We start from the raw sequence: 57,671 nt of genomic DNA, 5'->3' as shown, positions 1-57,671 counted from the left end.
GATGCTCGCGCGGAACTGGTCGCCGGAGATCAGGTCGGCCAGCGCCTCGTCCTCGGCGGCGAAGCCCTCCTCTCGAGTGGTGTTCTTCGCCGCTTTCAGCAGGTCGAGGGCACGGTAGGGGGACGCGGCCACCGAGCCGATGCGCGACTTCAGCTGCTTGCGGGCGACCGAGATCGCAACGTCCCACGTGACCAGCCGCTCGAGCATGCCGGGCGCGTTCGGTCGCTCGACCTTCACCGTGCCGCCGAGCACTCCGTCGGCCCACCGGAGCGAGTCCTCGAGGAAGTTCGCCGGAGCGAACAGCGCATCGGCGATCCCGAGGTCGAACACCTCCTGTCCCTTGAGGGTGCGGTTGTTCTTCAACGGGTTCTCGACGACGACCTTGAGCGCGTTCTCGATGCCGATGAGGTTGGGCAGCAGCCAGGCACCGCCCCACCCGGGGATGATGCCGAGGAACACCTCAGGGAGCCCGAGCGCCGGGATCGACGAGTCGACCGTGCGGTAGTCGGCGTTGAGGCCGATCTCGGTCCCACCGCCCAGAGCCAGGCCGTTGATGAAGGCGAAGGACGGGACGCCCAGCTCCGCGAGCATCCCCAGCGTGCGGTGCCCCAGCCGGGCCAGCTGCCGGCCGAGCTCTCGGCTCGGGATCTGACCGACCTTGCTGAGATCGGCACCGGCGGCGAGGATGAAAGGCTTGCCGGTGATACCCACCGCCTGGATCTCACCCCGGGAGGCGCGCTCCTTCTGCCCGATCAGCACGTCGGCCAGCTCGAAGAGCGACGCGGGCCCGAAGGTGTTGGGGCGGGTGTGGTCGCGGTCGTTGTCGAGGGTGATCAGGGCGAGCGTGCGTCCGCTGGGCAGCGGCACGTCGCGGACGTAGGAGTGGGTGACCACCTCGCCCTCGGCGAGGTCTGCCAGGTTCTCGAATCCGTCGAGCATGGGTCAGCGTCCCTTCCGTCGTGAGCGCTTGCCGTCGAAGTGCGGGTTCTCCCAGATGACGGTTCCACCCTGGCCGAGGCCGACGCAGAGGGCGGTCAGACCGTACTGGACCTCAGGATGGGCCTCGAACTGCCGGGCCAGCTGGATCATCAGCCGCACGCCTGAGGAAGCGAGCGGATGGCCGACGGCGATCGCTCCGCCGTACTCGTTGACGCGCAGATCGTCGTCGTCGAGGCCGAAGTGGTCGAGGAACGACAGCACCTGAACGGCGAACGCCTCGTTGAGCTCGAAGAGCCCGATGTCCTCGATGCCCAGGCCTGCCTTGCGCAGCGCCTTCTCAGTCGACGGAACCGGGCCCAGGCCCATGATCTCGGGCTCGACACCGGCGTAGGCGAAGCTCACCATCCTCATCTTCGTCGTGAGGCCCAGCTCCTTCGCCGCCTCGGCGCTGGCCAGGAGCGACACGGTCGCTCCGTCGTTCAGCCCGGACGAGTTGCCCGCGGTCACCCGGCCGTGCGGGCGGAACGGGGTGCGGAGGCCCGCGAGACCCTCGAGGGTCGTCTCGGGTCGCGGCGCCTCGTCAGCGGTCGCGAGGCCCCAGCCGGAGGCGCTACGGGTGGCGACCGGCACGAGGTCCGGCTGGATGCTCCCCGCTGCGTACGCGGCGGCGAGCTTCTGCTGACTGCGCAGGGCGTAGTGGTCGGCACGCTCCTTGGTCAGGTGCGGGAACCGGTCGTGGATCCGCTCGGCGGTCCGTCCCATATTCAGGGCATCCTCGCCGACGAGCCGCTCCGACAGGAAGCGCGGATTGGGGTCGGCACCGAAGCCCATCGGGTGCCGGCCCATGTGCTCGACACCGCCCGCGAGGACCACATCGTAGGCGCCGAAGGCGATGCCGCCCGCGGTCGTGGTCACGGACGTCATCGCTCCGGCGCACATGCGGTCGATGGCGAAGCCCGGCACCGATTTCGGCAGGCCGGCGAGCAGTGCCGTGGTGCGGCCCAGGGTCAGGCCCTGGTCGCCCTGCTGGGTGGTGGCGGCGATGGCCACCTCGTCCACCCGCTCCTTCGGCAGCGCCCCGTTGCGCTCGAGCAGACCGATCATCGCTTTGACGACGAGGTCGTCCGCTCGGGTCTGCCAGTACATGCCCTTCTCGCCGGCACGCCCGAACGGAGTACGGACTCCGTCGACGAACACGACTTCGGATCTCTCGGCCACAATGCCTCCCAGGAACTCACGGTCGCCGTCGATCGTAGGAACCGCTACCGCCCGGCCGGAATCCTTTGCCGCTTCCTACGAAGGGGTTTCCGCGCGGTCGGCCGGCGCTTGGGCCGCTTCGACAAACGCGGTCGCGAGAGAGCCCGCGGTCGCCTCGACCTGCCAGGGCCGCGCGCCGGCCCTGGAGAGCTCCTCCGCGACCGAAGCGGCGTCCAGGGGCTCGGGCGGGTTCCACGCCAGTCGGCGGAGCAGCTCGGGCGTGAGCAGGTTCTCGACCGGCAGCGACAGCAGCTCGGCGATCTCGGTGACGACGGCGCGTCCGGCCTTGAGCCGCGCGTCGGCCGCCGGGTTACGGTCTCCCCATGCGCGTGGGGGCGGAAGTGTGTCCGCGGCCGGCCGCGTCGGGCTCGGCAGATCCTCCGTCGTCATCCCTCGCTCGATCGCGGCCCACCAGCGATCGACCTCGCCCCGGCTGGCCCGGCCGGTGAAGTCGCGACGGCTCGCGAGCTGCCCGGCACTGGTCGGGATGTTGCGGGCGACCGCGATGATCGAGGAGTCGGGGATGAGACGACCAGGAGCGATGTCGCGCTCCCGGGCGAACGCATCGCGGGCGAGCCAGAGCTCGCGCGCCACCGCGAGGGGCCGCGGGCCGCGCAGGGAGTGCGTGCCGGACAGACGTCGCCACGGATCAGGCGGCAGGAGCTTCGGTGCGCGCGCCAGGGTGGCCTCGAACTCCTCGCGGGCGATCCGCGTCTTGCGCGCTGCGACGAGCATCTCCTCCATCCGGTCGCGCAGATCGACCAGGAGCTCGACGTCCTTCGCGGCGTAGACGAGCCAGCTCTGGGGGAGCGGACGCGTCGACCAGTCGGCCGCCGAGTGCTCCTTGGCGAGGTGGATCCCCAGCAGATCCTCGACGACGGCGCCGAGCCCCACCTTGGGCAGGCCGAGCAGGCGAGCGGCGAGCTCCGTGTCGAAGATGCGGCTCGGGTCGAGCCCGACCTCGCGCAGACAGGCGAGATCCTGGCTGGCCGCGTGCAGGACCCACTCCTCGTCGCCGATCACCGCCTGGAGGGCGTCCATCCGCCCGATCGCGGGCGGGTCGAGGAGGAAGGCGCCGGCTCCGCGGCGGTAGACCTGGATCAGATAGGCGCGCTGAGAGTAGGTGAAGCCGGAGGCGCGCTCGGCATCGACGGCGACAGGACCCTCGCCGGCAGCGAGGGCGTCGACCGCGGCGAGGAATTCGTCGGTCGTGGAGAGGACACGGTAATCAGTCACGGTTGTTCCGTCGGAAGGCGAGCGAGGTCACACCGTCGCCCGATACGGGCGGGAGACCCGCGAGCATGCACAACAGCTCCCCCCAGCCTTCCACGTGGGCGGCGAGACGCGCATCCTCGGGGCTCCAGGAGGCGCGGATCTCGATCTGCGCACCATCGCCCTGAGCGGCGAGCTCGCCGAACCCGGTGGAGAGGACCTTGGTCGCCGTGCCGGAGGCCGCGGAGTACGCCGCCCCGCGCACCTCGAGCGCGTCGATCAGCCACGACCACGCGACCTCGGCGAGGAAGGGATCTGTGCCGATCTCGACCTCGAGCGGCGCCTGAGCGAAGCAGACCACGCGATAGGGGCCACCCCACTGGTCGGGCTCCTCGGGGTCGTAGAGCAGGATGAAGCGCCCCGTGCCCAGCTCGGAGTCGCGGCCGTGGGCCCGCGGTGAGACGTCGCCGGCGAGGGCGAGGGCCCACGGCGCGAGGCCGGTGGGCGATGCGATCTCGGACACGGTGAGCTCGTCGCGCGTCGCTGCGGCGCGGATCGACTCCGTCGCGACCCGGAACTCCTCGGGGAGCTGGGACGACGCTGGGAATTCGGGCACGTCCGCAGACTAGGGTTCCGGCCCGCCCATGAGACGGAGGCACGCCGCGCAGCGGCATCAGCGGATGCGGCTCCACCGGGCGTAGGTGCTGCCGGAGTCATCGACCGCCAGGGCGGTCAGCGCGTAGGAGTCGTCCACCGGCGCCTCGTCGGCGGCGAGGGGGAGCGCGGGCAGTACCACTCGCGCAGCGGTGGTCAGGCAGATCTCGTCGACCCGGCCGGAGGCGAGGAACTGCCCCGTGAGGGACGCGCCTCCCTCGCAGACCACGCGATGCAGCCCTCGGGCCTCGAGGGCATCGAGAAGGGCGTCCACGCTGAGGCGGCCGGACTCGGACGGGATCGCCACCACCTCGAGGGGGGCGGAGCGGAGGTCGCGCCTCGCGGCTGAAAGAGCAGCAGCACCCGAGAACCCTCCTGCAGCTCGAGCCGGTGACCGGCGAGATCCCCGGAGGCCGAGACGACGGCCAGCGGAACGCGGCGGGGAACGCGGTAGCCCTCAGCGCGCACGCTCGCCGCTCCGACCAGCACGACATCGGCCTGCTCGCGGATGACGCCGAGGATCGTCCGGTCGACGCGGTTCGTCAGCGTCTCGCTCGTGCCGTCGGAGCCGATGCTGGACCCGGTCACGCTGGCGATCATGTTGATACGCACGCGCGTCGCACCGCCCGGGCGGTAGGCTCGGCGATCGCGGCCCGGGCCCCGTCCTCACCGAGCCGGATCGGGGGCCCCGGGGGGGACGAGCGGCTGGAGGATCACGCCGCCAGGTGCGCGCGGACCTGGCGCTTCGTGCGGCCGAGGAGCGCGCTCATCCCGCGCAGGCGCAACGGAGAGACCGCCTCGGCGAGGCCGATGGTCTGCGGGAAGTCGTCGGGCACCGCCAGCACCTGCTCGGGCGTGAGGCCGGCGAGACCCTGGGCCAGGATCGACGCGAAGCCGCGGGTGGTCGGGGCTTCGCGAGGAGCCGTCGCGTGCAGGTGCACGATCCCGCCCTCGACGTCGACGACGATGAAGACCGGTGCCTGGCACTCCTCGACCCGCTCGAAGAGGTCGGGGTGGTCGCGGTAGCGCTCCGGCAGCTCGGGGAGCTCGTTCGAGAACTCGAGGAGGAGCTGCAGTCGCTCCGGCTTCTCGAGGGCGAGGAACTCGTCGCGGATCTCACGGAGTGCATCGGGAAGGCTGTCGTCGGTCATCGGGATCCATTCTTCCATCCGCAGATCACCTCCCGGCGCGGGGCCGTTCGGTCGGCGCTGTCGAGGAGGGCCCGGTCGAACCGGGCCGCGGAGGGGGCGGAACCACCGGAAGGCTCCGGGGCATCGCTCGGGCTCACGCATGGAGCCCGGCGCCGGAGTCGCTCGTCCACGACTCCGGCGATCGGCTCTGGCGCGGGCGGGCCCGCTCCCACGAGCCTCAGCGAGCGAGAGGGGCCTCGCCGGGCTCGGAGCCCTGCACGATCGGGACCCGCACCGCGCTGCCCCACTCCGTCCAGGAGCCGTCGTAGTTGCGGACGCCCTGGAACCCGAGGAGATGGGTCAGCACGAACCAGGTGTGAGCCGAGCGCTCGCCGATGCGGCAGTAGGCGATCACCGAGTCGCCGTCCTTCAGGCCCGCGCCCTCGCGGTAGATGCCGTCGAGCTCCTCGAGGGGGCGGAAGGTGCCGTCCTCCGCTGCGGCCCGGCCCCACGGCACGTTGTGCGCGCTGGGGATGTGGCCGGCGCGCAGAGCGCCCTCCTCCGGATAGGCTGGCGCGGAGGTGCGCTGGCCCGAGAACTCCTCGGGGGAGCGCACGTCGATCAGCGGGCTACCGAAGTGCGCGAGAACGTCCTCCTTGAACGCACGGATCTCGGAATCGCTGCGCTCGACGACCGGGTACTCGACCGTCTCGGGAGAGGAGGCGTCGGTCGTGACCGGGCGGCCCTTCGCGATCCATTTGTCGCGGCCACCGTCGAGCAGGCGCACGTCCTCGTGGCCGAAGAGGGTGAAGACCCAGAGTGCGTAGGCGGCCCACCAGTTGTTCTTGTCGCCGTAGATCACGACAGTGGTGTCGCGGGCGATGCCCTTGCCGCCGACCAGTGCGGCGAATGCGGGTCCGTCGATGTAGTCGCGCTGAACCGGGTCGTTGAGGTCGGTGTGCCAGTCGATCTTGACGGAGCCGGGGATGTGGCCGGTCTCGTAGAGCAGGACGTCCTCGTCGGACTCGACGACGACCAGGCCGGGCGTGCCCAGACGTTCCTCGAGCCAGTCCGCGCTCACTAGCCGCTCGGGGTGCGCGTAGGAGGCGAACTTCGGCGACGGATCGGTTTCGACGGACAAGGAGGACCTCCAGGATCGTGCGCTGAGCGCGGGCGTGATTCCACGAGCGGGCTACGCTGGAGCCCGCCCTTCAGCGACAGTACGCGTCCGCGGACTCTGCCGCACGGAGAGCGGCGTAAGAGTTCGACACAGAACAGGTCGACACAGAACCGGTCGACACACAGAGCGGTCGGAGCCACGACCGTTCGGACATGGTCCTCCTGTCGGACTCACGACCACTTCGACACAGGACCAGTTCCACACAGGACCAGTTCCACACAGGACCAGTTCCACACAGGCCGGAGTCCGGCCCCGTCCATGCCCCCGAGCGGGACACGACGAGTCCGGACCCCGCCGGACGCAGGATGCGAGACGCGAGTGAGCCACGAGGACGTCCGAGCAACGAGCAGCCTGACGGCGCGCTCCCCACAGATCAGCGGCCACGAGATCGCTTCGGCGCTGGTGCCTCCGCGCCAGTTCGAGGGTGCGACCTTCGAGAGCTACCGTCCCGACCCGGAGTACCCCTCACAGGCCGAGGCCGTCGAGGCGTTGCGGGCGTTCACTGCGGGCGGCGGCTCGAAGGGCGGCGGCGGCGGCTTCCTCGGGTTCGGCCGCCGGAAAGCTCCGGAGGCGAAGCCCGGCGTCTATCTCGACGGCGGTTTCGGAGTGGGCAAGACGCACCTGCTCGCGGCGATCTGGCACGCGGTGCCGGGGCGCACCTACTTCGGCACGTTCATCGAGTACACCGCGCTCGTCGGAGCGCTCGGCTATGCAGCGACGGTCTCGCTGCTCAAGGGCTCGGCGCTGCTCTGCATCGACGAGTTCGAGCTGGACGACCCGGGCGACACGATGCTGATGACACGCCTCCTGGGCGAGCTGGTCGCCTCCGGCACCCGCATCGCGGCGACCTCGAACACGCCGCCGAACGCGCTCGGCGAAGGCCGGTTCGCCGCCGCCGACTTCCTCCGCGAGATCCAGTCGATGGCCGCGCACTTCGAGACGAGGCGGATCGACGGCACTGACTACCGGCGCCGCGACATCGAAGGGCACGCCGTCGTCCGCACCGACGACGAGATCGCCTCGATCGCCTCGGCGGCCCCCTCCGGCAGCGTCGTCACCGACGACTCGTTCGCCGACGCGATCCGGCACCTCGGGACCGTGCATCCCTCGCGATACATCAAGGTGATCGACGGAGTGGACGCGATCGTGCTCCGCGACGTCACTGCGCTCACCGACCAGACCGACGCACTGCGCCTGGTCGCCTTCATCGACCGCGTCTACGACGCGCAAATCCCGGTGCTCGCCTCCGGGACCGCACTCGACGAGGTGTTCGGCGGGGACATGCTGAGCGGCGGCTACCGCAAGAAGTACCTCCGCTCGATGTCGCGTCTGATCGCCCTGACCTCGATGACGCCCTTCGGACCGGCTCGCGCGGGGGAGTAGGCCCCGATCGGGAGGAAGCGCGATCCTCCGACACCGGCGACCGGGTCGGCACGCGAGCCGAGCGATGCGGCTCACGGCGTTCCAGCGGCATTCGTCATGCCGATCGCCAGCGCTCTGTAACGCGGTTTTTACCTGAGGGCCCCGGCCGTAACCTCCACGAAACGCGGTACCGCACGGGACGAAACGTCCCGCCGCAAGACTGTGGGCTACCCGAGGTGACCCGACACCAGCGTGTCCCGAGGACGTGCATCGACGCCGCGTTCCCGCTCCGGGTTTTTCTCTGCACACTCACGAGAGGTTCAACTATGGATCAAGGCAATACCGCGTTCCTGCTCATCGCAGCCGCGCTGGTCCTGCTCATGACCCCCGGACTCGCCTTCTTCTACGGCGGTCTGGTCCGCGCGAAGAGCGTCATCAGCATGATGATGCTCAGCTTCGGCGCCATGGGGCTCATCGGTGTCCTCTGGGTCCTCTACGGCTACGCGATCGCGTTCGGGAACGGGCCGGACGGCCCCGCCGGCGCGGACACCTTCGTCGGCATCGACGGCGTCCTCGGCATCGACACCGCCCAGATCGGGCTGCAGGGTGTCTACACGGATGCGCTCGGCGAGCAGACATCGGCCTTCCCGACCCTCGCCTTCGCCGCGTTCCAGGCGACCTTCGCGATCATCACCGTCGCGCTGATCTCGGGGGCCATCGCCGACCGGGCCAAGTTCGGCGCGTGGATGGTCTTCGCCGGTGTCTGGGCGACGGTCGTCTACTTCCCGGTCGCCTCGTGGGTCTTCAACTTCACGCTCGACCCCGACACCGGATCCGTCGTCGACGGCGGCTGGATCGCCTACGGCGTCGGCGCGATCGACTTCGCGGGCGGCACCGCGGTCCACATCAACGCCGGCGCGGCCGCCCTGGCCCTCGCCCTGGTGCTGGGCAAGCGCGTGAACTTCACCAAGGGCGCGCACCAGCCGCACAACCCGCCGTTCGTGCTGCTCGGCGCGGGTCTGCTCTGGTTCGGCTGGTTCGGCTTCAACGCCGGCTCGGAGCTGGCAGCCGATGGGATCGCTGCAGTCGCCTTCCTGAACACCATCGCCGCACCGGCCGCCGCGATCCTCGGCTGGCTCGTCGTCGAGAAGATCAAAGACGGCAAGCCGACCTCGATCGGCGCTGCCTCCGGAGCGGTTGCCGGTCTGGTCGCGATCACCCCGGCGTGTGCGAGTCTCTCGCCCTTCTGGGCCATCGTGCTCGGCGTGATCACCGGTGCCGTCTGCGCCCTGGCGATCGACCTCAAGTACCGCCTCGGCTACGACGACTCCCTCGACGTGGTGGGCGTGCACCTGGTCGGCGGCCTGATCGGCACGCTGTACATCGGCTTCTTCGGGACCGACGTCGGCCTGTTCCTCGGCGGCGGATTCGCCCAGCTCGGCGCGCAGGCGCTCGCGGCCTTCACCGTCCTGATCTACTCCTTCGTGATGACCCTGCTGATCGGCTTCGTGATCCAGAAGACGATGGGATTCCGCGTGAAGAACGAGGACGAGATCGCGGGCATCGACACCGCGATCCACGGCGAGGCGGGCTACGTCCTCGCGGACTAGACCCTCACGACACAGCACTCGGCGGGGTGCCGGCTCCTCGGGTCGGCACCCCGCCGTCGTTCGTGCGACGCCTCCGACCGGCCGCGACGCATCCGGGCTAGGGTGCCGTGGTGCCTTCCTCGCGTTCGGTCCTCTCCCTGCTCCTCCGACTCTTCGGACGGGCGAGTGCCCCTCGTGCCGATGCCGGACCACTCCCGCAACGCCCGTACCTGACGACGACCGCACCGACTCCCGGCGCCAGCGGCGTGGGGCGCACGGTCGAGGTCGACCCGTCGCGGCTGCGCGGAGTCCGACTGGACTACGCCCCCACCCCCGACGGCGATCCGGACCCCGGCGAGGTCGTCTGGACCTGGGTGCCCTACGAGGAGCACGACGGCCGCGGCAAGGACCGGCCGGTACTGGTGCTGACCGTCGAGAAGGCGGGGACCGTCCTGGCGGTGCGCCTGAGCTCAAAGGAGCATTCGGGCTACCTCGCGGTCGGGACGGGGGCCTGGGACTCGGAGGGGCGGCCGAGCTGGGTCGACCCGGAGCGCGTCTTCCGCGTGCATCCTGCGGGGATGCGGCGCGAGGGCGCTGCTCTCGGGCGCGCGCGGTACGACGCGGTCGCCCGCGTCCTCTCCGCTCGGTTCGGCTGGAGCTGATCGCAGGGGTCAGACCGGCTCGATCGGCACGAACGCCGCGTACTTCGCCGCGCGCCCGTCTCCGGAGGAGGTCCCGGTGAGCCGCCGGTGCACCCAGGGGGCGACGTGCCGGCGGTAGTAGTGAGTGGAGGCGACACGGGAGCGGGCGCCCCGCTCGGGCGCCGTCCCCTCGAGGGCCGACGGCGTCATCCCCAGCGCACGGAGCACCCTCTCCGCCACTCGGACGTGCCCGCGCGGGCCGAGGTGCAGGCGGTCCTCGGACCAGAGCGCGGGATCGGCGAAGGCCGGGTCGTGCCAGTTGTCGGCGACCACGACGTCGCTGCGATGCCCCAGCCGGCGCAGGACGGCGTCGGTGAGAGCGTCACCGCGCCGACGGACAACCGCGCCGAGAGGAAGCCGGGGTGAGGGATCCGCGCCGGCGAGGGCGATCAGTGTGACCCCCTGCTCGTCGCAGCGCTCGAGCACGCGCAGGTAGGCATCGGCGATGCGCTCGATGTCGGCGCGTGGGCGGAGCATGTCGTTGCCCCCTCCGTTGAACGACAGGTGAGTGGGGCCGAGCGCCAGGGCGGGCTCGAGCTGCTCAGCCAGGATCGGCGCGATCAGACGCCCGCGGATCGCCAGGTTGGCGTACTCGATCCGCTCGCCGCCGGCCCGCGCCCAGCCCTGCGCGACGAGGTCGGCCCAGCCCCGTGGAACGCCGTCGGGGCGCTCGTCCCCCACGCCCTCGGTGAAGGAGTCGCCGATCGCGACGTAGCGGACGGCGGTCATCGGAGGGAGCCCGGGGAGTGCATCGTCGCACTGTACCGCCCCACCGGCAGGGCTCAGCCCCGCTGCGGCAGCATGCTCACAGGCGCGAGGATCTCGATCTCGGGACGGATCGGCACGACCGGGCGCACGGCGATGTCGAGCGGGTCGCGCCGCGGCGAGACACGGAACCAGGCTGCGAGTGCCGAGCTGCGCCTGAAACGCCGGTGGTCGCGGTCGAGCTCGGCCGCACCCCGGTATCCCGCGCCCCGGGCGATCCGCTCGAGGCCGCCCAGCGCGACGGGCGTGCTGGCCATCAGCACTTCGGCGAGCTCGAGGCGGCGCAGGGCCAGGTGCTCGTCGAGCGCGAGGCCGTAGAAGCGGCGGAAGCGCATCTTGAGCAGCAACACGCTGACGCGGAGCTCGGCGGCGAGACCCGGCAGGGTGAAGCTCCGGTCGAGATATCGCTCGTTCACGAGAGCGGCCGCCGCGATGGCGAGCACGTCGAGACGGCGCCCACGGCGGCGGGGGACGGAGGAGCGGGTGGGGGAGTCGGGGGCAGCGTGCAGCAGGGGCATAGTAGGGGGACTCGCCCGACCGCTCACTATGACGCGGTGGCGCAAGATACGCGTCACGTGGCGGATTCGGCGCCGGAGCGAGACGGCATCGTGCTCGGGCGCCCCGGAGCGGGGAGGGAGTCCCTCCGCCGCCCGCGGGACGCGCCCGGGCACCGATCCCGCTGCGCACCTGCAGGGACGCTCGCTCACACCTCGGCGAGCGAGGCGGTCAACGCGTCGTCGGCGGCCTTCAGGACTCCTGCCGCGACCTGGATGCCCTCGATACGGTCGAGCTCGACATCCTCGTGCTCGATGTTGACGAGCATGTCCTCGTCGACCTCGCGGAGGGCGCCGAGGAACTCGGTCCAGTAGGCCACATCGTGCCCCTTGCCCAGAGCCACGAAGTCCCAGGACGCGGGCCGGGGCCACTCGTTGGCCCACTCGTCTCCTCCCAGGCCGGTGCGGGGCTCGTCGGGGGAGAGGCGTCGGAAGCTGTTGTCGAGCACGCCATTCAGGTCGGCCGTCGCCGGATTGATCCTGACGTCCTTGGCGGCGGCCTGAACGACCAGCTCGCCGAGGTGGCGGACGACCGCGATCGGATCCATCTGCTGCCAGAACAGGTGCGATGCATCGAGTTCGACGCCGAGGTGGGTGGCGCGGGTCAGGTCGAGGAGCTTGTGGACGTCGGCCGAGTTGAAGACCACGTTCTGCGGGTGGAGTTCCAGCGCGATCTTCACGCCGTGGTCGGCGGCCAGTCGGTCGGTCTCGCGCCAGAAGTCCGCGGCGATCTCCCACTGGTAATCGAGCACGTCGAGCGCGGCGGAGTTCCAGGCGTTGACAACCCAGTTCACCCGTGTCGACCCGGGCTCGCCTCCGGGCAGGCCCGACATCGTGACGACGCGGTCCTGGCCCAGACGCTCGGCGAGGCGGACCGACCGGCGGATGTCCTCCGCGTGCTTCTCGCCGATGGCCCGTGTGGGATGCAGAGGATTGCCGTTGCAGTTGAGGCCGGCGAGGGAGACGCCCGTGCCCTCGAAGAGACCCAGGTAGTCGTCGCGGGCGGCGTCGCTCTCGAGGATCCGGTCGAGGTCGGGGATGTGCACGGGAGGCAGGAAGCCGCCGGTGTTGAGCTCGAGGCCGGTGAGACCGGCGTCGGCGATCGCGTCGATCGCCTCGGGAAGGCTGCGGTCGTGGAGGATCGCGTTGTAGAGGCCGAGTCGCACGATCAGTCTCCGATCGTCTGGGTCGCGCCACCGGCCGCGGCGGAGCGCGTGACGGCGTCGAGGATGAGCATGTTGTGCAGGGCCTCGTCGAACCCGGCGTTCCGGGGGAGGGAGTCGGCTTCGGGCAGCCCCGCCACCTCCTCGAGGAACGCGCGGGACTGGAAGACGAAGCCCTCGTTCTGACCGAAGCCCACGCCGGAGACATCGAGGGGGAGGCCGCCGGCGATGTACGGGTGGTCGTGCCCCAGGGGAATGGTGCGGTAGCCGCGCTGCGCTGCCGGTCCCTCCGAGAGGTAGAGCTGCACCTCTGCCGGGCGCTCCTGCGTCCAGCGCACCGCGCCCCGGGACCCGAAGACCTCGAGTTGCAGGGTATTCGGATGCCCGGCCGCGACCCGGGAGACCTCGACCGCACCGGCCGCTCCGCTCTCGAACCCGAGGGAGAAGGCCGCGTAGTCGTCGTTCTCGACGGTGTCGAGCTCGTCGCTCACGGCGGTGGTTCCGTGCCCGGAGACGGCGCCGAGGGGCCGAGGGCGCTCGGGGATGACCGTGCGGAACCGTCCTCCGCTGACCTCGGAGACCGGTCCTGCCAGGAACTCGGCGAGGTAGGACACGTGGCTGCCGACGTCAGCCAGGACCCCGGATCCCTGGGGGCCCTTGAAACGCCAGCTGATGCCGACACCCGGGTCTGCGGCGTAGTCGGTCCAGTAGCGTGCGCTGAAGTGCAGGACGTCGCCGAGCACGCCCGTCCCGATGAGCTCGTGGAGGTAGGCGATCCCGGGCGCACGACGGAAGGTGAGTCCGATCCGAGCGATCCGATCTGCTCCGCGGGCGGTCTCGGCCATCGCGCGGGCGCTGGCGATCGAATCCGAGAGCGGCTTCTCGCAGAGCACGTGCTTGCCTGCGGCGAGGAGCCCGTCGACGATCTCGCGGTGGAGGTGGTTGGCGACGACGACCGACACGACGTCGATGTCCTCCGCGTCGGCGATGGCCCGCCAGGAGGTCTCGTGCCGGGAGTAGCCGAACCGCTCGGCCGCTGACCTCGCGAGGGGTTCAAAGGTGTCGGCGATCGCGACGAGGCGGATCGGAGGGAGGGTGTTGCCGTACACGGCGGGGGCGGTGCGGTACGCGGCCGCGTGCGCCTTGCCTGCCATGCCTGCGCCGATGACGGCGACACCGATGTCGGTCGTGCTCAAGGATCCTCCTGGGAGTGGTCGGCAGCCTCTCACGGCGCCGGTGCAGTGATGGGGCCTCGTCCGAGATCCTCGGGACGACTGTAGAGATGTATGTATGTCCTGTCAAACTTCCACGCCGTCGGATCCACGCCAGGTGCTCGCCGGCGCGGCGACCGCCCAGCCGAGCGAGCGATAGAGAGCGTGACCGTCCGCGCTCGCGAGGAGCAGTCCGGTCCGCGCGCCCTCGCCTCCTGCCCAGGAGGTCAGCGCACCGACCACGAGACCTCCGAGCCCGCGCCGCCGGAACTCCGCCCCGGTCTCGATCCGGTCCAGCACCGCATCGCTCCCGCTCACCCCGACCTGGCCGCGGGCGGCGAGGACACCGTCCACCTCGATCCGGGCGACGGCCCCGGCCCTCCACCTGGACACGCCGGTCCCGCGGGCCGGGTTCGAGCTCCTCCATTCGCCGAGCGTAGCCAGGAGGATCCCTCCGACCCGCCGGGAGCGGATCTGTCAACCGTCGTGCCTTGCGCGACCGGCCGCGTCTAGCGTTCGGCGCCGCGGAGGAGTTCCGCCGCTGACACGCCGACGGCAGTATCCACAAACGAGGTGAGCCGATGCCGATGGGGGAGGGCGACCTGCGCAGCACCGCTCGTGTGCTCAGCGCGCTGGCCGCCGCGTTCGACGATCCTGGAGCCGCCCATCCCGGTCTCGCGCGACGGGTGAGCGCGGACGCCCGCGGGCTGCTCCATCAGCTCGAGCACGCGCGCGAGCGGTGACCTGGCCGAGTGCCGCTGCCGACCCTGATGGTTCCGCGATCGGTGGTCGACGAGGTGCCCGATCCGCCTCCGGTGCCGCCCGCCGCACTGTGAGGCCGTCGCAGACCTACACTCGGACGATGCGACACGGCATCGTCATCCTCCCGCAGGACCCGTGGGCCGTCGCCCGCCGGAAGTGGCAGTCCGCCGAAGGGCTCGGCTTCGACCACGCGTGGACCTACGACCACCTCTCGTGGCGCTCCCTGGCCGGCGAGCCGTGGCACGCGACGGTACCGACACTCACCGCGGCGGCCCTCGTCACCGAGACGCTGCGTCTGGGCACCTTCGTCGCGTCGCCGAATTTCCGACATCCCGTCCCGTTCGCCAAGGAGATCGCGACGCTCGACGAGATGGCCGGCGCCGGATCCTCCTCGGGGTCGGCTCCGGCGGAACCGGCTTCGATGCCGGCGTCCTCGGCCAGCCGTCGTATACACCGCGGGAGCGCCACGAGCGCTTCGCCGAGTTCGTGACGGCTCTCGACGTCCTGCTCCGCTTCGAGAAGCCGGGCTCGGACGGCGTCGACATCGCAGGGGAGTGGTTCACAGCGCGCGCTGCACGCATGGTGGGGGAGCCGGCGCAAAGACCGCGTGTTCCCTTCGTGCTCGCCGCGAACGGCCCGCGCGGGCTCGCGCTGGTCGCCGAGCACGGTCGGGGCTGGGTCACCACCGGGCCCGCCGAGCGGACGGGGGAGGAGTGGTGGAGCGGCGTTGCCGACCTCGCCGGCAGACTCGACCATGCCCTCGAGACCGCGGGCAGAGACCCGAGGAGCGTCGAGCGCCACCTCTCGCTCGACTCAGGAGGCGACTACTCGCTCGAGAGCGCGTCCCGCTTCGACGACATGGTCGGCCGCGCCGGCGAGCTCGGCTTCACCGACGTCGTCTCGCACTGGCCCCGTCGGGACGGCATCTACGCCGGCGACGACGACGTGCTGTACGACGTCGCCTCCCGCTTCTGACCCATCGAGACAGGAGAGAGCGGCAACGCGAGTGTCGAACGCACGAGCTCGTCGAAGTCGCGGAGGAGACGGCCAGCCGTGGACGTAGAGCACGTCCACCCGTCACGAGGCGCGTCCTGGCCGACCAAGACGGGCCGTCGTTCCAGATCGCCGACAACGTTCTGCTCGGTCTCGCCCGCACCCGGGAACCGGGTGCGCTTGTGCACAACCACGAACACGAGGCGCAGGGCGATGAACGCGAGCACCAGTGCCGGCAGAAGCAGAAGTCGAGTGGCCGGTCCACAACCTCGCCGTCTCCCTCGAACTGACATAATGTGCATTATCGGATAAAGCGAAGCGGCCCCGGAACTCGTCAGCAGCCCGCTGTCCCTGCTCGGACGAGCGGAGCGGTCAGGCGAAGTCCGAGACGTCGCCGACGAGGCGCGTGTTGTCGGCCGGGATCGGCTCGACGGCCGCGAGGGCGACCTCGGCCGCGAACTCCTGCACGTTGTAGAGCTTGCCCGCAGATTCGCGGCGCGAGCTGATCGCGCCCGGGTTCGAGCGTTCGAGCAGCGTCGCCGTGATCGTACCCTCGATCATGTCGCCCGAGACGACGACGAACTCCACGCCGCGCTCGGCGAGCTCGCCGATCCTCGCACGCAGAGCGTCCTCGCCGGCGCGCTTCGAGAGGGCGACGGGCTCGTACTCGGGCATGGTCGGCGTGCTGCGGATGAAGTGCGCCTGGTGGCTCGTGACGAACACGACGCGGGAGCCCTCGCCGAGCAGCGGCAGCGCCGCATCGAGGGTCGCGACCTGCGAGTCGCGGTTGAGGACCATCGCGTAGTCCTCTCCCCTGTTGCTCTCCATGCCGCCCGAGGCGTTGAGCACCAGCACGTCGAGTCCGCCGTACTCTTGCTCGACCCGCGAGAACAGCGCGGCACGCGACTCGGCGTCGGTGAGATCGGCTCCGACAGCGATGGCCGTGCCGCCGGCCTCGGCGATCTGGGCGACGAGCTTGTCGGCGCGGGGGGCCTTCGAGCGGTAGTTGACGACCACGCGTGCACCCGCTTCGGCGAGGTAGCGGACCGTGTCGGCTCCGATGCCGCGGGACGATCCGGTGACGAGGGCGCGGATGCCGTCAAGGGAGCCGGGTGCGAGGGGGTTGGACACGAGGGTTTCCTCCAGGACGCCGGCGCGGGGCCGGATCGGGCACGATGACGGGCCGCAACCCGACGGATGAGCTTACCAAGCGTCCCGCACCGCCCGCTTCCCTCCCCCTCTCTCCCAGCGCTCGCCCGGGGCCTGTTGCTACCGTGGAAGTGCTCATCGAGGGGAAGGAGCAGTCAGCATGGACGCTGTCACCCAGTACGCGTGGATCCTCTGGCTCGCGCTGATCCTGATTTTCGTCATCGTCGAGATGATCACTCTCGAGTTCACCTTCCTGATGCTTGCCGTCGGCAGCGTCGGCGGTCTCGTGACGGGCCTCATCGGCGCTCCGTTCTGGATCCAGGTCCCCGTCGCCGCGATCCTCGCCGCCCTGCTGCTGTTCACGGTCCGCCCGCCGCTGCTCCGCCTTCTCAAACGCGGCGGTGATCCCACTCCGAGCGGCGCGGATGCGCTCCTCGGTCTCGCCGGCAGCGTCGTGCTCGCCGGCTCCGGTGCCGGCCAGGTGAAGCTCTCGAACGGTGAGACCTGGACGGTCCGCCTCTCTTCCCTCGTCGAGGACCGCGCACTCGGAGTCGGCGAGCGCGTCGTCGTCACCGCCATCGAGGGCGCGACCGCGGTCGTCGTCCCCGCCGAAAGGAGCACTCCGTGACCACCTCAGCACTCGTGACGCTCATCGTCGTCGCCGTCATCGTCCTGTTCGCGCTGGTCGTCCTGTTCCGGGCGGTCCGCATCATCCCGCAGGCGACAGCGGGGGTGGTCGAGCGGCTGGGCAAATACCACAAGACCCTCCTCCCCGGCCTCAATCTGGTGGTGCCCTTCGTCGACCGTGTGCGTCCACTGATCGACCTGCGCGAGCAGGTCGTCTCGTTCCCGCCACAGCCCGTCATCACCGAGGACAACCTGGTCGTCTCGATCGACACCGTTGTCTATTTCCAGGTGACGGATGCGCGTGCCGCGACGTACGAGATCGCCAACTACCTCGGTGCGGTCGAGCAGCTCACGACCACGACCCTCCGCAACGTCGTCGGCGGACTGAACCTCGAGGAGGCACTGACCTCCCGCGACAACATCAACGGTCAGCTGCGCATCGTCCTCGACGAGGCGACCGGCAAGTGGGGCATCCGCGTCGGTCGCGTCGAGCTCAAGGCGATCGACCCGCCCCTGTCCATTCAAGACTCGATGGAGAAGCAGATGCGTGCCGAGCGTGACCGCCGTGCGGTGATCCTCACCGCCGAGGGCACCAAGCAGTCGCAGATCCTCAACGCGGAAGGTCAGCGTCAGGCCGCGATCCTCGCCGCCGAGGGACAGGCGAAGGCGGCGATCCTGAGGGCTGAGGGTGAGGCGAAGGCCATCACGACCGTATTCCACGCGATCCACGAGGGCCGCCCGGACAGCGAGCTTCTCGCCTACCAGTACCTCCAAACCCTCCCGAAGATCGCCGAGGGCAGCGCCAACAAGCTCTGGGTCATCCCGAGCGAGCTGACGGAGGCCCTCAAGGGCGTCGGCGGTGCGTTCGGCCAGCGCGTGCAGGGATCGACCGAGAGCCGCACGCAGGACGTCGGCGGTGCTCCCCCGGCGCCGTCCGCCTGACCCCCGCTCGGTTCGACCCGCGATGCGCGCACCCGATCGGCCGCTGTTCCTGAGCGGCCCGACACCCAGGGTGATCGCGCACCGCGGTTTCGGTCCGGCCGTCGAGGCCAACACTCCGGCCGCCTTCGAGCGGGCCGTCGCGGCCGGCGCAGATCTGCTCGAGACCGACGTCCGCGCCTCACTCGACGGGGTCGCCGTGCTGGTGCACGACGCCGAGGTCGTCGACTCGTCGGGTCGGACGCATCGCGTGGCCGCCGAGCGCTGGGAGGAACTCGCCTCCCTCGATCTCGCGGGCGGCGCCCGGCTCGCCTCCCTCGAGCAGGTGTTGCTGCAGTTCCGGACGGCTCGTCTGAACATCGACGTCAAGTCCGCCGATGCGGTGGTGCCCGTCGCCGACGCCGTCCGGGATGTGCGCGCCCTCGGACGCGTGCTGATCACTTCTTTCTCGGAGCGCCGCCGGTCCGCGACGATCCGCCTGCTCCCCGGCGCGGCGACGTCTGCCTCCGCTGCACGATTCGCAGTCGCCCTCGTCGCGGCGCACCTCGGGATCGCCTGGCCGATCCGACTCGTTCTCGACGGGATCCACGCGCTGCAGGTCCCCGAAAGCGTGCTCGGCCTGCGCGTCACCGAGCCGCGAATCCTTCGGCGTCTGCGCGGGAGCGGATGCGAGATCCATCTCTGGACCATCGACGATCCGACTCGGATGGCGGAGCTGCTGGCACTCGGTGTCGACGGACTCGTCACCGATCGCACGGATCTCGCCCGGACCGCCGTGGACACCGTGCTGACCGACGGCCGGGCGAAGCGCCCGCAGAGGCGGAATACGCCTCCGACCTGAGGATTTTCTGGCAAAGGCAGGGACCGGAAGTCCACCTCCAGGTACGACGTTGACACTGGTGGAGCACAGCGAGAGGAGACCACACAATGGCAGATCGAAGCTTGCGAGGAATGCGGCTCGGATCCCAGAGCCTGCAGAGCGAAGAAGGCGTCGTCTTCTCCCCGCGATCGACCTACGAGTACCACTGCGCCAATTGCGGCCACGACACCGACATGGTGTTCTCGGCCGATGCCGAGGCGCCAGAGACCTGGGAGTGCCGCTCGTGCGGACACGAGGCGACTCTGATGGTGGACTCGAAGCCGGTCGTCGTGGACAAGGGCGAGCAGAAGGCTCCCCGAACCCACTGGGACATGCTGCTCGAGCGCCGCACCCGCGCCGAGCTGGAGGAACTGCTCGAGGAGCGGCTCGCCTACCTTCGTGCGCGTCGCGGCGAGCACAAAATCGGCGCTTAGCGCAGCTCAGCGGGAGCGGCGGCGCGGCACGCGAGTCCTGAGGACGAACGAGACCGTGCCGACGAGGCCGACGGCCAGGAAGTACCAGCCGAGGTCGCGAGCCCACACGAGAGCCGGGGTCGTGGTGGAGGCGAGGGGGACCTCGTCCACCATGGCACCCGGCTCGAACCATGTCAGGGAATCGATCGTCGACCCGTCGGGTGCGATGATCGCGCTGGTTCCGACGGTGGAGATGTTGACGACGCTGCGCCCGGTCTCGATGGCCCGGAGGCGCGCGATCGCGAGCTGCTGCACGCTCTCGTCCGTGCGGCCGAAATCGGCGTTGTTGGTCTGCCCGAGGATGACCTGCGCTCCCCCGTCGATCATGGCGTTGGTCAGGGCGTCGTCCGAGATGTCGAAGCAGATCGCGATGCCGGCCAGCACTCCGTTCACGTCGAACACATTCGGCCGAGTCCCGATCGAGTAGTCACGACTGACCAGATCGACGAGGTCGGGGGCGAACAAGCGCCAGAAGGCACGATCGGGCATGTACTCGGCGAAGGGAACGGGGTGCATCTTGTCGTAGACCTGGGTCGCTCCCTCCCCCGCCTTCCACAGCAGCGAGCTGTTGTAGAAGACGTCGTCGGAGGGGTTGGTGATCGTGCCGACGATGAAGGGGACGTCCATCGTGCGGCTGAGGTAGTCGAGAACCGCCGCCGACTGAGCGTTGCGCGTCGGGTCGATGTCGACACCGTTCTCGGGCCAGACGACCATGTCGACGTCCTCGTCGAGGATCGGCAGGGTCGCCGAGGTGTGATCCTCGAGGATCTGCCCCCGATAGCTCTGCGAGAACAGGCCCGCATCGGAGTCACCCTGCACCGCCGCGATCCGCGTCGTCCCCTCCGTCGGAGCCGGCCAGGCCGGGAAGACGAGCGCCACGACGGCGAAGCCACGAGCGCGGTCGAGCGCGACGAGGCCGGCACCGAGACCGTGCGAACCGCTTGGGCGAGCACAGCCGCGAGGAACGCGACGACGAAGCCGAGCCCGGCGAAGCGACCCAGGCGGCTAATCCGGCGAGCGGACTGATGGACTGGGAGAGGGCCAGCCTGCCCCAGGCGAATCCGCCGTACGGCCAGACGTTCGTGACCGTCTCACGCCCGATCCACAGGGCGGCGAGCACAGCGGGCAGGCCCACCATCCGGCCGAGCGGACCCGTCCAGACCCGGTAGCCCCGCGTCGACGCGACCGCCATCAGGCCTGCGGAGAGGGAGAAGAAGATCGCCTGGAGCACGGCCAGAGCGGCCCACGGGACCAGACCGAGGTAGAGGGTCAGCCAGGAGATGTGTACGCCCCAGAAGACGCCTCCGCCGACGAGGCCGACGAGGGCACCGCTCCAGAAGCCGCGCCCCGCGAGAGCGAAGAGGATCGCGGCCGTTCCGACGATCGCGAGCGGCCAGACATCGGAGTCGGGGAAACCGCGGTCGAGCACCGCCCCGCCGAGCGCAGAGAGGGGCACCGCGACCCACAGCGGGACTGTGCGCCCGTCCGCTGGAGGAGGAAGCGGCCTCATGCGACCGTCGAGTGGGCGACGATCCCTCGGCGCACCAGATCGAGGGCGGTCCGCGCGGCCCGCCCCACCTTGCCCTCGGCAACCACCGAGAGCTGATCGAGGAGGTCGATGGTCTGCTTAGCCCAGCGCACGAAGTCGCCGGCGGCCATGTCGGATTCACGGAGCACCGCGTCGAGCGGCATGCCCTTCGCCCACATGTTCATCGACAGGGCGAGGCTCGTCGAGAGAGGACTGCTGCCCGGGAGACGGTGATCGCGCTCGACGTCGTCGAGGCGGGCCCACAGCAGCTGCGTCCTCTCGAGCGCCTCAGGGAACGCGCCTCGGGGAAGGAACCTCTCACCGAGAGTCCCCTCCTCTCGCCGGGGCTCGAAGACGAGGCAGCACGCCATCGCGGCGAGGCCGCGGGATCGAGTTCGGTCCAGGCCTGCTTCCGCAGGCATTCGGCGACGAGGAGATCGCGTTCGCCGTAGATGCGGCGCAGCGTCCGACCATTCGGCGTGAGCGAGAGCTCCGCGAGGTCGTCGCGGCGGAAGTAGCCGAGCTCGAGCAGAACCTCGGTGATGCGGTCGAAGATGCGCGCCACAGCGCCGGTGCGCGAGCGGATCTGCCGTTCGATCTCATCGGTCTCGCGGCGCAGCTTCCACCAGCGCTCGGCCCAGCGAGCGTGCTGCTCGCGGTCGGAGCAGGCATGGCAGGGGTGAGCCTTCATCCGACGGCGAAGACTCGTCAACTGGCCCTGGCGCTTCTCCCGCTCGGCGTGCGAGGCCGATTCACCGCGCACCGCTCCCCTGCGTTCGAGATCGCCGATCTCGCGTCGGATCGCCGCGTACTGCTCGAAGTCGCCGAGATGGCACTGCATCGCCGTGACGTAACCCTCGAGCGACTCCTCTTGCTGCCGTACCCGACGCGCGAGGTCGACCACGGAACGGTCTGCCTGGAACTGCGCGAACGACGACTCGAGGATCTCGCGGGTGCGCGCTCGGCCGAACTGCTCGATGAGGTTCGCCGACATGTTGTAGCTGGGCCGGAAGCTCGAGTTGAGGGGGTACGTGCGGCGGGAGGCGAGGGAGGCGACGGCCTGCGGATCCATTCCGCCGCGCCACTGGATCACCGAGTGGCCCTCCACGTCGATCCCGCGGCGTCCGGCCCGGCCGGTGAGCTGCGTGTACTCCCCCGGTGTCACAGGGACCCGCGCTTCGCCGTTGAACTTCTCGAGCTTCTCGAGCACGACCGTCCGCGCGGGCATGTTGATCCCCAGGGCGAGTGTCTCGGTCGCGAAGACGACGCGAACCAGACGGCGTAGGAACAACTCCTCCACGACCTCCTTGAAGGCCGGTAGCATCCCGGCGTGGTGGGCGGCGACACCGCGCTGTAGCCCGTCGAGCCATTCCCAGTAGCCGAGCACGGCGAGGTCCTCGTCGCGGATGGTGCGACAGCGCTCCTCGACGATCGCGCGAATCTCGTCGCGTTCGTGCCGCTCCGTGAGCCGCACTCCCGAGCGCAGCACCTGACGCACGGCCTGATCGCATCCCGCCCGGCTGAACACGAAGAAAATGGCCGGCAGCAGGTTCTTGCCTCGGAGGATCTCGACGACGTCCGAGCGCAGCACCGCCTCCTCCCTCGGCGCGGCCTGGTACGGCCCACGCCCACCACGACCGGAACCGCGTCCGCCTCTGGCGCCGCGCTCGACCCTCGAACCGCCCTGTGCCATCCGCGCGAGCTCGGGGTTCACCCTGTTGGTCGCGGCGCGGCCGGACGAGTCGAACAGATCGACCAGCTTGCCGCCGACCAGCACGTGCTGGTCGAGCGGCACCGGACGCTCCTCCGAGACGATCACCTCCGTCTCGCCGCGGACGGTGTGGAGCCAGTCGCCGAACTCCTCGGCGTTCGACACGGTCGCGCTCAGCGAGACCAGCCGGACGCGCTGCGGGAGGTGGATGATGACCTCCTCCCACACGCGCCGCGGAACCGGTCGGCCAGATAGTGCACCTCGTCCATGACGACGTACGCCAGATCGCGGAGCAGATCGGAGTCGGCGTAGAGCATGTTGCGGAGGACCTCGGTCGTCATCACGACGATCCGAGCACGGGCATTCACATTGGAGTCGCCCGTGAGCAGGCCGACCTCGGACGCTCCATAGTCCTGGACGAACTCCTGGAACTTCTGATTGCTGAGCGCCTTCATCGGCGTCGTGTAGAAGACCTTCGCCGCCGGATCCTGCATGGCGAGGTGGATCGCGAATTCGGCGACCGCTGTCTTGCCTGCGCCCGTGGGTGCGGCGACCAGGACGCTGTGCCCGTCGTCGAGCGCGCTGCACGCCTCGTACTGGAACGGGTCGAGGTCGAATGCGAGGGTCGAGCGGAACGCCTCGACCCTCGCATGGCCCTGTCGGGTGCGGAACGCGGCGAAACGCTCTGCAGGAGACGGTTCGGTCACGCCGGCAGGTCGGAGGGACTGCCGTCGAACACGATCTGGCGCTTCGCTGCTCGTCTGTCGTGCAGGATCGCGATCCCGCAGGCCAGGAAGAACAGGAAGATGATCGGGATGGCCAAGAGGAACATTGAGATCGGGTCGGCCGCCGGCGTCGCGATCGCGGTGAACAGAACGATCGCCATGATCGCCAGTCGCCACGACTTGAGGATCAGCATCCCGGGCAGGACGCCGAGGAAGTTGAGCAGCACGAGGAACACCGGAAGCACGAAGGCGATTCCGACAACGAGGACGAGCTTGAGCACGAACTCGTAGTAGATCTTGGCGTCGAGGAAGCTCGCCGCGTCGGAGCCGGTGAAGCCGGTCAGCAACTCCACGATGTGCGGGAACACGAACCAGCCGGCCGCGCATCCTGCGAAGAACAGCGGAATGGCGGTCAGGATGAACCCGAGGCCGTACTTCATCTCTTTGCGGGTGAGCCCCGGGACGAGGAACGCCCAGACCTGGTAGAGCCAGACCGGGCTCGCCAGGACGATTCCCACCGTGATCGCGATCTGCAGCCTCAGGTCGAAGGCTCCGGCGATGGTCGGGAAGTTGAGGATCGCCTCTTTGCCCTGGCTTGCGGCAACGACGGCGATGGGAGCCTTCAGCGATTCGAAGACCCATTCCGAGGCGAACCAGCCGACGACGCAACAGATCACGATCGCGATCGCCGATTTGAAGAGCCTGTTGCGAAGCTCGATCAGGTGCGCCCCGAGCGACATGCGCCCATCGGGGTTCTTCGATCGCTTCGTCCGTGGCTTCTTCTCTGCCACGGAGGTCATTACTTGATCGGGGACTCGGGCGGCGTGGTGGTGCCGGTGGCGGTGGTCGAACCCGTGGAGCCCGCGGCGGTGCCGGTGGTCCCCTCGGCCGACTCACTGCGCTCAGTGCCGTCCTCGTCCTTCATGGTCTTGACCTCGCTCTTGAAGATACGCATCGACTGCCCGACGCTGCGGGCGAGCTGCGGGAGCTTGGGCGCACCGAAGAGCAGGAGGATCACGGCGAGGATGATCAGGAGGTGCCACCCCTGGAGGCCAGCGAACATTACAGACTCACTTCACTTGTCGGTTGCGGTGTATCAGGAGCTTACCCCGTTCGACCCGCGACGACCGAGAGTGGTCGATCCTGTCGCGCCGGGCGTCGCGCCGCGCCTCGTGCCGGCGCCGGACCGCATCCCGATCCGCGAACAGCGACGACCCCGGTCGTGGCGGTGCTGCCTCGATGGCGCCAGGGCTCACCGCCTCGAGTTTCGCGGTGACCTCTGCGAGCTGACCGAGCAGGAGCCTTCCCTTGCGCCAGTAGGAGAGTGCGAACAGGACGAGCACGGCCAAAGCGGCCAGCACGAGCACCAGCCAGATCAGGATCCACGACCACCAGGTCACGACGCCTCCTCTTCGTTCGCGGCCAGAGCGGCCGCCGCCCACTGGGCTACCGCGGAACGCGCCTCCGAGGGCGCCACCACCGTCACCAAGCCCGCGAGCGACGAAACCAGGCGGGTCAACCCCTCCAAGTGCGCTACGCGGAGCCGCACGAGGACAGCGCTGTCCTCGTCGCTCGGTGCAGGATCGGGGAACTCGGCATCCACCGCGTAGTCGCCGAGCAGGACCACAGCGCTCGGCGCGACGCGCAACTCCACGACGAGGTCCGAATCGGAGGCCTCGAACAGCCGCTCCGAGAGGGTCACCTCGTTCCGGCGGCGGACGATCGGGGTCCCCGTGTCGCGGAGCGAGCTCATCCGGTCGACCCGGAAGGTCCGCACTCCCTCCCGTAGATGGTCCCAGCCACGGAGGTACCAGTCGCGGTCGACGGACTCGAGCACGAAGGGGTCGACGAGCCGGGACTCCGTCTCGCCCCGCGCGCTGCGGTAGTCGAAGGCGACCTGGGTGGCGGAGGCCATCGCCGAGCGGAGCAGCGCTACGGTGCTGTCGGCTGTGCCGCGCGAGACGGCCACGGCGCTGGGCGCGGACGAGGCTCCTCGCGAGAGCTTGCCCATCAGGGAGGCGATCCGATCGTTGCCCTGGTTCTCGGGGAGCGCCGCGAGGTACTGCATACCGGCGATCAGAGCGGCGGCCTCACGCGCCGAGAACCGGGGCGACTCGTCTATCGCGACCTGCTGGGTCAGGACGATGTGGTCGTTCTCCTCGAAGTCGTCCCAGCTGATGTCGAACAGGTCGTTGGCCTGGTACTGCGCCGTCTCGCCGGGGATCCCGGAGACGGCGATGAGGCGCACGGCGCGGCGCACCTCCTCCTCGGGGATCTCGAAGTGCTCGGCCACCTCGTGCACCGAGACGCGCCCGCGGTCGAGCAGGTAGGGCACGAGCGAGAGCAGCACGGCGAGGCGATCGCGAGCCTGAAGCGAGCGAGCCTAGCCATGGACGCCTCCTGCGTGGTCGTCGAGGCTGCGGCGGAGGCGGTCGAGGACGCGCGTGCGCAGCTCCAGAGGCTCGAGGACGCGCACCTCGGGGCCGTAGCCGGCGAGCTCGTCCGCGAGGATGTCGGCGTCGGTGTAGTGCAGGCGCAGCGTGTCGTTCTCGTCGCCGGCCGGCTCGGCACGGCCGCGCAGACGGAGCGCGGCGTCGGAGGCGGGAGCGATCCGCACCAGCGCGCTGTTGCGCTGGAGGATCTCGTCGAGCTGGGCGAGCGCCGTCGCGGCGTGATCGCCCCCGGCCTCCGGCGCGGGACCGCCGGTCGTGACCGGTCCGACGATCCGGGAGAGCAGGAAGGTCCGCGTTCCCGCGGCGCCCTCGTCCCAGCCGTACAGGTGCCACCGGCCCTGGTGGTTGACCAGGGCGCGGGGCTGCACGGTGCGGATCCGCGGCTCCTCGCCTCCGGGCTTGAGGTAGGGGAAGCGCACGACCTGGCCGCGGTCGAGCGCGGCGGTCAGCGGCTCGAAGGAGGCCTCCCTGACCCGGATCGACGGGCTGATGCCGATGACCGGATCGACCGAGTCGACGCCGATCGAGCGCAACTTGATCAGCGCGCGCCGCGACTCGGCCGAGAGGGTGCCCTCGCGCCAGACCGCCCCCGCCAGACGCAGGAGGGCCAGCTCCTCCGGATCGAAGGTGAGATCGGCCGGGAGATCGTAGCTGTGCTTCGCGATCCGATAGCGGACCGTCTGAGTGTTCCCCGGGTCTCCCGGGGCGTCCACTGTCTCGATCGGGATGCCGAGCTCGCGCAGGTCGTCCTTGTCGCGCTCGAACTGGCGCTCGAGCGATGCCCGGTCGCCCCGATCGGACCGCTGCCGGTAGCCCTGCACCGTCGAGAGCACATCGGCCTTCGTCAGGCCGTTCTCTGCGGCGACGAGCGCCAGCACGAGATTGAAGAGACGCTCCTCGGCCGGGACGCGGCTCGAGGACGGGGCGTCGGCAGGCACGCCCTCCAGTCTAGGGCCGGGCCGGGTCAGGCCTTTCCGAGGATGTCGGCGACGAAGATCAGCGTCGCGCCGCCGGGGATCCCGCCCTGCGGCGAGCCCTGGGCTCCGTAGCCCTGGTCCGGAGGAATGACCGCGATCACCTGGGATCCGACGGGCTGGCCGACCAGCGCCTTCGCGAAGCCGGGGATGACGCCTCCCTGGGTGGTCGAGCCGTCGGCGGCGGCGAACACCGCGGGCCCGCCCTTCTCCCAGCTGGAGTCGAAGACCTTGCCGTCGCTCCACGTCCAACCCGTGTACGCGACGACCACCTGGTCGCCCTCGGCGATGACGTCGCCGTCGCCCTTCTTCAGCTGCGCTATACGCAGATCGGTCGGAGCGTCGCCGGAGGGCTTCGCGAGACCCGGGCGGCCGTCGGTGCCCAGCGTCACGTTCGGGAAGCCGTCGGGCACGGGCTGGGCCGCTCCGTCGGCGCGGGCGAGGGAGGCGCTGCGCACGTCGGCGACGAGGACGAGCGTGTCGTCGGGCGAGATGCCCAGCTGCGCGGAGGCCTGGCCGAAGCCGTCCTCCGGAGCGATGGCGATCGCCACCCGCGAGCCCACCCGGGTGCACAGCAGGCCCTCGTTGAGGCCGACCAGCCCGGCACCGCCGACGCCGAATCGCGCGCTGCTCGATCCGTCGTAGGGCGATGTCTCGAGCACGGTGCCGTCGGCTCCGTTCACCAGCGTGTAGTCGATCGTGACCAGCTGCCCCTTCTCGAGCGGGGATCCCGAGCCCTCGATCAGAGTGCTGACCTGGGTGCCGTCAGCCTTGAGCGGCGTCGGCACGGTGACCTCGGGCTTTGAGCCGAAGTCTCCCGTCGCGCTGACCGCCGACGAGGAGTTCCCGGAGGAGAAGGGTGCGTCGCAGTCCGCCTGTGAGGAGGACGCGGAGCATCCCGTGAGTGCGGCGACGATGCCGATGCCGGCGATGAGCGCGGTGGTCCTGCGCACGGGTCCTCGATTCGGGAGAAGGGGAGCGGTGACGCCCGGGGTGGTGACGGCCCGGAGGCCGGGAACAGCTTAGAGGATGCCCTCGTCGCCGCCGGCTCCGGCCGCCTCCTCGCCGAAGCCGCGCGCCCGCGAGAGCTCGGCACTGGCGGCGGACTCGCGCACGCGCTTGCGCAGGCTCTTCGGGCTGACGGCGCGTTCGCCGAGCGCGCCCGGCGTCCAGGCTTCGACGTCCTCGTCGCTGAAGTCGGTCTTCGAGGGACGGCGCTTGAGTTCGGGGAGGACGGTGTCCGGCGCGAGCCGACGAGCAGTGATCAGGAAGCCGGTGTGGCCGATCATCCTATGGTCGGGGCGGACGGCGAGTCCCTCGACGTGCCAACCGCGCACCATCGTCTCGTTCGAGGAGGGGTTCGTGAAGAGTCCGGACGACCGGATCGCCTCGGCCACCCGCGAGAGCTGCGTGACGGTGGCGACGTAACAGAGCAGCACTCCCCCGGGCGTGAGCGCCTCGGCGGCGACATCGAGGCACTCCCAGGGCGCGAGCATGTCGAGGACGACACGGTCGGCCTCACCGGAGGGAACGGTGCCGGGCAGCGCCTCCACCAGGTCTCCGACGGTGACGCTCCAGTTGTCCGGCGCGTAACCGAGGAACGTCTCGACGTTGGCGCGGGCGACCTCGGCGAACTCCTCCCTCCGCTCGAACGACGCCAGGCGACCCGCGGGGCCGACCGCGCGCAGCAGCCAGAGCGAGAGGGCCCCGGAGCCGACGCCCGCCTCGACGACGCGAGCGCCGGGGAAGACGTCGGCCAGCGCGAGGATCTGGGCGGCGTCCTTCGGGTAGACGATCGCTGCTCCGCGGGGCATCGACATGACGAAGTCGGCGAGCAGGGGACGTAGCGCCAGGTGGTCGACGCCGACGGTGTTGGTGACCACGGAGCCGTCGGGCAGGCCGATGACGGTGTCGTGCTCGATGCCTCCGCGGTGGGTGTGGAACACCTTGCCCGGAACGAGCGTGATGGTGTTCATCCGTCCCTTCGGGCCGGTGAGCTGGACGCGGTCGCCAGCACGGAAGGGGCCGGAATGCTGCAGTGCCTCACCGGTCATCGGCGGGCCTCCGTCTCGGTCGTGACCGGGCACGAGCCGCGGTGCTCGGAGGACACCGACGCGAGGTCTGCGAGGGTGCGGCCCGTGAGGGTGGGCCAGAGGGCGTAGGGGGCCGCTGTGTCGAGCTCGAGCTGGTGTGGCACTCCGATCGCGGCGGCACCCGAGGCGACCGCGGCGCCGAGACCGGCGTGGGAGTCCTCGATCGCCACGCACGCGGCGATGTCGACGCCGAGCGTGCTCGCCGCGAGGAGGTACGCCTCGGGGTCGGGCTTGCTGCGCTCGACCATGTCACCGCTCACGACGGCCGCGAAGGCGGGGAACGGGAGGCGGTCGACGACGGCGGAGGCCATCCGGCCGATCGACATGGTGACGAGCGCCTGCGGAACATTTGCCCGGCGCACGGCCTCCAGGAGCTCGAGGGCGCCGGGGCGCCACGGGATGCTGACGGCCAGCCGGGCGATCACCTCGTCCGTCATCCGATCGATGATCGCCTCGACAGACAGGTCGACGCCCTTGCCCTGCACAATCCGAGCGGACGCAGGCAGGCCGGAGCCGACCAGGCTCATCGCATCCTCGTGTGTCCAGACCCCGCCGAACGACGAGACGAGGGCGTGCTCCGAGGCCATCCAGTAGGGCTCGGTGTCGACCAGCGTGCCGTCCATGTCCCAGAGCACGGCTGCCGGGCCGCCCAGAGGGACGTGCTCGGAGGTCTGTGGGCGGGCGGAGGTCTCGGGAGTCACGAGCGACCATGGTACCGGCAGGGCGGAGGCTCCTCGGGGTCGGAAGCCGGGAGCGAACAGTGCCCCGAATCCGCGGGCCCGGGCGGACTGCGTCGGAGGCGGGTCTTATCCTGGACCGACGGGGCAGGCGCGATGTCCGCTCCCCCGACATCGAGCCGAACGCGGAGACCCTGCCTATGAACGTGATCACGGGGAACGTCCTGGTCGTGGCCTTCGAGGGCTGGAACGATGCCGGCGATGCCGCGAGCGGTGCGCTGCGCCTGGTCAAGGACGCCGGGGACTACGTGCCCCTCTTCGCGGTCGACGCCGAGCAGTACTACGACTTCCAGTACACCCGTCCGATGCTATCCATCGGCGAGGACGGGCGCCGCAGCCTCTCGTGGCCCGGCACGCAGATCTTCGGCCCGGCCGAGACCTCCGTCGACGCCGAGAGCGCCCTCTACCTCATGATCGGGACGGAGCCCTCTCGGAGCTGGAAGAGCTTCGCGGCCGAGGTCGTGGACGCCATGCTGGCGATCGACATCTCGGCGGTGGTCTTCCTCGGCGCGATGCTCGCCGACGTCCCGCACACCCGCCCGATCTCGATCTTCGCCTCCAGTGAGAACGCCGAGCTGCGCACCTCGTTCGAGCTCGAGCGCTCCAGCTACGAGGGGCCGGTCGCATCCTCAGCGTGATCGGCGAGGCCGCCCAGAAGGTGGGCATCCCGGCCGTTTCGATCTGGGCCTCCGTTCCGCACTACGTGCACAACGCGCCGTCGCCCAAGGCGATGCTGGCGCTACTCGAGAAGCTCGAGGAGATCGTCGGACTCGCGATCCCGCGCGGCGACCTCGTCGAGGAGGCCGAGGAGTGGGAGCGCGGCATCGACGCCCTGGCGGCCGAGGACGAGGAGATGGCCGCGTACATCGCGCAGCTCGAGCAGGCTCGCGACACCGTCGACTCCCCGGAGGCGAGCGGTGAGGCGATCGCGCAGGAGTTCGAGCGCTACCTCCGCCGCCGCGGCGACGGGCGCTCGGGCGAGGAGCCTTGGCGGCCGTAGCCGCAGGCGCAGACGGCCCTGCCGAGGCAGGCTCAGGCCGGGCGCACGCCGAGCAGTGCGTCGAGCGTGTCGCGGAGGAGCGCGGGGTCGTCGACCCCGTCGGTCAGGGCGGCGTCCACCACCGCAAGAGCTGCGGGAGTGTCGAGGTCGTCCGCGAGTGCCGCCCGCAGCTGCGCCAGCACCTCGAGACTCGAGCGCGGGCCGGAGGCGGTGAGCGACTCCTCCCAGCGGTTCACGCGCGCCTGAGCGGCCGGCAGATCGTCGGGCAGCCACTCCCAGTCGGAGCGGTAGTGGTGGGCGAGCAGCGCGAGGCGGACCGCCCTCGGGCCGACTCCCTCGCCCCGCAGCCGCGACACCAGCACCAGGTTGCCGAGCGACTTGCTCATCTTCTCGCCCTGGTAGGCGACCATGCCGGCGTGGGCGTAGGCACTCGCGAGCGGACGGCCCGAGAGCGACGCCGCGTGGGCAGCGCTGAACTCGTGGTGCGGGAAGGCGAGGTCGCTCCCTCCGCCCTGGAGCGTGAACTCGGGGCCGAGACGGTCGAGCGCAATCACGGAGCATTCGATGTGCCAGCCCGGACGCCCCCGGCCGACGGAAGCGTCCCACGCCGGTTCGCCCGCGCGCTCCGCCCGCCAGAGCAGCGGATCGAGCGGGTCGCGCTTGCCCGCACGCCCGGGATCTCCCCCGCGCTGCGTGAACAGCGACTCCATGGCCTCCCTGTCGAGAGCGCTCTCGCTCCCCAGGTGCCAGACGGCGCTCTCCGCGGCGGCGACGTCGTAATAGAGGTCGGCCGCGCCGGGCGCCGCTGCGTCGGAGGCGGGAACTCGGTAGGCGACGCCGTCCCGCTCCAGCCGGGCCACGGCCTCCGCGATGGGCGCGATGGTCTCGGTGACACCCACGTAGTGGGAGGGCGGCAGGATGCGCAGCGCGGCCATGTCGCCGCGGAACAGCTCGACCTGCTCCTCGGCGAGCTCTCGCCAGTCGACGCCGGTGGCCGCGGCGCGCTCGAGGAGTGGATCGTCGACATCGGTGACGTTCTGCGCGTAGTCGATCGAGTACCCGGCGTCGAGCCAGAGCCTCTGCACCGTGTCGAAGGCGAGGTAGGTCGACGCGTGGCCGAGGTGCGTCGCATCGTAGGGCGTGATGCCGCAGACGTAGAGGCGCGCGACTCCCTCGTCGGCGGCGAGATCGACGAGACCGCCGGTGGGCGTGTCGTGGATCCGGGGTACAGGCCCGCGGCCCGGCAGCGCGGGGACGACGGGGGCGTTCCAGGCGCGCATCTAGGCGGCGATGAGGCCGGTGCCGAGCGCAACCATCAGGACGACGCCGAGCACGATGCGGTAGACCACGAACGGGAGGAAGCTGCGACGCGAGATGTAGCTCATGAAGAACGCGATCACCACGAAGCCGACCACGAAGGCCACGACCGTCGCGACCAGTGTCTCGAGCCCGCCGACCTGGATCTGGTTGGGCAGCACCTCCGGGTCGCTGATGCTCTTGTACAGCTGGTACAGGCCGCTGCCGAACACGGCGGGGATGGCGAGCAGGAAGGAGTAGCGTGCCGCCGCCTTGCGCTCGTAGCCGAGGAAGAGGCCGGCGGTGATGGTGCCGCCCGACCGCGAGACGCCGGGGATCAGCGCGAGCGCCTGCGCGCCTCCGTAGACGAGGCCGTCGCGCACGCCGAGATCGCGCAGGCGGCGCTTCTTCGCGCCCACCGCGTCGGCGATGCCGAGGAGGATGCCGAAGACGATGAGCGTCGTCGCGACCACCCAGAGCGAACGGAGCGTCGTCTCGATCGCGTCCTGGAACACGAGGCCGAGGACGATGATCGGAAGGCTGCCGATGATGATCAGCCAGCCCATCCGGGCGTTCGGATCGGAGCGGGGCACGCGACCCACGAGCGAACGGCACCAGTTCGACACGATGCGCACGATGTCGCGCCAGAAGTAGATGATGACCGCGGTCTCGGTGCCCAGCTGCGTGATCGCGGTGAACGCGGCTCCGGTGTCGCGCCCGCCCAGACCGGGCAGCAGTTCGCTGACGATCCGGAGGTGGGCACTGGAGGAGATGGGGAGGAATTCGGTCAGACCCTGGACGAGTCCCAGGATCAGAGCGTCGAGCAGGCCCATGCGTCACTTTCGAGGAGGGCTGGTGCGTCGTCGGCCAGCAGGCGGTCGGTGTCGGTCGGAACTGACCTCAGGATCGCAGCAGGAGATCGGTCAGGACCTTCCTGCCAAACACTAGTGCGTCGAGTGGGACGCGCTCATCGACCCCGTGGAAGAGTGCCGGGAAGTCCAGTGACGGCGGGAGCTGGAGTGGCGCGAAACCGTATCCGGTGATGCCGAGTGTCGAGAGGGCCTTGTTGTCGGTGCCCCCCGAAAGCAGGTAGGGCAGCACCTCCGCCTCCGGATCGAACCGCCGGAGCGAGGCGGCCATGCTCTCGACGAGCGGCCCGGCGAAGGGCACCTCGAGCCCGATGTCGCGGTGCTGCACTAGTATCTCGACGTGCTCGCCGGCGAGGACCTTCAGCCGCTCGAGGACCGCGTCCTCCTCCCCCGGCAGCACACGGACGTCGATCGTCGCCTCGGCGGTGTCCGGGATGACATTGGCCTTGTAGCCGGCGGAGAGCATCGACGGGTTGGCCGTCGTGCGCAGCGTGGCCGCGATGAACCGGGAAGCGGTACCGGTGGCGAGGGCGAGCTCCTCCGGTGTGCTGCGTTGCGGGTCGTGACCGAGCAGGCGTGCCACCTCGTCGAGCAGCTCACGTGTGGTGTCGGTGAGACGAGTGGGCCACTCCTCACTGCCGATGCGCGCGATGGCCTGCGCGAGTCGCGTGACCGCGTTCTCGGTGTTGATCTGAGAGCCGTGCCCGGCGGTGCCGTGGGCACGCAGGGTCAGCCACATCAAGGCCTTCTCGCCGGTCTGCACGAGGTAGGCGCGTTTGCCCGCCAGCTCGATCGAGTAGCCGCCGACCTCGCTGATGGCCTCGGTCGCCCCGGCGAACAGCTCCGGTCGGGTGCGGACGAGGTGGGCGGACCCGCGCACTCCTCCGGCCTCCTCGTCGGCGAAGAAGGCGACGACCAGGTCACGGGACGGGCGGCGGCCCTCGCGGAGGATGTCGCCCAGTGAGGCGAGGATCATGGCGTCCATGTTCTTCATGTCGACCGCGCCCCGGCCCCAGAGCATGCCGTCCTTGATCACGCCGCCGAAGGGATCGACGCTCCAGTTGTCAGCGATGGCGGGCACCACGTCGAGGTGCCCGTGCACCACGAGCGCGCCGCGCTCGCGATCCTCACCGGCGACCCGGGCGACGACACTGGTGCGTCCCGGATCGGAGTCGATCAGCTCGGGCTCGAGGCCGAGATCGCGCAGCTTCGCGGCGACGTACTCGGCGGCCGGTCGCTCGGGTTCGGCCTTGCCGTCGCCGTAGTTGCTCGTGTCGAAGCGGATGAGGTCCCGCGCGATCAGCGCGGTCTCGTCGAGGCGTGCATCGGTCCGGTCTGCGCTGTCGGGCATGCGAGCAACGGTACCGCGCAGGCGCCGCCCGCCTCCGCACCCGCACGAGAGAGGCCGCCCGACGGCCGGGCTGCGGAGGGTGCGACCGCGTTCCCGGAGGTGGCGGAACGGCTCTCCGAACCGTGCTAATGTCTTCTTCGGCCGCGGAAACGCAGGCCGAAAACAACACCCGTCCGGGTGGCGGAAATGGCAGACGCGCTAGCTTGAGGTGCTAGTGCCCGTATAGGGCGTGGGGGTTCAAGTCCCCCCTCGGACACAGGATCTTCCCCCGCGGCTCATCGCCCGGGGGAAGTCGTGGTTAACGGGCCGAGGAACAGCCGGAAGGTCTCGTCCTCCCGGGCCATGCCCGCCTGCTGCTCATGAACGTCGGCGTCTGTCGACCTCTGCCCGGTACAGGGCCTCGTAGCGACCCGTCCGAACGAACCCGTGCAGCCACGCGATCGCCCCGTCGAGGTCGTCGAACTCGCCCGCCTCCTGCGCGCGGACGGAGGCGGTGACCACCGGCGCCATGCCGATGCCGGGCCGGACGCCGGCGTCGAGGAGGTGCCGACCGCGCAGAAGCGGTGCAGCGGCTGCTCCGCCCGGCAGGGTCGCCGCGACAGCGAGCCACAGGGGTCCGGGAGCCGGCTTCCGGCCGGCTTCACGACCGGTCAGATCGGCCTCGACCACGCGCGCCCAGGTCGCGAGCGACGGGCCCGCGCCGGAAGGCCCCGCGAGGCGATGCAGGAGGCGACGCACGGCGGGTCGAGTGGGACCGCTGAGGTGGCTCATGTGCTCCGCGATGAGGACCCCGACCTGGTCGATGAGCTCAGCGGGCGCGCCCACCCGGGACAGGAGCGCACGAGCAGGGGCGACGCCCGCGTGAGCGTGTCCGCGAGAGGTGATCCGCCCGTCGTCCTCCCGGTGGGTGTGCGTCGCCTTCCCGAGATCGTGAAGGAGGGCCGTCGTGACCAGGAGGAGGCGTTCGTCATCGTCGAGTCCGTCACGATCGGCGATCGCCACCGCCGCATCGGCCGCGAGGGCGAGGTGCCGGTGCACGTCGCCCTCCGGGTGCCAGACCGGGTCCTGCGGGACGCCGCGGGTGGCGGCGAGTTCGGGCAGGTGCCGCTCCCACCCGGTCTCCTCGAGTGCGGTCAGCGCGTGGGAGAAGGATCGGCCGCGGGTCAGGAGCTCCACCAGCTCGGCCCACACCTGCTCTCGGACGAGGGACGGGACGGCCTCGGCGGTCGACCGGGCGAGTGCGGCCGTCTCGGGGGCGATCGTGAAGCCGAGCCGGCCCGCGAGCGTCACCGCACGGAGCACCCGGAGCGGATCGGTGGCGACGTCGACGGCGATGTGTCGCAGGACACCCGCGGCGAGGTCGGCGACTCCGTGATGCGGGTCGATGAGGTGTCCCGTCGTGGGGTCCCAGCCGATGGCGTCCACCGTGACGTCCTGGTCGCCGAGCGCGTCCGCGGCGTCGAGCGCGTCCGCGGCGTCGAGGCGCTGAGACGTCGCTCGGTGTCGGTTGGAGGAAGCGCGCCGCGGCAGGCGCACCTCCACGTCCCCGCCGGGCGCGTGCACGATGACGGCACCCGAGGACTCGCCGGGTTCGTCCACTCGGCCGACGGCCTGAAGGGCGCCGACGAGCTGCCGGACGTCCAGGGGGCCGAGCGTCTGGATGGCGACGGTGCCGTCGTGATCAGCCCCCGTCAGCGCATCTCGGACGGCTCCGCCGACGATCAGGGGGTGCCCGCCCGCTCGGACGACGGCGGCGACGATCGCGCGCGCGGCCGGCGTCAGGACGACCAGGTCCGGGTGGGTCATGCCTCGACTATGCCCGCTCGCGGCGCACTCGTTTCCTGCGGGTCGCTCTGAACGGCGTTCCCGACATCGACCGACTGGCCCGGCAGCAGAACGCGGCGCGTCCGAGGAGATGCGACGTCAGCGGCGCACGACGACCGCGACGCTCGAGCGCCGATAGCATCGGCCCGTGCTGATCCTCCCGCGCCACCCGCTCGCCTCGACCGACGGCGGATCGACGGTGCTCGCGGACGAGAGGGGAACGGTCGTCGTGTTCGTGCACCCGCGCATCAGTCCGCCGGAGGGTGCGCCGGCGGGGTGGGACGAGATCCCCGGCGCGCGCGGCTGCACCGCGGAGTCGCGCTCCTTCCGCGATCTCGCCGCGGACTTCGGTGCACTGGACGTCCGCGTCATCGGCCTGTCGAGTCAGTCGCCGGAGGAGCAGCGCGAGGCGCACGCCCGTCTGCACCTGGGGTATCCGCTCGTGTCCGACGAGGAGCTGCACCTGCGGGATGTGCTCAACACGATCGAGGTCGAGGGACGCACGCTGTATCAGCGCTGCACTCTGATCCTCGACGAGGGCGTGGTCGCGCACCGCATCGACGACATCACCGATCCGGAGGCTCACCCCTCGGACGTTCTGCGCATGCTCGCGGCTCGTTCCACAGCAGCGCGACGCCCCTGAGTCAGGCCGAGCCACTGGCCGTCGCGATCGATCGCCGCGCGCCGCAGCTACGCTGCCCGAGTCACTGTCGCCGGGGCCCAGCCCAGCGCCGGCGCGATGGAGTCCGCAACGGTGCGCAGGAGCCGGGCGTGTACTCAACGCCGAGCTGGTTGGGGACGGTCAGCAGCAGGGTGTCCGCCTCCTGGACGGCGACGTCCCCCGCGAGCTCCGCGGCGAGGACATCGGGCTCGCCCGTGAAGCTGCGGCCGAAGCGTGCGCGCACGCCCTCGAGGGAGGTGATCTGGTCGCGTTCGCCGCGGCCGCCGAAGTAGAGGCGGTCGAGGTCGCTCGTGATCGGCAGGACGCTGCGCGAGACGGAGACGCGAGGAGTGCGGTCCCAGCCCGCCTCCTCCCACGCCGACCGGTACTCGCGGATCTGACGCGCCTGGAGCTCGTCGAAGGGGATGCCCTCCTCCTCGAGCAGAAGGGTGGAGGACTGGAGGTTCATGCCCTGCTCCGCCGCCCAGCGGGCGGTGGCGAAACTGCCGGCGCCCCACCAGATGCGGTTCTCGAGACCGGGCGAGCGCGGCTCGATCGAGAGCGGGACCGACTGGCCCGTCATCGCGGGGTCGGACTGAGCGACCGGTGCGCCTGCGAGCGCCTCACGGAAGAGCTGCACCTTGTGTCGGGCGAGATCGGCGTCGGTCATTCCCTCGGGAGGGACGAAGCCGAAGGCCTCCGAGCCGCGCAGCGCGGTCTCGGGCGATCCCCTGCTGACTCCGAGTTCGAGCCTGCCGCCCGAGAGCAGGTCGGTCGCGGCCGCCTCCTCCGCCATGTAGAGCGGGTTCTCGTAGCGCATGTCGATCACGCCGGTGCCGATCTCGATGCGGCGCGTGCGTGCGGCGATGGCCGCCAGCAGTGGGAACGGCGACGCCAGCTGCGGCGCGAAGTGGTGGACGCGGACGTAGGCGCCGTCGAGCCCGATCTCTTCGGCCGCCTCGGCGAGTTCGACCGTCTGGAGCAGGACGTCTCGCGCGGTGTGCGTCATCGACCCGGGCACCGACTGGTAGTGACCGAAGGAGAGGAAGCCGATGCGCGAGACCATGCTCCGTTCAGCGTCCGACCGGTCGGCGGTATTCCCCGGTCGCTCCGCAATGGTGGGGCGACCGGCGTCGACGACGGGCCTGAAGGTCAGCGGCAGAACGCGTCGAGGAGCGATCGACACTCGTGGGGATGCAGCGGTACCGCACCACCGTGGACACCGCACCGCCCTGGACACCGCACCGGACTCAGGAGGCGTCGAAGTCCACGGAGAGCGAGGCGGTGACCTCGATGTCCTCCGGCTTGAGGGCGAGCGACTCCTCCGACGAACCGAACGTCGCGGTGCGGCTCATCAGCGCCGGCCCCCCTCGATGCGCGTGTTCGGGCGCAGGCCGGGCTCGAAGAGAGCCAGCAGGCGCACGTCGGGGCGCCCGAGGGCTGCGGCGTAGGCCTCCGCTCGCTCCCGGGCATCGCGCACGGCGGCCATGCGGACATCGCGCTCGATGCTCGCTCGTCGAGCGGCCGTGACGTCCCAGTCGACTCCGGAGACCTGGACCCCCGGGACCTCCGCGATCGACCCGACCCACTGCCCGAGAGCTGCGACATCGCGGTACTTCACCCGCACTCCGGCGGCCGCGACAGGGAACAGCTGCGCGACATCGGAGTCCTTGAGGAACCGGCGGACCATCGAGACGGAGACCTGGTCGGCGGACCACCAGGTGGCGACGCCCGAGGCCCGCTCGGCCGCCGCCTCCTCGCGCATCCGCGCGTGCAGGACGCTGACCTCGGACAGCGCCTGCGGCCGCGAGCGCGATTCGCGCCGGATCTCGAGGCGGACCGTTCCGCGCTCGGCGGGATGGAAGTGCTGGGCGAGACCGGCGACGGCGATGGCGCCCATGGCCCCATCGTGCCGCGCGCACCCCTCAGCCCCGCGCGGTCATCATGCTTCGGATCCGCTCGGCCAGCGCTCGCTCGGTCGTGAGGTTGCTGAGCAGCTGCGCACGGTGGCCGCCGCAGGCGCCGGGGATCACCTGGCCGGTGCTCGGGTCGATCCGGCCGCGCAGAGCACGCTCGCCCTGGGCGATCGATTCCTCGAGAAGCGCGAGCCGACGCGCGAGGCGCTCGGACTCGAAGCTCTCGACCGAGATGTGGTACTGGGAGGTGTGGCCAGCGGTGAATGCGGGGACGCTCATCATCATCCGTTTCGTCGGGGCGCCCATCATCGGCACCTTCATCAGAGAGACGTGCGGGATCGGCGATCATGACGCGGCGGCGCGAAACGCACGATCAGGTGACACCCCCTTCCTCGATCAGGACCGGAGAACAGCGAGGTCCTCGTTCTCGACGATGGCGAGAGTGCGCACGAGACGGGTGTAGCGCTCGACCAGACTGCGTTCTTCCGAAGCCTGGCCCAGCAGAGCGGTGATGCTCTCGGCGGGGAAGAGGGAGACGATCTCCATCGCGACGGCGCGGGCGTGCTCGGAGGACAGAGCTCGGGCGTACTCGATCGCGCGGGTCAGCTGCGGGCGCTGCTCCGGATCGGCAGTGGGGTCGGCCGCCGCGGAGGCGGCATGGCCCAGGACGGCCACGAAGACCCGGGCGATCTCGTCGACCCGGAGCGCCCTGACCAGGGTCAGCAGGCGGGAGGAGACGCGCGAGACGCCGCGCGCGAGGAGTTCGCCGCCCAGCGCGCGGACCTCGATGACGTCGCCGCCGCCGAAATCGCCCGAGACGCGCTTGATGCCGGAGGCGAACAGGCTCGATCCCGCGGCGATGCTCCGCTCGGCCTCGAGATTGATCTCGACACGGCCCCGCGCGGTGGCGACCCCCGAGATCCAGCGCTGCTCGATCGGAGGATGCGCATGAACGGCGCGCACGAGCGTCCCCGGGCCGGGGCCCTCCAGAGCGCCGAGGATGACGTCGGGGGTGCGCGATCCGGCGATCCTGGTCGAGACGCCGTTGTGCGCTGCGAGCTCAGCGGCGCGCAGCTTCGAGCGGATCCCGCCACGACCGGTGCCGCCCTTCTGCACCCCGATCCGGCGCAGCTCCGCGATGCCCAGCTCATCGAGATGCACCCCCTCGGCGATGCTGCCCGCGAAAACGCCGGGCACATCGGTCAGCAGAAGGAGCAGATCTGCACCGAGGAGCATGGCCAGGCCTCCTGCGACACCGTCATTGTCCGAACCGGCGGAGTCGATGGTGTCGTTGCCGTTGACCACCGGCACGACGCCTGCGTCGAGAGCGTTGCGGATCGCTTCCGCGACGTGCGACATCTGCCCGGGTGAGGCCAGATCGGACTCGCCGATCAGGATCTGCGCGACCAGTGAGCCAGAGAGCTCGGCGACCGAGCGGTAGAACCCCATGAGCACGGTCTGACCGACGGCGGCGGCCAGACGCGGGCTGATCGGCTCGTCCTGGGAGCGAGCGAAGAGCGCCCGACCGGAGGAGACGGCGCCCGAGGAGACGAGCACGACGTCCCAGCCCAGAGTCCTGGCGGCGAAAGCGCTCTCGAGGGCGCTGGCCAGAAGCACGGGATCGGGGCCGGACTGCTTGGTGACCGAGCTGGAGCCCATCTTGACCACGAGGGTGCGTCGACGCGGTGCGGCCGGTGCGTCGGGAGCGGTGACGTCGAGGTCGGCAGGGTCGGTCAGGGCGTCGGGCATGGCTCCCATGCTAGAGGCGGCGACAGGGGCGGCTCGGCTCGGTGACGCGGCTGTCGGCGCCCGCCCTGGCCGTGTCGGAGGAGGGTGGCAGACTGCGCGGAAGCGCTTTCACCAGTGGCGCGGAGGCTCCTCCACAGGCGGCCCCTCCGAAGCGTTCTCCCCTCCCTCCGCGGGACCCTCGGCGGATGTCGGTAGCGATTGACATACTCGAACACATGTTCGAATATGGGCAGATGAGCCCCCCTTCCACCCCTGTCTCCACGGAGACGGCCGAGGTCGCAGAACCCCTCCTGCGGCAGCTCGCGTCGGTGAAGGAGCTGCAGTCACGGATCCGGGACATGCAGGTGACGAGGCTCGAGACCACGGGCCTCGCCACGCTGCCCGCTTTCTCCTCGGTGCTTCCCGGCGGTTCGCTCAAGCAGGGCGCTGCCTACTCGGTCGAGGGATCCATGAGCCTGGCGATGGGCCTGCTCGCCGGCCCCTCGTCCGAGGGCTCCTGGTGCGGAGTCGTCGGTGTGCCGGAGTTCGGTGCCGAGGCGGCAGCGGGCATGGGCATCGACCTCGAACGGCTCGTTCTCGTGCCCTCGCCCGCCGAGCACTGGCTGACCGTCACCGCCGCGCTGGTCGACGTGCTCACCGTGGTGCTCACGCGTCCGCCCGCCTCCGTCTCGTCGGCCGATGTGTCCCGGCTCGGAGCACGGCTGCGCCAACGCGGCGCGGCACTCGTGGTCCTCGGCGAGTGGCCGCAGGCCGAGGCCAGGCTGAGCATCCGCAGCAGCCGCTGGGAGGGTCTGGGCGCGGACACGGCTACCTCCGCTCGCGGGAGGCGATGGTCGATGTCGTCGGCCGTGCCGGCACACGGGTGCGCACCGTGAGGATGAGCATGCCCGGCGTCGAGCAGGTCTTCGGCACCCTGGCGAGCACGCCCGTCTGCACGAACGGGCGGTCTGAGATGACGAGCGCACCCGAGCTGCGCCGGACGATCCTCGTCTGGTGCCCGGACTGGCCCCTCCTCGCGGCGGCTGCCGAGGCGAGACTCGGCGCAGAGGAGCCGCTGGTCCTCTCCGAGAAGAGCCTCGTCTTCGCCTCCTCCCCCGCGGCCCGGGCAGAAGGAGTGCGTCGGGGGATGCGGATCCGTGAAGCGCAGTCCCGCTGCACCGGTCTGACGGTGCTGCCGTACGACCCGGTGCTCGACCACCGGGCGTTCGAACCGCTCATGCAGGCGCTCGAAGAGATCACCCCGGGGGTGCAGCTGATCCGTCCTGGTCTCTGCGCCCTCCGCGCCAGGGGTCCCCGGCGCTACTACGGCAGTGAACAGTCAGCCGCCGAGGCCATCCTGCAGAGGCTGGCAGAACGGGGCCTTCTCGACGTGCGGATCGGCATCGCCGACGGACTCTTCGCCTCCGAGCTCGCCGCCAAGCACTCCGGTCGTCCGGTGACGATCGTCCCGCAGGGAGCGGCTGCGGCGTTCCTCTCCCCTCTCCCCCTCGACGCGCTCGAAACCGAGGCCGTCGCCGCTCCGTCTCGGGTGCCGGCCCGCGGAGACGGCCTCGTGGCCCTGCTGCGCAAGCTCGGCGTGCGCACCCTGGGCGCCTTCGCGGCTCTTCCCCGGGAAGACGTCGCGGCTCGCTTCGGTCCCGACGGGGCCCGGGCCCACCAGCTCGCCGCCGGGGGTGAGACAGCGACGGTGGTGCCGAGGCTGCCACCTGAGCGGCTCGACCGCGCGATGGAGTTCGAGCCGCCCCTGGACCGCATCGATCAGGCCGCCTTCGCCTTCCGCGTCCCCGCCGAGGAGTTCGTCGCCGGGCTCACCCGGGCGCAGCTGGTCGCGACCGCGATCCGCATCGAGGTCGTCAGCGAACGCGGTGAGATCTCGTCGCGGAGCTGGCTGCACCCGCGCTGGTTCAGCCCGGGTGACGTTCTCGACCGCGTCCGCTGGCAGCTGCAGGGCAGCGGAGCGATCGACACCGGGCTCGGTGCTCCGATCGCACGGCTCTGCGTCGAACCCGAGTCCGTCGACGCGATCGGGCACCACGAGCAGGGTCTGTGGGGCACTGCTCCCGAGGAGCGCGTGCATCACGGGCTCAGCCGCGTGCAGAGCATGCTCGGGCACGAGGCCGTGATGACCGCATCGATCGGAGGAGGACGAGCGCTGCGCGATCGCCAGCACCTGATCCCCTGGGTCGACCGCGAACCCGGTGATGCGCGGCCCCTGGGCCTACCGTGGCCCGGGTCGCTGCCGCCGCCGCTACCACCGACCGTCTTCGCCGAGCCCGCTGCCGTCGTGGTGCGCGGGCCGCAGGGCGAACCCGTCTCGGTCGATGAGCGAGGCGCTCTCACTGCCGCGCTCGCCTACTTCGCTCCGGGCACCTCCCGAAGCCGTCTCGAGGCGGTGGCGGGCTGGGCAGGACCCTGGCCGATCGACGAACGGTGGTGGGATCCGCGCACCGCAGTCCGCTACGACCGCTTCCAGGTGGTCGATTCCGCGGGAGTCGCCTGGCTGCTGCTCTGCCTCGACGGGCAGTGGGCGGCCGAAGCCCGCTACGACTGAGCCCGCACCTGATATGCCCCGCACGGAACACGATCCGACATGGGGCACCATCCCTCGCGCACCCCTTGCGCACTGCACGTCCCGAGTACCGAAGGAGCCCCTATGGGCTGGAACAATCCGCCGATCCCGTGGTCGGAGTTCGAGCGACGCCTCTCCAGCGGCCGCCGCGCCGACGGCACGATCGTCCGCGGCGACGGCGGCGACAGCCCCGCATGGTCGCACAAGCGTCCCGCCTACGTCCCCGGCGACGACGTCCGGCCACCGGTGCGGAGTGTGCCCTACGCCGAGCTGCACGCCCACTCCCACTTCAGCTTCCTCGATGGTGCCAGCAGGCCCGAACATCTGGTCGAGGAGGCGGTCAGGCTCGGCATCGACACCCTCACCCTCACCGACCACGACGGGCTCTACGGCATCGTCAGGATGGCCGAGGCCGCACAGGGCCAGGGCGTGCGCACGGCCTTCGGTGCCGAGCTCTCGCTCGGACTCACAGCACCACAGAACGGCGTCGCCGATCCGGAAGGGTCGCACCTGCTGGTCCTCGCCCGTCGCGAGGCGGGCTACCACCGCCTCGCCCGCGCCATCACGGCGGCTCAGCTCGCCGGTGCCGAAAAGGGCAAGCCGAGCTACGATCTCGAGGAGCTCGGCCGAGCGGCCGAGGGGCACTGGATCGTCCTCACGGGCTGCCGGAAGGGAGCCGTCCGCCAGGCCCTCGCCGCCTCAGGCGAAGCAGCCGCGGAGCGAGAGATCCGCGAACTCGTCAGGCTCTTCGGAGCACGCAACGTCCTCGTCGAGCTCTACGACCACGGTGATCCGCTCGCCTCGCGGTACAACGACCTGCTGATGGGGATCGCCGAGCGCCTCCGGCTGCGGCCGGTGGCCACCGGGAACGTGCACTACGCCCGCCCGGAGGAGCGACCTCTGCAGACGGCGCTCACCGCGGTCCGGGCGCGACGGAGCCTCGACGAGATGGACGGCTGGCTGCCCGCGGCCGGCGGCGCGCACCTGCGCTCGGGAGCCGAGATGGCCGAGCGCTTCGCCCGCTATCCGGGCGCCGTCGAGAACACCGTCCTCGTCGCCGACGAGATCGCCTTCGAACTCGGCCGGGTGCGGCCGCGTCTACCCCGCCAGGAGGTTCCCGAGGGCCACACCTCGATGAGCTGGCTGCGCGCCCTCGTCCGGGAAGCGGTGCCCACCAAGTACTCGCGCGACGACCCCGAGGTCCTCGCCAGGCTCGACAAGGAGCTCGCGGTGATCGAGGAGAAGGACTTCCCCGGCTACTTCCTGATCGTGCACGACATCGTCCAGTACGCCAAGCGCAACGGCATCCTCTGCCAGGGCCGCGGCTCTGCAGCGAACTCGGCTGTCTGCTACGTGCTCGGGATCACCGCGGTCGACTCGATCTTCTACGACCTACCGTTCGAGCGTTTCCTCTCCAGCATCCGCGACGAGGAGCCCGACATCGACATCGACTTCGATTCCGAGCGGCGCGAGGAGGTGATCCAGTACGTCTACCGCACGTACGGACGCTTGAACGCAGCCCAGGTGGCCAACGTCATCACCTACCGCCCCAAGTTCGCCGTGCGCGACATGGCCAAGGCTCTCGGCTACAGCGCCGGGCAGCAGGACGGCTGGTCGAAGCAGGTCGAACGCTGGGGCTCGATCACCGAGAGCACCGACCACGACATGCCCGAGGACGTCGTCTCGCTGACCACCCGGGTGCTCGGGACCCCTCGACACCTGGGCATCCACTCCGGCGGGATGGTGCTCACCGAGCGCCCGGTGGGCGAGGTCTGCCCCATCGAACCCGCGCGGATGGAGAACCGGACGGTCCTCCAATGGGACAAGGACGACTGCGCCTGGATGGGCCTGGTCAAGTTCGACCTGCTCGGGCTCGGGATGCTCGCGGCGCTGCAGTACACCTTCGATCTCGTCGCCGAGCACGTCGGTGAGAAGTGGGACCTCTCGACGATCCCGAGGGAGGAGAAGGGCGTCTACGACCAACTCTGCCGCGCCGACTCCATCGGAGTGTTCCAGGTCGAGAGCCGCGCCCAGATGGGCACGCTCCCCCGTCTGCAGCCGAGGCGCTTCTACGATCTGGTGATCGAGGTCGCCCTCATCCGGCCCGGGCCGATCCAGGGCGGAGCAGTCCACCCCTACATCCGACGCAAGCTCGGCGAGGAACCGGTCACCTACCAGCACCCGCTGCTCGTCACTCCGCTCAAGCGCACCCTGGGTGTCCCGCTCTTCCAGGAGCAGCTCATGCAGGTCGCTGTGTCGGTCGGCGACTGCACGGCGGAGGACGCAGACCTGCTGCGACGCGCGATGGGCTCCAAGCGCGGGACCGAGAAGATCGAGAGCCTGCGCGAGCGGCTCTACGAGGGGATGGCGCGCAACGGAATCACGGGTGAGGTCGCCGACGACATCTACCTGCGGATCCAGGCGTTCGCCAACTTCGGTTTCGCCGAGAGCCATGCGATCAGCTTCGCCCTGCTGGTCTATGCCAGCGCGTGGCTCCGTCTGCATTACCCGGCAGCCTTCACCGCAGCGCTGCTGCGGGCCCAGCCGATGGGGTTCTACGCTCCGCACACACTGGTCGCCGACGCCCGACGGCACGGGGTCGAGGTCGAGTCCCCCGACATCAACCGTTCGCTGGCCCCTCCTGGTCTCGAGGCGCGGGAGGGCGCGCCCCCGTATCAGGGAGGTGCGGCCTCCGGAAGGGACGAGTGCCTCTGCGCCGATCAGCCTCCCACCGGGCTCTTCGACCGCTCCGAGCACTTCGACACGGACGACCACCGCCGAGACAGCGGCTTCGTGATACGACTCGGGCTCGCGGGGGTGAAGGGCATCGGCACCGAGCTGGCCGACCGTATCGTCTCAGAACGGGAGCGCGGTGGACCCTACTCGAGCATGGCCGACCTCTCGCGGCGGGTGGGCACCAGCGCCGCCCAGCTCGAGGCGCTCGGTGCTTCAGGAGCCTTCGACTCGCTCGGGCTCGAGCGCAGGCAGGCGCTCTGGGAATCGGGGACGGCTGCAGGCGATCGCGAGGAGTTCCTCGCCGGCTCGACGGTCGTCGTCCAACCGCCCTTGCTGCCCATGCTCTCGCCTCAGGAACGGGTCGTCTTCGATTTCTGGGCCACCGGGATCTCGCCGGACGACCATCCACTGCGGCATCTGCGCGAGGCCCTCGCACGCCGCGGAGCGCGGTCGACCGCCGACCTCCGCGGAACCCCCTCCGGGACCCGGATCGAGGTCGGCGGGGTCGTGATCCACCGTCAACGTCCCTCCACAGCCGGCGGAGTGACCTTTCTTAACCTCGAGGACGAGCACGGGATCCTCAACGTGATCTGCTCCGTCGGAGTATGGAACCGTCACCGCCGCGTTGCACGCGAGGCACCCGCCCTGCTCGTCAGAGGGATCCTCGAGCGCTCCGACGAGGGGGTGACCAATCTGCTCGCCGATCGGTTCGAGACCCTCACGGTCGGCGCGCATACCACGTCCCGCAATTTCCGATGACCCACCAGAAGCGACTACTCGCACCACGAGAAAGCGACACCATGACGACCCTCGACCGCGCCGATCCGCCCCCGCACCTCGATGCGCCGCTCCTTAACGATCGCGAGCTGCGCGAGCGCGTCTCGTCGCTGATCGGACCGGCCTATCGCCGCGCGCTCTGGCCGATCTTCCTCGACCGCACGGGTGTGCAGCTGCCGATCCTCTACCCGATCGAGGGGCTGCCCGTGCATCCCGACGAGGAGAAGACCGAGCGGATCGTCGCCACGCTGGCGAAGGCCGTCGCGCACCAGGACGTCGGCTCACTGGCCTTCGCCCTCGAACGACCGGGTCGGGCGTTCCTGGGTGAGGCCGATCGCGTGCTCGCGCGTGACCTCGCCGCGGCCTGCCACCGCCGGGCCATCCCACTGAGGGCCCTCCTGCTCGTCCACGACGATGGAGTACGGGTCTGACCGCGACGGAGTACTCCGCGGTCAGACGTGAGACCTCAGGCGGGGGCGCCCAGAATCACCAGCAGCGAGGAGGCGCCGAGGTCGACCTCGGTGTCACCCGGCTGCACGGCGCACTCACCGACGCCCAGGAGCGACTCCGTCACCTCGGGCAGCGGCACCCGCGCCGCCGCCTCGCCCACGTTGATCGCGAGAGTGACGCGACCTCGTCCGAGCGTCAACCAGCGATCCTGCTCGTCGAGATCCACCCGCACCGAGCCGAAGCGAGGATCCGTGAGCTCCGGGAAGCGGCGGCGGATCGCCGCCAGCTCGCGGTACACGGCCAGGACGCGGGCGTGGCGTCCCTCCCCGACCTCGGACCAGTCGAGCCGAGAGTGGAGGAAGGTCTCGGGGTCCTGGGGGTCGGGCACGACCTCCGGGTCCCAACCCATCCTGGCGAACTCGGCGATACGGCCCTTCGCTGTCGCCTCCCCGAGTTCCTTCTCGGGGTGCGAGGTGAAGAACTGCCACGGGGTCGATGCCGCCCACTCCTCCCCCATGAAGAGCATCGGAGTGAACGGTCCGAGCAGGGTCAGCGCGGCGGCGATCGCCAGACGGCCCTCGTCGAGCGTCGCCGTCAACCGGTCCCCGATCGCCCGGTTGCCGATCTGGTCGTGGTTCTGGCTGCAGACGACGAGCCGCCAGGTGGGCATGAGCTCGGTGTCGACAGGGCGGCCGTGGTGACGGCCGCGGAACGTCGACAGGGTGCCGTCGTGGAAGAAGCCCTTCGTCAGGACCTTGCCGAGGGCGCCCAGTGGGGCGAAGTCCTGGTAGTACCCGGTGGTCTCTCCCGTCACCGCGACGTGCACAGCGTGGTGGAAGTCGTCGCTCCACTGCGCATCCAGACCGTAGCCGCCGGCCTCGCGCGGGGTGATGAGCCGTGGGTCGTTGAGATCCGACTCGGCGATCAGGGTGAGGGGCCGCCCCACGCGCGCCGAGAGCACGGAGACCTCGGAGGCCATCTCCTCGAGCACGTGCACCGCTCGCTCGTCCGACAGGGCGTGCACCGCATCCAGCCGCAGGGCGTCCACATGGTAATCGCGCAGCCACATCAGGGCGTTGTCGATGATGTAGCCGCGAACGGCATCCGACCCGTCGCCGTCCAGATTGATCGAGCTGCCCCAGGTGTTGGCCTTCTCGCTCTTCAGGTACGGACCGAACTCCGGGAGGTAGTTCCCGCTGGGTCCGAGGTGGTTGTACACGACGTCCTGCACGACCCCGAGGCCCACGCGGTGCGCGGCGTCGACGAAGCGCTGGTAGGCCTCCGGTCCGCCGTACGGCTCGTGGACGGCGTACCAGAGCACTCCGTCGTAACCCCAGTTGTGGGTCCCGTTCACCGCGTTCACCGGAAGCATCTCGACGAAGTCGACCCCGATCGAGCGCAGGTGCTCCAGCTTGCCCGCAGCAGCGTCCAATGTGCCTTCCGGCGTGAAGGTCCCGATGTGCAGCTCATAGATCACGGCGCCGGCGAGTTCACGGCCGGTCCACGGCCCATCCGTCCACTCGTGCGACGAGGGATCGTACGTCCGCGAGAGCTCGTGCACGCCCTCCGGCTGGCGGCGCGAGCGCGGATCGGGGAACGGGCCGCTGCCGTCGATCCGGTACCCGTAGTCGACGTCGCCCGAGACCGGAGCCGATGCGGGGGCACGCCACCAGCCCTCCTCACCGAGCCGGGTCATGGGCAGGGGCGAGTCGGCACCCAGGACGAGCTCGACGGCGGACGCCGCGGGAGCCCAGACGTCGAAACGCTCAGGTCCGGTCGCCGGACGTGCATAGCGGTAGGGAGTCGTGCGGGTCACGGCGGTCTCCAGGAGGTGTCGAAGGGGTCGGGGAGAGGGCTGCTCGGCCGATCAGGAGACCGGGGCGAGCAGGGCGACGGGGTAGTCGACGAGAAGCTCGGCTACAGGAGTCGCTCCGCCCGCGAAGGTGCGACCGGTGAGGACGTCCTCGACAGGGTGCCCGGGGAGGACGATCACGGTGTCGCGCCATCCGCCCGCGACGGCGAGCCCCTCGGGCAGACGCGTGGCGAGCGTCAGAGCGCCGCCGCGGTCGAAGGCGATGGCGTGCTCAGAGGCCGGACCGATCGCCGGAACGGCGGCATAGCGGGTGAACAGCTCTGGGCGATCGCGGCGGAGGCGGAGGGCGCGCGAGGTGACGAGCAGCTTCGCGGCCCCTTCTGCGTCGATCTCGGGCTTCCAGCCGCCGTCGATCCGCTCGAGCAGAGCGCGACGACGGTCGAAATCGACCTCGCGGCGGTTGTCCGGATCGACCAGCGACGTCTCCCAGAGCTCGCTGCCCTGATAGACGTCGGGGATGCCGGGAGCGGTGATCTGCACGAGCTTGGCCGAGAGACCGTTCGACCAGCCCGCGGCCGAGACGCGCTCGACGGTCTCCTCGATCAGACGGCGTACCTCCGGTTCGTCGAACGCGGCATCGACGGCGGCGTGCATCCGCTTCTCAAACGCCTCATCGGGGGCGGTCCAGCGCGTCGAGCTGCCCGCCTCGCGCGAGGCCTTCTCTGCGTACGCGTGCAAGCGGTCGCGCGCGGCCGGCCACGCGCCCACGATCGCCTCCCAGAGCAGGTGCTCGACCGGGCCGTCACCGAAGCCAGCCCGGACATGCAGGTCGCGCAGTGTCGACGCCCACGCCTCCGGGTCCTCGGCCAACGCCGTGATCCTGGCCCGCGTGTCCTCGCCGCGCTTGGTGTCGTGCGTCGAGAGGGTCGTGAGCGACGCGGGGAACGCTGCCTGGCGCACGCCCTGACGACGATGGAACTCGACGAGGTCGATCGCGAACTCATCGGGATCCGCTCCGACCTCGTTGAGGGACGTGAGGCGGCTGAAGCGGTAGAACGCGGTGTCCTCGACACCCTTGGCCATGACCATGCCGGACGTCTGCTGGAATCGGACGGACACGGGAGAGCCCGTCTCGGCGAGCGCCGCGGCGACGTCGTCGACGGTGGCAGCGATCTCGGGACGGCGACGGACCGCCTCGACCCGCGCATGCTCGAGGTGCTCCGCGCCGTAGGGCAGGTAGCTGCGATACACGGGATACGTCGCGAGGAGCTCCGCCAGGGCGTCGTCGGCCCCCTCGATCCCGGGCAGCAGCCGCGCCAGGCGCAGCACCTCCGAGCGGAGGATGCCGTCCGCGATTCCGCGCTTGGTGTCGTGGATCAGGTCGGCCCAGACCACCGGTGGTCCTCCCCCGCCCAACTCGGCGTCGAGGCCCTCGAGCACAGGGCGGGCATAGGGATCGACGAGGATCCGGTCGATGTCGGCAAGAGCGTCGTACCCCGTCGTGCCCACGGTGGCCCAGTGAGGAGGAAGCTCCTCGTCTCCCTCAAGGATCTTCTCGACCCACACCGGCGCACCGCCGATGGCGCGCGACAGGTCGTCGAGGTATCTCCCGGGATCCGCCAGACCGTCCGGGTGGTCCACTCGGAGGCCGTCGGCGAGTCCCTCCGTGAACCAGCGGACGATCTCGCGGTGCGAGGCGTCGAACACCTCCGGCCGTTCGACAGCGATGGCGGCGAGGGTGTTGACAGCGAAGAAGCGACGGTAGTTCAGTTCGGCGTCGGCGCGGCGCCAGTTCACCAGCTCGTAGTTCTGCCGCTCGTGCACCGTCCGACCGGAGTCGCCCGGCCGAGCGGTTCCCGGCGCGAGGGGCAGGCGGTTCTCGTAGTAGTGGAGCTCGTCTCCCACGACCTCGAGCGCGTCGAGCTCGCTCTCGCTGTCCCCCTCTGCCGCACCGTCGCCCAGGAGCGGGATGCGCAGCCTGCCGCCGCCCGCCTCCCAGTCGACGTCGAACGCCGTGGCGTAGCGAGAGGACCGGCCGTTCTTCAGCAGGTCCCACCACCACGAGTTCTCGCTCGGAGTCGCGACGCCCATGTGGTTCGGCACGATGTCGATCAGGACGCCGAGTCCCTCGGTCCTCGCCGCCCGTGCTGCGGTCGCCAGACCCGCCGCACCACCGCGCTCCGGATCGACCTCGCTGTGATCGACGACGTCGTAGCCGTGGTCCGAGCCGGGCTCGGCCCGCAGCAGCGGAGAGAAGTACAGCCAGTCGGCTCCGAGGGTGCGCACGTAGTCGGCGACGCGCGCCGCCTCGTCGAGGCCGAACGCGGAGCGGATCTGGAGGCGGTAGGTGGAAGCGGGCAGACGCACGTCAGGCTCCTGTCGAGGGGGCGGTCGCGGAATCGGTCGACTCGGCGGAGGGACTGGTCCGCCCCGTCGAGGTCACGATCGGGATCGCCGATGTCGCGGCGAGCGAGGCGAGGGAGGCGGCGACCGAATGGTCGACCTCGGGTTCGGGGGCGCTGTGCTCCTGCAAGATGACGAGCGACTTCGCCTGGACGGTCAGGGTCGCGCCGGCGGGGCGCGGGATCGAGTCCGCCTCGGCGCCGGCGGTGTCGACCAGGACGCTCCAGGCCAGCGCGTACTCGTCGCTCGGGATGGAGAACTCGACGTCGACGTCGTCGGCGTTGAAATACAGCAGGAAGCTGTCATCCGTGACGGGCCGGCCGCGCTGATCGCGCTCGCGGATCCCGTTGCCGTTGAGGTAGATGCCGACCGACCGGCCCAGCCCCGAGTCCCAGTCCGAGGGCGCCATCTCGGTACCCGCTGCTGTGAACCAGACGATGTCCGGCAGCGGCTCGCCGGTCCCGCGCAGCACGGGTCGCCCATCGAAGAAGCGCATCCGCCGGAAGGTCGGGTGCTCGGCACGCAGGCGGATCAGTGCTGCCGTGAACTCCAGCAGCGGCCGGTCGGCGTGCGCCCAGTCGACCCAGGTCAGCTCGCTGTCCTGGGCATAGGTGTTGTTGTTGCCGTTCTGAGTGCGGCCGAGCTCGTCGCCGTGCAGGATCATCGGCACGCCCTGCGAGATGAGCATGGTCGCCAAGAAGTTGCGCTGCTGCCGAGCCCGGAGAGCGAGCACCCTCGGATCGTCCGTCGGCCCCTCGACGCCGTGGTTCCAGGAGCGGTTGTGCGACTCGCCGTCGTTCCCGTCCTCGCCGTTCGCATCGTTGTGCTTCTCGTTGTACGAGACGAGGTCGCGCAGCGTGAATCCGTCGTGAGCCGTGACGAAGTTGATCGAGGCGACAGGGTAGCGGCCCGAGTGCGCATACAGATCGGCCGAGCCGGTCAGCCGGGAGGCGAACTCCCCCAGCGTCGAGGGCTCGCCCCGCCAGAAGTCGCGCACGGTGTCGCGGTACTTCCCGTTCCACTCCGTCCACTGCGGTGGGAAGTTGCCGACCTGGTAGCCGCCGGGTCCCACATCCCACGGCTCGGCGATCAGCTTCACCTGCGACACCACCGGATCCTGCTGGACCAGCTCGAAGAAGGTCGAGAGCCGGTCGACGTCGTAGAACTCCCGCGCCAGAGCCGAGGCGAGGTCGAAGCGGAAGCCGTCGACCCGCATCTCGGTCACCCAGTAGCGCAACGAGTCCATGATCAGTTGCAGCGAGTGCGGGTGGCGCACGTTCAGGGTGTTACCGGTGCCGGTGTAGTCCATGTAATAGCGCTTGTCGTCGTCGACGAGCCGATAGTAGGCCTCATTGTCGATGCCGCGGAAGGACAGCGTGGGGCCGAGATGGTTGCCCTCGGCCGTGTGGTTGTAGACCACATCGAGGATGACCTCGATCCCGGCCGCGTGCAGGGCCTTCACCATGCTCTTGAACTCCTGGACCTGATGGCCCTGATCGGCCATGGAGGCGTAGGTGTTCTGTGGCGCGAAGAAGCCGATGGTGTTGTATCCCCAGTAGTTCGAGAGGCCCTTCTCGATCAGCGTCGAGTCGTTGACGAACTGGTGCACCGGCATGAGCTCGATCGCCGTGATGCCGAGGTGCTTCAGGTGGTCGATGACCGCCGGATGAGCGACGCCCGCGTAGGTGCCGCGCAGCTCCTCCGGAACCTCGGGGTGGCTCTTGGTGAGGCCCTTCACGTGGGCCTCGTAGATCACAGTGCTGTCGTAGGAGGTGCGCGGACGCCGGTCACCCGCCCAGTCGAAGAACGGGTTGATGACGACGCCGAGCATCATGTGCGGCGCCGAGTCCTCGTCGTTCGTCGAGTCCGGGTCGCCGAAGGTGTACGAGAAGAGCGATTGGTCCCAGTCGATCTCGCCGGAGACGGCCTTGGCGTAGGGGTCGAGCAGAAGCTTGTTCGGGTTGCAGCGGTGACCGGTCGCAGGATCGTACGGGCCGTGGATCCGATAGCCGTAGCGCTGACCCGGCTGCACCTGCGGCAGGTAGCAGTGCCACACGTAGGCATCGGACTCGAGGATCTCGACGCGGGTCTCGGTGCCGTCCTCGTCGAACAGGCACAGCTCGACGCGCTCGGCGATCTCGCTGAACAGGGCGAAGTTCGTGCCGCTTCCATCGAAGGTCGCGCCCAGCGGGTAGGCGGTTCCGGGCCAGGTCTCCACGAGACTCCTCAGGGGATCATTCTCGGGCGATCCGGGAGAGGCCGATGTGCGGTCTGCGGATGCCCGACGTCGGGGGTGAGGGTCCGGCGTCTCCACGACGGACCGACTGCCCACCTTAGCGAGCGTCTCTCGAGCATTCCCCTGACGGTCAGCGCTCATCGAGCCTCCCTCCTCCGGCGGTCTCGACCCGCGGCCGGAACCGCCGCTCGCATCGTGCCACGGCCCGGGCGGCGGGCAGGACGATCCGGTGGGTCACGCTCGAACAGTACGGTCGAGCCGTGGGCTGCGGCGAGGGCTGGCGCCGGGGCGGCTCGATCGGCTAGCGGTCAGCCTGAGCAGGCCGCCGCGGGTTCAGTGCGAGCCGAGCCTGCGCCGGAGCAGATCGATCCGCGCCTGCAGCTGGGTCACACTGGCCTGTGCCACAGCCGGCCCCCCGCAGAGCCGGCGCAGCTCGGTGTGCACCTGCCCGTGGCTCTCGCCGGTCCCCCGTGCCCAGAGCCCGACCAGCGAGTTCAGAAGACTCCGCTGCTCCTTGAGCGTGCGGTACAGCGGCGCGGGGATCTCGCTCTCCTTCGCCTCGGGGGCTGCCGCAGCTCCGGGACGCGAGCCTGCCCGCTTCGCCTGGCGCTGCTGACGGTGCTGCAGCAGCTCACGCACCTGGTCGGGCTCCAGCAGCCCGGGAAGCCCGATGAAGTCGAGCTCCTCCTCGCTCTCGACCTCGACCTCCATGCCGAACTCGGCGCCCTCGTAGACCACGCGGTCGAAGGTCGCCGCCGAGCCGAGCGACTCGAAGCGCCCCTCCTCGAGGAGCTCCGACGAGGCCTTCTCGGAGCGCTCGGCGTCGCCCATCAGGTCGGCCTCGGGGTACTCCTCGTCGTCCGACGTCCTGCGGTCGAGAGCATGGTCGCGCTGCTGCTCCATGGAGCTCGCGAGCGCGAGCAGCCCCGGCACGTTCGGGAGGAAGATCGAGGCGGTCTCGCCGCGGCGCCGGGCCCGCACGAAGCGGCCGACGGCCTGGGCGAAGAACAGCGGAGTCGATGCCGATGTCGCGTAGACGCCCACGGCCAGACGCGGAACGTCCACCCCCTCCGACACCATGCGCACCGCGACCATCCACCGGCCGGTGTCCTTCGAGAACTCCTCGATCCGGTCGCTCGCCTCTTTCTCGTCCGAGAGCACGACGGTGACGGGCTCTCCGCTGATCTCGCGGAGCATGGCGGCGTAGGCCCGGGCGGAGTAGTGGTCGGTGGCGATGACGAGCCCGCCCGCGTCCGGGACGGAACGACGCACCTCGCTCAAACGTGTGTTCGCCGCGCGCAGCACCGAGGGGATCCAGTCTCCTCGGGGGTCGAGCGCCGTGCGCCAAGCCTGCGCCGTGACGTCCTTGGTGTTGCCCTCGCCGAGCCGCGCCTCCATCTCGTCGCCGGCCTTCGACTTCCAGCGCATCTGGCCGGCGTACACCATGAAGAGGACGGGCCGGACGACGCCGTCGGCGAGCGCGCGGCCGTACCCGTAGGAGTAGTCGGTGAGCGAGGTGCGGATGCCCTCCTCGTCGGGCAGATAGTTGACGAACGGGATGGGGGCGGTGTCCGAGCGAAAGGGCGTCCCGGTGAGCGAGAGGCGCCGCACCGCGGGCTCGAAGGCCTCGCGGATCGCGTCCCCCCAGCTCAACGCGTCACCGCCGTGGTGCACCTCGTCGAGGATCACGAGCGAACGCCCAGAGAGCGTGAGCTCACGGTGGAGCTCCGGCCGCACCGCTACCTGCGCGTAGGTGACGGCCACGCCGTGGAAGTGCCGCGCGTGCCTGCCCATCCGGTTGGTGAAGGTGGGGTCGAGGCGGATTCCGACGCGGTGCGCCGCCTCCGCCCACTGGCGCTTGAGGTGCTCGGTGGGCGCGACCACGGTGATGCGCTCGACCGTGCGGTTGTGCAGCAGCTCGGCGGCCAGGCGCAACGCGAAGGTCGTCTTGCCCGCACCCGGGGTGGCGGCGGCGAGGAAGTCCCGCGGCTCGTGCTGGAAGTACGCCTCGAGAGCCTCCGCCTGCCAGGCCCGCAGCTTGTTCGCCGTGCCCCACGGGGCCCGCCCAGGGAACGACGGGGACAGGTGCTCGGCGGCGGAGGTGCCGACCTGATGACCGAAGCTCGAGGGACTGTTCACGTGGACCGAATCTAGCCGACGCCTCCGACAGCGCACGGTCCACCGCGACCCTGCGCGGGACGTGCGGCGTGTCGCCCGGTGACACCCGTGCCCGGGCTCGGAGCACAATGGAGGGATGGTCGAACAGCGTCATCCGTGGTCCCGCTATGTCGCCCTCGGCGACTCCTTCACCGAGGGCATCGGCGATCCCGAGCCCGCGAGCCCGGGCGGTCACCGCGGTTGGGCCGATCGCGTCGCGGAGGTGCTGGGACGTCAGAACGACGACTTCGCCTACGCGAACCTGGCCGTGCGCGGCCGCCTCCTGCAGCAGATCGTCGACGAGCAGGTCGAGCCCGCGCTCGAGCTGCGACCCGATCTGATCACCATCTCGGCGGGCGGCAACGACGTCATCCGCCCCGGGACCGATCCCGACGACATCGCCGCGCGCTTCGAGTCCGGCCTGGCGCGCCTGCGCTCCAACGGTGCCACCGTCGTGCTCTTCACCGGAGTCGACGTGGCTTCTCGCCCGTCTTCGGGCGCATCCGCGGCAAGGTCGCCATCTACAACGAGAACCTCCGCGCCCTGGCCAAGCAGTACGACTGCATCGTCGCCGACCAGTGGTCGCTGCAGGAGATCCAGGACGTGCGGATGTGGGCCCCCGACCGCCTGCACCTCAATCCGCACGGGCACCACGAGGTCGCGCGCATGGTGCTGGAGGCGCTCGCCGTCGAGAACGACCTGCGTCCTCTCGCTCCGGAGCCGCTGCCCGCCCGCACCTGGCGCGCCGCTCGCACGGAGGACATCCAGTGGGCCAGGGAGTACCTCGTCCCGTGGGTCCTGCGCCGCGTCCGCCACCAGTCCTCCGGCGACTTCATCACCGCCAAGCGGCCGTCGGCTCAGCTCTGGCGCACCGACCCGTCCGCGATCCCTCCGGTGGTCCCCGGCAACGCGACGCCGGAGCAGGTCGCCGAGGACATCGCGACCGCCGGCGTGCGGATCGTGATCGACGGCGACTAGCCGAAGAGCTCACCGGGGTGCACGAGGCGCCAGCCGAAGCCCGGATCCTCGATCACGCCGTCGGCGACGAGCGGAAGCTCGTAGGGCGTCCCATTGACCTGGACGGTCGCCGTCCCGACCCGCTGGCCGTCGGCGACGACCTCGAGCGGGTCGAGCGCGACGGAGGCGGTCGTCGAGACCGCTCCCCAGACGAGCACCGAGCGAGCCTCGGCCGTCTCCGCCGTCGCGGTCTCGCCCCACGCGCTCGTGAGGCTGCCGTAGTCCTGGCCCGCTGTCGTCAGCGGAACGGAGCGGAATCCTGCCTCGACCGTCGGGATCAGCGTGAGCACGTCGGCGGCGAGCTGCGGATGCGTGCCCGCCCCCACCACCACGCCCACCAGGGTCACCGGCTGCCCGTCCACCGTCGCGTCCACTGAGAAGAGGAGGCAGGCCCCCGCCTCGTCCGTCGTCCCCGTCTTGATGCCGTCGACGCCCGACCGTCCGAGAAGCGAGTTCGTGTTCTCGATCGTCCCGACGCCGGGGACGACCGCGCTCGGCAGCGCGACGATCGCGGCGAGCACGGGGTCGCCGATCAGCAGCTCGCCGAGCCGCACCATCTCGGCCGTCGTGCTCACGGTCGCGGGCGAGAGTCCACTCGTGTCGGCGAGGGAGGTGCGCGACAGGCCCTGACCGTCGAGCCAGGTCCGCGAGGCGGCGAGGAACGCCTCCTCGGAGCCGTAGGCCCAGACGGCGAGCGACTTCGCGTAGTTGTTGGCGGAGGGGAGCATCATCGCCGTCAGCGCCTGCCGCTCGGTCAACTGGAGCCCCGCGGTCACCGGGGCGTTCGAGCCGTTCTCGGCGAGGGTCTCGTTGTAGTACTGCACGTCGGCAGTGGAGAAGGTGATCGTCTCGCCGTCCGTGCCGTCCGCGATCGGCTTCGCAGCCAGGATCATCAGAGCGGTGACGACCTTCGCGATGCTCCCGGTCGGGAGAGTGTCGTCGGAGCCGTAGCGCGCGAGAAGCCCGCCCTCCTCCGCACCGGCGATGCCGACGGCCGCCACCGCTCCGGAGCCGTAGGACGGCCAGGCGAGGACCGGCGCCTCCGTCGTGGTCGCCGCCGGCTCCACGGCGAGGGCGCTCGCCGCGGGCAGCTCGGCGGTCGCCGCG

General features: G+C 70.3%; 50 protein-coding genes, 1 tRNA gene and 5 pseudogenes (1 of these 56 running past the window's edge). 18 read left to right on the top strand and 38 right to left on the bottom strand.

The window, feature by feature from the left end; translation table 11 throughout:
• From ACH61_RS00265 to ACH61_RS00235, 8 genes and pseudogenes are all read right to left on the bottom strand, one after another.
• Window positions 1–939: the 5' portion of a 3-hydroxyacyl-CoA dehydrogenase NAD-binding domain-containing protein gene (locus tag ACH61_RS00265; protein ID WP_068207104.1), read on the bottom strand. The gene continues 1,185 nt to the left of window position 1, outside the view; the window shows 939 of its 2,124 coding nt (coding positions 1–939); its start codon is at window positions 937–939; its stop codon lies off the left edge, out of view.
• A 3-nt stretch (window positions 940–942) separates the two neighbouring features.
• Entirely contained in the window at window positions 943–2,157 is a 1,215-nt protein-coding gene (locus ACH61_RS00260) for a thiolase family protein (protein ID WP_068207101.1), read from the bottom strand.
• 75 nt (window positions 2,158–2,232) lie between these two features.
• Window positions 2,233–3,432 carry a ribonuclease D gene (locus tag ACH61_RS00255; RefSeq protein ID WP_068207098.1) on the bottom strand — a complete coding sequence of 400 codons (1,200 nt, stop codon included), beginning with the start codon at window positions 3,430–3,432 and terminating at the stop codon, window positions 2,233–2,235.
• Window positions 3,425–4,024, bottom strand: coding sequence for a DUF3000 domain-containing protein (locus tag ACH61_RS00250; protein WP_068207095.1), 600 nt, complete (start codon window positions 4,022–4,024; stop codon window positions 3,425–3,427). The genes ACH61_RS00255 and ACH61_RS00250 overlap by 8 nt, the downstream gene beginning before the upstream one ends.
• Window positions 4,025–4,081: 57 nt before the next feature.
• The gene (locus ACH61_RS00245) at window positions 4,082–4,369 is read right to left on the bottom strand and encodes a dihydrofolate reductase family protein (protein WP_068207092.1); all 288 of its coding nucleotides are present in this window, start codon (window positions 4,367–4,369) and stop codon (window positions 4,082–4,084) included.
• Between the two features lie 194 nt (window positions 4,370–4,563).
• Window positions 4,564–4,662 (bottom strand): annotated as a pseudogene (locus ACH61_RS19160) (dihydrofolate reductase family protein); the annotation flags it as partial.
• Window positions 4,663–4,775: 113 nt separating this feature from the next.
• Window positions 4,776–5,213, bottom strand: a complete 438-nt coding sequence (locus ACH61_RS00240; RefSeq protein WP_068207089.1) for a SufE family protein — start codon at window positions 5,211–5,213, stop codon at window positions 4,776–4,778.
• A gap of 217 nt (window positions 5,214–5,430) precedes the next feature.
• On the bottom strand, window positions 5,431–6,333 hold the full coding sequence (locus tag ACH61_RS00235; protein WP_068207086.1) for a sulfurtransferase: 903 nt from the start codon (window positions 6,331–6,333) through the stop codon (window positions 5,431–5,433).
• A 357-nt stretch (window positions 6,334–6,690) separates the two neighbouring features.
• Here ACH61_RS00235 and zapE point away from each other — a divergent pair, with 357 nt between their 5' ends.
• The 3 genes from zapE (at window position 6,691) to ACH61_RS00220 (ending at window position 9,985) form a co-directional block, all read left to right on the top strand.
• Window positions 6,691–7,755, top strand: a complete 1,065-nt coding sequence (gene zapE, locus ACH61_RS00230; protein ID WP_068207083.1) for a cell division protein ZapE — start codon at window positions 6,691–6,693, stop codon at window positions 7,753–7,755.
• Between the two features lie 305 nt (window positions 7,756–8,060).
• Window positions 8,061–9,344 carry an ammonium transporter gene (locus ACH61_RS00225; protein WP_068207080.1) on the top strand — a complete coding sequence of 428 codons (1,284 nt, stop codon included), beginning with the start codon at window positions 8,061–8,063 and terminating at the stop codon, window positions 9,342–9,344.
• A gap of 110 nt (window positions 9,345–9,454) precedes the next feature.
• Window positions 9,455–9,985, top strand: coding sequence for a type II toxin-antitoxin system PemK/MazF family toxin (locus ACH61_RS00220; RefSeq protein WP_082844893.1), 531 nt, complete (start codon window positions 9,455–9,457; stop codon window positions 9,983–9,985).
• Between the two features lie 9 nt (window positions 9,986–9,994).
• On the opposite strand, the gene ACH61_RS00215 is transcribed toward ACH61_RS00220, so the two are convergent.
• From ACH61_RS00215 to ACH61_RS00195, 5 genes are all read right to left on the bottom strand, one after another.
• Window positions 9,995–10,753, bottom strand: coding sequence for an SGNH/GDSL hydrolase family protein (locus ACH61_RS00215; protein WP_068207077.1), 759 nt, complete (start codon window positions 10,751–10,753; stop codon window positions 9,995–9,997).
• Between the two features lie 53 nt (window positions 10,754–10,806).
• Window positions 10,807–11,307: a helix-turn-helix transcriptional regulator gene (locus ACH61_RS00210; protein ID WP_068207075.1), complete on the bottom strand. Its 501-nt coding sequence runs from the start codon at window positions 11,305–11,307 to the stop codon at window positions 10,807–10,809.
• 185 nt (window positions 11,308–11,492) lie between these two features.
• Complete coding sequence (locus tag ACH61_RS00205; RefSeq protein WP_068207072.1) at window positions 11,493–12,509, bottom strand: sugar phosphate isomerase/epimerase family protein; 1,017 nt, start codon at window positions 12,507–12,509, stop codon at window positions 11,493–11,495.
• A 2-nt stretch (window positions 12,510–12,511) separates the two neighbouring features.
• On the bottom strand, window positions 12,512–13,702 hold the full coding sequence (locus ACH61_RS00200) for a Gfo/Idh/MocA family protein (protein ID WP_269085045.1): 1,191 nt from the start codon (window positions 13,700–13,702) through the stop codon (window positions 12,512–12,514).
• Window positions 13,703–13,804: 102 nt separating this feature from the next.
• A complete protein-coding gene (locus ACH61_RS00195) occupies window positions 13,805–14,110 on the bottom strand; it encodes a GNAT family N-acetyltransferase (protein ID WP_068207068.1) in 306 nt (101 codons plus the stop codon).
• Window positions 14,111–14,298: 188 nt separating this feature from the next.
• Here ACH61_RS00195 and ACH61_RS17170 point away from each other — a divergent pair, with 188 nt between their 5' ends.
• The 3 genes from ACH61_RS17170 to ACH61_RS00190 all read left to right on the top strand — a co-directional run bounded on the left by ACH61_RS17170 (window position 14,299) and on the right by ACH61_RS00190 (window position 15,454).
• A complete protein-coding gene (locus ACH61_RS17170; RefSeq protein ID WP_158286064.1) occupies window positions 14,299–14,460 on the top strand; it encodes a hypothetical protein in 162 nt (53 codons plus the stop codon).
• Window positions 14,461–14,579: 119 nt separating this feature from the next.
• Entirely contained in the window at window positions 14,580–14,969 is a 390-nt protein-coding gene (locus ACH61_RS18915; protein ID WP_330220109.1) for an LLM class flavin-dependent oxidoreductase, read from the top strand.
• The gene (locus ACH61_RS00190) at window positions 14,864–15,454 is read left to right on the top strand and encodes an LLM class flavin-dependent oxidoreductase (protein ID WP_330220110.1); all 591 of its coding nucleotides are present in this window, start codon (window positions 14,864–14,866) and stop codon (window positions 15,452–15,454) included. Before ACH61_RS18915 ends, ACH61_RS00190 begins: the two co-directional genes overlap by 106 nt.
• A 390-nt stretch (window positions 15,455–15,844) precedes the next feature.
• Here ACH61_RS00190 and ACH61_RS00180 read toward each other — a convergent pair whose 3' ends face one another.
• Window positions 15,845–16,603 (bottom strand): SDR family oxidoreductase, encoded by a 759-nt coding sequence (locus tag ACH61_RS00180; RefSeq protein WP_068207063.1) that lies wholly within the window; start codon window positions 16,601–16,603, stop codon window positions 15,845–15,847.
• Between the two features lie 178 nt (window positions 16,604–16,781).
• Here ACH61_RS00180 and ACH61_RS00175 point away from each other — a divergent pair, with 178 nt between their 5' ends.
• The 4 genes from ACH61_RS00175 (at window position 16,782) to ACH61_RS00160 (ending at window position 19,480) form a co-directional block, all read left to right on the top strand.
• On the top strand, window positions 16,782–17,249 hold the full coding sequence (locus ACH61_RS00175) for an NfeD family protein (RefSeq protein WP_068207060.1): 468 nt from the start codon (window positions 16,782–16,784) through the stop codon (window positions 17,247–17,249).
• A gap of 14 nt (window positions 17,250–17,263) precedes the next feature.
• Window positions 17,264–18,190, top strand: coding sequence for an SPFH domain-containing protein (locus ACH61_RS00170; protein WP_413784012.1), 927 nt, complete (start codon window positions 17,264–17,266; stop codon window positions 18,188–18,190).
• A 22-nt stretch (window positions 18,191–18,212) separates the two neighbouring features.
• Window positions 18,213–19,028: a glycerophosphodiester phosphodiesterase family protein gene (locus ACH61_RS00165; protein WP_068207054.1), complete on the top strand. Its 816-nt coding sequence runs from the start codon at window positions 18,213–18,215 to the stop codon at window positions 19,026–19,028.
• An 86-nt stretch (window positions 19,029–19,114) separates the two neighbouring features.
• Window positions 19,115–19,480 carry an RNA polymerase-binding protein RbpA gene (locus tag ACH61_RS00160; protein WP_068207052.1) on the top strand — a complete coding sequence of 122 codons (366 nt, stop codon included), beginning with the start codon at window positions 19,115–19,117 and terminating at the stop codon, window positions 19,478–19,480.
• Between the two features lie 6 nt (window positions 19,481–19,486).
• Here ACH61_RS00160 and lnt read toward each other — a convergent pair whose 3' ends face one another.
• The 11 genes and pseudogenes from lnt to ACH61_RS00110 form a co-directional block, all read right to left on the bottom strand.
• Window positions 19,487–20,398 (bottom strand): apolipoprotein N-acyltransferase, encoded by a 912-nt coding sequence (gene lnt, locus ACH61_RS15910; RefSeq protein ID WP_082844889.1) that lies wholly within the window; start codon window positions 20,396–20,398, stop codon window positions 19,487–19,489.
• Window positions 20,328–20,975, bottom strand: a complete 648-nt coding sequence (locus ACH61_RS15905; protein WP_082844888.1) for a hypothetical protein — start codon at window positions 20,973–20,975, stop codon at window positions 20,328–20,330. The genes lnt and ACH61_RS15905 overlap by 71 nt, the downstream gene beginning before the upstream one ends.
• Before the next feature lie 50 nt (window positions 20,976–21,025).
• Window positions 21,026–23,465, bottom strand: a pseudogene (locus tag ACH61_RS00150) (DEAD/DEAH box helicase).
• Window positions 23,462–24,283 (bottom strand): twin-arginine translocase subunit TatC, encoded by an 822-nt coding sequence (gene tatC / locus ACH61_RS00145; protein ID WP_413784011.1) that lies wholly within the window; start codon window positions 24,281–24,283, stop codon window positions 23,462–23,464. Before tatC ends, ACH61_RS00150 begins: the two are co-directional and overlap by 4 nt.
• The gene (tatA, locus tag ACH61_RS00140) at window positions 24,283–24,546 is read right to left on the bottom strand and encodes a Sec-independent protein translocase subunit TatA (RefSeq protein ID WP_068207049.1); all 264 of its coding nucleotides are present in this window, start codon (window positions 24,544–24,546) and stop codon (window positions 24,283–24,285) included. The genes tatC and tatA overlap by 1 nt, the downstream gene beginning before the upstream one ends.
• 7 nt (window positions 24,547–24,553) lie before the next feature.
• A complete protein-coding gene (locus ACH61_RS00135; protein WP_068207046.1) occupies window positions 24,554–24,883 on the bottom strand; it encodes a hypothetical protein in 330 nt (109 codons plus the stop codon).
• On the bottom strand, window positions 24,880–25,833 hold the full coding sequence (locus tag ACH61_RS00130; protein ID WP_068207042.1) for a helix-turn-helix transcriptional regulator: 954 nt from the start codon (window positions 25,831–25,833) through the stop codon (window positions 24,880–24,882). The genes ACH61_RS00135 and ACH61_RS00130 overlap by 4 nt, the downstream gene beginning before the upstream one ends.
• Window positions 25,834–25,866: 33 nt before the next feature.
• The gene (locus ACH61_RS00125; protein ID WP_068207039.1) at window positions 25,867–26,874 is read right to left on the bottom strand and encodes a helix-turn-helix transcriptional regulator; all 1,008 of its coding nucleotides are present in this window, start codon (window positions 26,872–26,874) and stop codon (window positions 25,867–25,869) included.
• Between the two features lie 26 nt (window positions 26,875–26,900).
• Entirely contained in the window at window positions 26,901–27,863 is a 963-nt protein-coding gene (locus ACH61_RS00120) for an FKBP-type peptidyl-prolyl cis-trans isomerase (RefSeq protein WP_068207036.1), read from the bottom strand.
• 69 nt (window positions 27,864–27,932) lie between these two features.
• Window positions 27,933–28,964, bottom strand: a complete 1,032-nt coding sequence (locus ACH61_RS00115) for a tRNA (adenine-N1)-methyltransferase (RefSeq protein ID WP_068207033.1) — start codon at window positions 28,962–28,964, stop codon at window positions 27,933–27,935.
• Window positions 28,961–29,704: an HAD family hydrolase gene (locus ACH61_RS00110; RefSeq protein WP_269085043.1), complete on the bottom strand. Its 744-nt coding sequence runs from the start codon at window positions 29,702–29,704 to the stop codon at window positions 28,961–28,963. The genes ACH61_RS00115 and ACH61_RS00110 overlap by 4 nt, the downstream gene beginning before the upstream one ends.
• 176 nt (window positions 29,705–29,880) lie before the next feature.
• Between ACH61_RS00110 and ACH61_RS00105 the strand changes: the two are divergent.
• Window positions 29,881–30,740, top strand: a pseudogene (locus ACH61_RS00105) (proteasome assembly chaperone family protein).
• Between the two features lie 32 nt (window positions 30,741–30,772).
• On the opposite strand, the gene mshC reads toward ACH61_RS00105, so the two are convergent.
• From mshC to ACH61_RS00090, 3 genes are all read right to left on the bottom strand, one after another.
• Window positions 30,773–32,020 carry a cysteine--1-D-myo-inosityl 2-amino-2-deoxy-alpha-D-glucopyranoside ligase gene (gene mshC / locus ACH61_RS00100; protein ID WP_068207030.1) on the bottom strand — a complete coding sequence of 416 codons (1,248 nt, stop codon included), beginning with the start codon at window positions 32,018–32,020 and terminating at the stop codon, window positions 30,773–30,775.
• Window positions 32,021–32,869 (bottom strand): undecaprenyl-diphosphate phosphatase, encoded by an 849-nt coding sequence (locus tag ACH61_RS00095; protein WP_068207027.1) that lies wholly within the window; start codon window positions 32,867–32,869, stop codon window positions 32,021–32,023.
• 67 nt (window positions 32,870–32,936) lie between these two features.
• Window positions 32,937–34,256: a M20/M25/M40 family metallo-hydrolase gene (locus ACH61_RS00090; protein WP_068207018.1), complete on the bottom strand. Its 1,320-nt coding sequence runs from the start codon at window positions 34,254–34,256 to the stop codon at window positions 32,937–32,939.
• 171 nt (window positions 34,257–34,427) lie between these two features.
• Between ACH61_RS00090 and ACH61_RS00085 the strand changes: the two genes are divergently transcribed.
• Window positions 34,428–34,512 (top strand) — tRNA-Leu (locus ACH61_RS00085).
• A 101-nt stretch (window positions 34,513–34,613) separates the two neighbouring features.
• On the opposite strand, the gene ACH61_RS00080 is transcribed toward ACH61_RS00085, so the two are convergent.
• A complete protein-coding gene (locus ACH61_RS00080) occupies window positions 34,614–36,062 on the bottom strand; it encodes an HD domain-containing protein (protein ID WP_068207016.1) in 1,449 nt (482 codons plus the stop codon).
• Window positions 36,063–36,228: 166 nt separating this feature from the next.
• Here ACH61_RS00080 and ACH61_RS00075 point away from each other — a divergent pair, with 166 nt between their 5' ends.
• The gene (locus ACH61_RS00075; protein ID WP_068207014.1) at window positions 36,229–36,723 is read left to right on the top strand and encodes a peroxiredoxin; all 495 of its coding nucleotides are present in this window, start codon (window positions 36,229–36,231) and stop codon (window positions 36,721–36,723) included.
• Between the two features lie 47 nt (window positions 36,724–36,770).
• Here the strand turns inward: ACH61_RS00075 and ACH61_RS00070 are convergent.
• The 4 genes and pseudogenes from ACH61_RS00070 to proB form a co-directional block, all read right to left on the bottom strand.
• Window positions 36,771–37,807 (bottom strand): annotated as a pseudogene (locus ACH61_RS00070) (LLM class flavin-dependent oxidoreductase).
• 288 nt (window positions 37,808–38,095) lie between these two features.
• Window positions 38,096–38,641, bottom strand: a complete 546-nt coding sequence (locus ACH61_RS00065; RefSeq protein WP_068207012.1) for an SIMPL domain-containing protein — start codon at window positions 38,639–38,641, stop codon at window positions 38,096–38,098.
• A 25-nt stretch (window positions 38,642–38,666) separates the two neighbouring features.
• Window positions 38,667–38,966, bottom strand: a complete 300-nt coding sequence (locus ACH61_RS00060) for a hypothetical protein (protein ID WP_153038763.1) — start codon at window positions 38,964–38,966, stop codon at window positions 38,667–38,669.
• An 87-nt stretch (window positions 38,967–39,053) separates the two neighbouring features.
• Window positions 39,054–40,406, bottom strand: coding sequence for a glutamate 5-kinase (gene proB / locus ACH61_RS00055; RefSeq protein WP_158286066.1), 1,353 nt, complete (start codon window positions 40,404–40,406; stop codon window positions 39,054–39,056).
• Window positions 40,407–40,639: 233 nt separating this feature from the next.
• Here proB and ACH61_RS00050 point away from each other — a divergent pair, with 233 nt between their 5' ends.
• The 4 genes from ACH61_RS00050 to ACH61_RS00035 all read left to right on the top strand — a co-directional run bounded on the left by ACH61_RS00050 (window position 40,640) and on the right by ACH61_RS00035 (window position 46,919).
• Entirely contained in the window at window positions 40,640–41,281 is a 642-nt protein-coding gene (locus ACH61_RS00050; RefSeq protein ID WP_068207006.1) for a hypothetical protein, read from the top strand.
• Window positions 41,236–42,957, top strand: a complete 1,722-nt coding sequence (locus tag ACH61_RS00045; RefSeq protein ID WP_330220108.1) for a DNA polymerase Y family protein — start codon at window positions 41,236–41,238, stop codon at window positions 42,955–42,957. The genes ACH61_RS00050 and ACH61_RS00045 overlap by 46 nt, the downstream gene beginning before the upstream one ends.
• Window positions 42,958–43,059: 102 nt before the next feature.
• Entirely contained in the window at window positions 43,060–46,470 is a 3,411-nt protein-coding gene (locus ACH61_RS00040; RefSeq protein ID WP_068207003.1) for an error-prone DNA polymerase, read from the top strand.
• A 41-nt stretch (window positions 46,471–46,511) separates the two neighbouring features.
• Window positions 46,512–46,919, top strand: coding sequence for a hypothetical protein (locus ACH61_RS00035; protein WP_068207000.1), 408 nt, complete (start codon window positions 46,512–46,514; stop codon window positions 46,917–46,919).
• A 35-nt stretch (window positions 46,920–46,954) separates the two neighbouring features.
• Here the strand turns inward: ACH61_RS00035 and treZ are convergent, their stop codons facing one another.
• The 4 genes from treZ to ACH61_RS00015 all read right to left on the bottom strand — a co-directional run bounded on the left by treZ (window position 46,955) and on the right by ACH61_RS00015 (window position 55,529).
• On the bottom strand, window positions 46,955–48,754 hold the full coding sequence (gene treZ / locus ACH61_RS00030; RefSeq protein ID WP_068206997.1) for a malto-oligosyltrehalose trehalohydrolase: 1,800 nt from the start codon (window positions 48,752–48,754) through the stop codon (window positions 46,955–46,957).
• Between the two features lie 51 nt (window positions 48,755–48,805).
• Window positions 48,806–51,118 carry a malto-oligosyltrehalose synthase gene (gene treY, locus ACH61_RS00025; RefSeq protein ID WP_068206994.1) on the bottom strand — a complete coding sequence of 771 codons (2,313 nt, stop codon included), beginning with the start codon at window positions 51,116–51,118 and terminating at the stop codon, window positions 48,806–48,808.
• Between the two features lies 1 nt (window position 51,119).
• A complete protein-coding gene (gene glgX / locus ACH61_RS00020) occupies window positions 51,120–53,372 on the bottom strand; it encodes a glycogen debranching protein GlgX (protein WP_068206991.1) in 2,253 nt (750 codons plus the stop codon).
• 351 nt (window positions 53,373–53,723) lie between these two features.
• Complete coding sequence (locus ACH61_RS00015) at window positions 53,724–55,529, bottom strand: DEAD/DEAH box helicase (RefSeq protein WP_068206986.1); 1,806 nt, start codon at window positions 55,527–55,529, stop codon at window positions 53,724–53,726.
• Between the two features lie 115 nt (window positions 55,530–55,644).
• Between ACH61_RS00015 and ACH61_RS00010 the strand changes: the two are divergent.
• Window positions 55,645–56,525 (top strand): annotated as a pseudogene (locus ACH61_RS00010) (SGNH/GDSL hydrolase family protein).
• Here the strand turns inward: ACH61_RS00010 and ACH61_RS00005 are convergent.
• The coding region (locus ACH61_RS00005; RefSeq protein WP_068206983.1) for a D-alanyl-D-alanine carboxypeptidase family protein at window positions 56,522–57,671 on the bottom strand (1,150 nt) is incomplete at its 5' end. The pseudogene ACH61_RS00010 and the gene ACH61_RS00005 overlap by 4 nt on opposite strands.

Origin of the sequence: Rathayibacter tanaceti (assembly GCF_001634385.1) — a bacterium.
Classification (GTDB): Bacteria; Actinomycetota; Actinomycetes; order Actinomycetales; family Microbacteriaceae; genus Rathayibacter; species Rathayibacter tanaceti.
The sequence above is the reverse complement of the archived record's forward strand: the minus strand, read 5'-3'. Positions and strand labels throughout refer to the sequence as shown.

Excerpts from the sequence above, each read along its gene's own strand:
- ACH61_RS00115 (WP_068207033.1), bottom strand. The coding sequence starts at position 28,964 with ATGACCGGTGAGGCACTGCAGCATTCCGGCCCCTTCCGTGCTGGCGAC.
- ACH61_RS00175 (WP_068207060.1), top strand. The coding sequence starts at position 16,782 with ATGGACGCTGTCACCCAGTACGCGTGGATCCTCTGGCTCGCGCTGATC.
- ACH61_RS00060 (WP_153038763.1), bottom strand. The coding sequence starts at position 38,966 with ATGATGGGCGCCCCGACGAAACGGATGATGATGAGCGTCCCCGCATTC.
- ACH61_RS00240 (WP_068207089.1), bottom strand. The coding sequence starts at position 5,213 with ATGACCGACGACAGCCTTCCCGATGCACTCCGTGAGATCCGCGACGAG.
- ACH61_RS00165 (WP_068207054.1), top strand. The coding sequence starts at position 18,213 with ATGCGCGCACCCGATCGGCCGCTGTTCCTGAGCGGCCCGACACCCAGG.
- proB (WP_158286066.1), bottom strand. The coding sequence starts at position 40,406 with ATGCCCGACGCCCTGACCGACCCTGCCGACCTCGACGTCACCGCTCCC.
- ACH61_RS00090 (WP_068207018.1), bottom strand. The coding sequence starts at position 34,256 with ATGCCCGACAGCGCAGACCGGACCGATGCACGCCTCGACGAGACCGCG.
- ACH61_RS00210 (WP_068207075.1), bottom strand. The coding sequence starts at position 11,307 with ATGCCCCTGCTGCACGCTGCCCCCGACTCCCCCACCCGCTCCTCCGTC.
- ACH61_RS00225 (WP_068207080.1), top strand. The coding sequence starts at position 8,061 with ATGGATCAAGGCAATACCGCGTTCCTGCTCATCGCAGCCGCGCTGGTC.
- ACH61_RS00095 (WP_068207027.1), bottom strand. The coding sequence starts at position 32,869 with ATGGGCCTGCTCGACGCTCTGATCCTGGGACTCGTCCAGGGTCTGACC.
- ACH61_RS00160 (WP_068207052.1), top strand. The coding sequence starts at position 19,115 with ATGGCAGATCGAAGCTTGCGAGGAATGCGGCTCGGATCCCAGAGCCTG.
- tatA (WP_068207049.1), bottom strand. The coding sequence starts at position 24,546 with ATGTTCGCTGGCCTCCAGGGGTGGCACCTCCTGATCATCCTCGCCGTG.
- ACH61_RS00040 (WP_068207003.1), top strand. The coding sequence starts at position 43,060 with ATGGGCTGGAACAATCCGCCGATCCCGTGGTCGGAGTTCGAGCGACGC.
- ACH61_RS18915 (WP_330220109.1), top strand. The coding sequence starts at position 14,580 with ATGCGACACGGCATCGTCATCCTCCCGCAGGACCCGTGGGCCGTCGCC.
- ACH61_RS00035 (WP_068207000.1), top strand. The coding sequence starts at position 46,512 with ATGACGACCCTCGACCGCGCCGATCCGCCCCCGCACCTCGATGCGCCG.
- ACH61_RS17170 (WP_158286064.1), top strand. The coding sequence starts at position 14,299 with ATGCCGATGGGGGAGGGCGACCTGCGCAGCACCGCTCGTGTGCTCAGC.
- ACH61_RS00065 (WP_068207012.1), bottom strand. The coding sequence starts at position 38,641 with ATGGGCGCCATCGCCGTCGCCGGTCTCGCCCAGCACTTCCATCCCGCC.
- ACH61_RS00045 (WP_330220108.1), top strand. The coding sequence starts at position 41,236 with ATGGTCGATGTCGTCGGCCGTGCCGGCACACGGGTGCGCACCGTGAGG.
- tatC (WP_413784011.1), bottom strand. The coding sequence starts at position 24,283 with ATGACCTCCGTGGCAGAGAAGAAGCCACGGACGAAGCGATCGAAGAAC.
- ACH61_RS00215 (WP_068207077.1), bottom strand. The coding sequence starts at position 10,753 with ATGACCGCCGTCCGCTACGTCGCGATCGGCGACTCCTTCACCGAGGGC.
- ACH61_RS00080 (WP_068207016.1), bottom strand. The coding sequence starts at position 36,062 with ATGACCCACCCGGACCTGGTCGTCCTGACGCCGGCCGCGCGCGCGATC.
- mshC (WP_068207030.1), bottom strand. The coding sequence starts at position 32,020 with ATGCGCGCCTGGAACGCCCCCGTCGTCCCCGCGCTGCCGGGCCGCGGG.
- ACH61_RS00050 (WP_068207006.1), top strand. The coding sequence starts at position 40,640 with ATGAGCCCCCCTTCCACCCCTGTCTCCACGGAGACGGCCGAGGTCGCA.